Raw genomic sequence first — 57,671 nt, 5'->3', positions numbered from 1 at the left:
TGGGTATCCATCCACCAGCCGCCGTAATCCGAAAAATCCTCGGCATCAATCCAGAGCGTCCCCGGCACCTGCGTTTCGCCGCTGCGCTTCTGAATTTTTTCATAAAAATCCGTAAACCGGTTATCGCGACGCGCCATTTCCAGCCGTCCCTTATAGCTCGACTCAGCAATATCACGCGAACTCAGCGCAACCCCGTCCAACCGGACTTCATCAAGCGTCCCATTAAAAAAGAACTGCTTATTCTGGGCGCCGATAAAACAGTCTGATGCACTGCCCGAAATTATTCCAGAGGCTGGAAACGTGGAATCAAGGCCTCCGTTTACATAGAGACAAACCTTCTTCCCGTCATACGTCGCGGCCACATGCTGCCATTTTCCGTTCGGCCATTCTTTATGTTTCGATTCAAAGGTTTTCTTTTCACCGTTCAGCCAAAGCACCAAAGCGAGCGATTTGCTTGGCGCAAGCTTGAACACATAGGACCCGTTTTTGCGGACAATATTCGGGTGCTGATCATATTTCGGCGCCCACGGTTTAATCCAGGCCTGTACCGAAAAGCTCTTATCAGGAAGCAGACTGGGATCGTGGGCAATCTGCACCCCCGCCTGATAGCCCAGCTGACCGGCCGAATTCACGGCCCCCATCACCCATTTGATTTCACCGATTTTTCCCGAATTTCCATGGCCCGAAGAATCGGCCACCGTATTGCCGACCCCATCATCAAACCTCCAATTGGCCAGCGGTTTTTCCGCTGCGGCCGATAGCATTGCAGACCACCCCAAGGAAGCACATAAGGTTAAAACTGTTTTTTTCATCGCTCTCTCCACTGTTTCTCCTGACAGGACCCGATGCCCCGCCCAACCACATACTGATTGACCATATAACGATACGCTTGCATTTTTTCCCCGAATAAAGATATCCACCTTTTGAGGGATAGCCCTATTCATTCAGATGCAGTATTCCTTTTTCATACGCCAACACTACCGCCTGCGTGCGATCCGCCGCCCCCAGTTTGGAGCGCAGATTCAGCAGATGCGATTTGGTCGTTTCCAGAGCAATACCGAGCGTATCCGCGATTTCCTGATTTGATTTTCCCGCGGCCAGCAATTTGAGCACCTCCACCTCACGGGCACTCAGGCCGGAAACTTTCTGCCGCTCCTTTAAACGGTTAGCGATGATCTCCGGGAAATACCGTTCGCCATCCGCAACGGCTTTCACAGCGGCCAGCAACTCGTTCACATTGCCGGCGGTTTTAGTCAGATAGCCCTTCACCCCCACCTGGACGGCATTCCAGATATCCTCTTCCGAATCAAAAGCCGACAGCAGAATGACCCGGGTATCCGGATAGCGCGCCAAAATCTTTTCCGTCACCGTCAGGCCGTTATCCCCCGGCATTTTATAATCCATCGTGACGATGTCCGGGCGCTGCTCTTCCACCAGTGCCAGCGCTTCTTCCCCATTGGCCGCTTCGCCCACCACCGTCACATCGGGCATGGCCGCCAGACTGCCGCTCAACCCGAACCGCATCATCTGATTATCATCCACAATCAATATCCGGATCTTTCTGCTCATTTGTTCATCTCCAACGTTGTCGAAACAGTTGTTCCTTCGCCGGGATGACTGTGTACGACCAGTATACCGCCCGTATTCCTCATCCGCTCACGCATCCCCCGGAGCCCGAACCGTCCGCTTTGTTCCGCCGTTTCCACCTCAAACCCGCAACCGTCGTCGTGAATTTCCACCGTAAGCCCATCAGAATAATCCAGCATCACTTCAATACCGTCTGCATTCGCATGCCGTATGGCATTGGAAACCGCTTCCTTGATCACCAGCAGAACATTGCGCTCCGCCTCCCGGGAAAAACGCCGCGGCTCTCCGGCAACGTGCAGTTCAGCAGCGGCGTTCCATTGTTCATTCAAATTCTTAATCATCACATCAGCCGCATCAACCAAATCCATGGATTCCAACAATCCCCCGCGCAAATCCAGGATGGAGGTCCGCGATTCTGCAGAACAGTAACTCAGCATATGCTCAACCGCTTCCAGATCTTCATGAATTTTCTCCGCACCTTCACGCCACGCGGTATGAAGCGGTTCAAACGGAGTCCTCTCCGCGTCAACCAGCTCGAATCGTTTCTGATTTTCCTGCATATTCGTTTGCAGCATAAACCGTATTCCGCCCAACCGGAAAATGGCCCCGGAAAGACCCTGTTCCAAATTATCGTGCAGTTCCCGCGCAATGCGCTGGCGTTCATTCAGCACCGCTTCCTGTTCCATTTTTTCTCCAATGATCCCGGTCTGCCGCTCCACCGTTTTACGCAGCAGCAATACCCAGATCAGAAAAATCAGCGCAATCAGAAGAATAATTCCCGCCACCCACAGCAGCCGCTGTACGGTCCACCACGGTGCCGCAGTGAGCAGCTGCACATCCGCAGCACTGCGCAGTTCAAGCCGAATCCCCTGAATATCCAGATTCCACGCCCGCCGCGTTTCGCGGTTCACATGACACAACCCGCTCAAACGCAAAACCGCCCCCGCCTTGATCGATTCCGGAAGCCCTTCACCCGTCTGCAGATCCGCTTCAAAAAAACGGTTTCCGGATCGACAAAGCAGTTTGATCAGCTTTTTCGGATTTCCCTGACCGTTGCTCAATTGAAACGAACTTCCGCTTTCAACCAGTTTCGCGTCCATTTGAACTAAATCAAAATTATAACGGTCCGTAACATTCGACAGAGAATCCAATCGGATGGGTTCAGGCAGATCGTCATGACCGATAACGCGTACCGAATGGGCCCGCATGGCCGGCGATACCGGATGCGGACTGACCAAGCCCACCACTTCAACCCGGTCTCCGACCACAACGCCCCCCGGATCCTGAATCTGAACATACAGCGCCGCCCGTTCTCCCCTCAGAAAAAGCTCACGATTTCCAACATGCGTGACCGTTCCATAGGTTTTCACAATGCTGTGGAGTCTCATGCCCTGCCGCATCAGCTCATGAATCGGCACCGCTTCTTTCACTTCACTCAGCGCCTCTTTCAGCGAAATCCCGGACACCTTGAAATCCGACGCCGACGAAACATGGAAAATCCGCCCCACAATCTGGCGGTTGCTGTTATTCACCGTTCCGGCAACCGCATTGAATTCCACCCATTGGAACATCAGTGCATCCATGCGCTTGCGATTTTCCGGCGTATCAGGAATCTGCAAATACATCGTCTGCTCATCGCGGATCATTTCCGCCATAATCACAAACGACTCTTCAATCACCTCATAGGAAACCAGCCGGCCGGCCATATTGAACCAGTCACAATCCACTTCAGGCGAATTAAGATGAGTCGGCCACAGCGCACGCCCTTTCGAAAGCGGGCGGTGCTCCAGAAACTGAACGCTTTCCGCAATGATTTCGGCGGCAAACCCTCCTGCACCGGTAACGCCTCGAACCCGCACCGTATCGCCCGGTTTCAAATTCGTTTTTCCAGAGGGCCTCACTCGGCGGCAAACATAGATGCCCTGCTCTCCGTCATTCAGAAAAAAACTGCTGCGCACCGGATCCACCCAGACCACCTGAGCCTCCACGTCGACAACTTTCGCCTCTGCAGCCGCCTCCGGAGCAAGCGCCCGAATATCGGGAATACGCGTTAAAGGACCTCCGAAAACCTGCAGTACCGCCAGAAGCAGAACCGTCCAAACTGTCATGTTGTATTTTTTCACAATAGAAGACCCTTAGAGCATGCACCCAAAAATAACAACGATTATAGCCTCATCTTCCCCGTTTTCAGTTTCATAATCCTCCACCGAAAGGGGGATAAAGTGATCGTCCGGTTTGCATCGTCCCATAGCGTTATATTCCTGTAATTCACCGAATAAACTAAAGAATAGCCGTGTGGCGTAAATGTACACAAATACAGCAGATTGACTCATAGCACCGGAAAGGCCGCTCTCTGATAATAGGACCATGAAAAAATCAACCTCATTTCTTTTTACCCTGCTTATCGCAGCCGGTGCTTTGGCACAGGCCCGCCCGAATATTGTTATTTTTTATACCGATGATCTCGATTTCGATGAGGTGCCGCGCAGCCTCTATGATCTGGATTTCTTTCCCAGCCATACCGGCATGAAACAGCAGGGGTTTTACGAAGATAATTTCCCGAAATTTGATCAGCCCCAAATCGACTATTTTGAAAATCCCGAAATGTTAATGCCCCATCTTGAACAGCTGGCCCGGGACGGCGTGGTGCTGGACCGGTTTTACATCACCTCTCCGGTCTGTACGCCAAGCCGCTACTCGATGCTGACCGGACGCTATGCCAGCCGGTCCACCGGCTTCCAGAGAAAGTATAAACCCGGAAAACCGGCATCGGTCGACTGGAGTGCCACATTGCCATCGACAGAAAATACGCTGCCGAAAGTATTGCAAAAAAACGGCTACTTCACCGGCATGGTCGGCAAATGGCACAACGGGCATGGCGCGGGCAGGTATAATGCGGAACTCCGGAACGCCAAACTCTCTGATCCCGGCGTGAATGAAAAAGTGAAAGAAGCCCAGCGTATTGAATGCCGTACCATGGAAAAAGAACAGGGGTTTGATTTTGCCGCCAGTATCCAGATCGGCAACGTCGGCGCACTTAAAGCTCCCAAAGAACTCCGACTCGAAAACCTCCCCTGGGTGATGCAGGGCGCATTGGACTTTCTTGATAAAGCCAAAGAAAACGAAAAACCGTTCTATCTCTACATCGCCCTCCCTCTGCCGCACCGGCAGTATTACGACTCTCAGGCCCGCAACCCCAACGCGCCATTCTGGTTCGAACGTGATCCTCACGGTTCGCCCGGCGGCTGGCTCGACGAAGTGCCCGGTTGTATGCCCTCCTATGCCGATGTTGTCCGGCGGGTTGAAGAGGCCGGCCTGCCACTGGTGAATGCCTATGGAACCCACATTGATGACGCGCTCGGTACCGTATTAAAAAAACTCGATGAACTCGGCATGTCGGAAGAGACACTTTTTGTATTCACTTCCGACCACCAGAGCCGCGGCAAAAACACCATCGGCGAAACCGCCCGAGTACCCACCGTGATCCGCTGGCCCCAAAAAATAAAAGCAGGAACGCGCGCGGCCGGCATCAGCTCTAACGTCGATCTCGTAAGCACCATTCTTGACCTTTCTGAAAGCAAAAACACCGGTGATGTCGGCCTCGACGGACAAAGCTTTGCTCCAATGCTCAGCGGAGAATCCGCAACCGCCCGGGAATCACTCTATCTCGAAATTATGCATACACGCGGAATCGTCACCGACCGCTTCAAATACATTGCCTGTCGCGCTCCGGCGGAAATTGAAGAAGCGATGAAACAGGATGCCATCCAGGCTTTGGAACAAAAACGACGCCGGCGCGTTTCCTGGGACGGTCGGAAAAACACCCCCGACAATGTCAGCAAAGGCGTCATCATGGATGGTGACCGGGAATATCCGGCTTATTTTGATGCTGATCAGCTTTACGACCTGGAAAAGGATCCGTTTGAACAGAACAACCTCGCCTACGATCCGGCCTATGCCGAAATTTTGGCTGAAATGAAAAAACAGCTTTCGACCTATCTGGCCGAAATGCCCCATCCCTTCGGAGAATTCAATTAATGCATAAGGGGTTGCTTATCTCTCTTTTCACCGCGGTCTCCGCCATCGCTGCAGTCCCCGTTAAGCCCAATATCGTACTCTATTTTGCAGACGACATCAGTGCACGGGAGTTTCCAATCTATGGAACCCCGCAGTGGAGCCCGCCGGAACGCGGCGACACGTCCAATCCTGAATACCGGGCCCGCACCCCGGTAATGGATCAACTGGCCGAAAAAGGCTGCTGGATCACCTCCGCCTGGGCGGCGACCCTGTGCAAACCGAGCCGGGCTATGCTGCTGACCGGACGGTTTGCCCACCGCCAGACCTGGTGGAGCAATCGGGACATCGGCAAGGTGAAAAACGCCGGCGGTTGGAACGAGGCCTATCACATTTATGACAGCACGCCCATTCTGCTGAGCCATGTGGCCGCTCAGGCGGGCTATGCCACCTACTGGGCAGGAAAATTTCATCTTTCAGGTGATTACGGAAAATACGGATTCGATGAAGCCATGATCACTCCCGGCCTGCTCGCCGAGCCGACCAATCCATACAGCGATTTCCAGCTTGATCCGAAAACCATCAACGGGAAACGCGTGCTGATCAATATGGATACCGGGAAGCCCATTGAAAAAAAGACCTATGCACAGGACAGCTGGTACTGGCAGCCCAACGTCCGCCTCTGGAACGATCCGTCGGCCCCGGGCAAACTGGTCTGGTGGCCGAATACACCGGAATCACAGGAAAATTTCGGAATCAGCACATATGGTCCCGATCTGGAAATGGAATTTATTTTTGACTTCATCGACCGGAGAATGAACGAAAAGAAACCGTTCTTCATCTACCATGCCTCGCACCTGGGGCACGACCAGTACGACTTTCTCGGCAACAGTGCCGACTCCAGCTGGCCGGGCACGCCGAAAATTCACTGGAATGGGAAACGTTATCACCGAACCGATCCGAAGATCACTGGTGACAAAGGCCGATACGATGCGCACGGAACGGTTACGGAACCGGGCATGCATAATCACATCAACTATATCGATTTTCAGATCAGCCGGTATCTCGAAAAATTTGAAGAGATGGATATTTTAGACAACACCGTCTTCATCATTACAGCCGATAACGGAACGGGCGGATACGGGAAAAACAGCCCGGATCGCCAGAAAGGATGTCATGTTCCGATGATTATCTATGCCCCCGGCATGACCAAGCACGGACGGCAGGATGTCATGGCCGGCATCGTCGACCTTTGGCCGACCATTGCCGAACTGACCGGTTTCGAAATTCCGGAGAACTATGTCTATGACGGGGTCAGCATGGTCCCCTTTCTTTTCGGTGACAAACAGACTCACCGCGACTGGGTGTACACGTATCAGGAACGGAATCAGATTATTCGCGGACACCACGTGATGCGGGATGGCAATAACCGCTGGTGGGATGTTTCTTCAGAACCTGAAGATTATATCAGCTACCCGGAAATTAAGGATTGGGGCAGCGTCCTAGAGGTCCACCGTGCGGAAAGAGAAAAACTGCTTACCATTCTACCGGAGTATGAATAATGAAAATACAGCACAAACAGAATCTTCCGATCCCTTCACACTCGGTCTACTGGACGCTGGTCATCGCTGCGGTTCTCACTTTTCTTAGCATTTTAACCTGCTTCAGCGAAACACGGCCCAATGTGATCATTCTTTTTGCGGATGACATCAGCCCGCGCGAGCTCCCCGTCTATCAAAGCTCCGTCTGGACCAAACCGAAAGGCGGCGATACGTCTGATCCGAAATACCGCGCCCACACCCCGGTGCTCGATCGGCTGGCCTCAGAAGGATGCTATCTCAACAGTGTCTGGGGCGCCACGGTCTGCATGCCCAGCCGGGCCATGATGATGACCGGCCGCTACGCCACACGCACCAAGTGGTGGGATAACCGCGATTTAGGAAAAATCCGTACACCGAAGGGTGAACGGACCTGGTATCTCTTCGAAAGCTCCCCGATCGGCATGGGACAGATTGCGCTAATGGGCGGTTATGCCAGTGTCTGGGCCGGAAAAACCCAGATGCAGGTACAGGGTGAGGATTTCCAGCGTTTCGGTTTTACCGAAGGCATGATCGGAACCGGTGATGAAATGGATATCCGGAACTTTAAATACGGCTTTCGCACAACAATCGTGAATGTCGATGGGAAACCGGCTGTTAAAAATCTCGACTCCGGAAAACTCGCCCCCGGATATCCACTCGCCCGCCGTAGTTATGGTTTCAACCCGCATCAGGTTGTGGTTAATGAAAAAGGTAAAAAAGCCGGACTTGAATGGTGGCCGAATACGCCCGAAGCCCAGGCATCATTCAGCCTGAACACCTATGGACCGGATATTGAAACCGATTACGGTCTCGATTTCATGGAACGACAGCATAAAGCAGGGAAACCCTTTCTCATCTATCATGCCACCCACCTCGGACATGGTGATTTTGACTGGCTCAATCCCGATTCCGGCAACAAATGGCCGGGCACTCCGGTTATTCAATGGGACGGGAAACGGTATCACCGGACCGAACCGGATATCACCGGAAGCAAAGGGGTTTATGATACCCACGGCACCGTCACCGATCCCGGACTGCATCGGCACATCAACTATTGCGACTACATCATGTGGCGCTACATCGAAAAAACAAAAGCACTCGGCATTTATGAAAACACCGTTTTTATTTTTGCCGCCGACAACGGCTCACACAAATTTGGAAAAACCAGGGTCGATCAGCAGCGCGGGGTGCATGTACCATTAATTATCCATGCCTCGAATTTAACAAAAAAAGGAGAACTCAACGCGCTTGCTTCACTGGTTGATATGGTCCCCACGCTGGCGGATATCATGGGCGTAAAAATCCCGGAAAACTATGAACTGGACGGGAAAAGCCTCTGGCCCTACCTGACAGCCGACGCTCCGGAACCGCACGACTGGATCTACTCCTATAAAAAAGACAAACAGCTGGCCCGCGGCCGTAAGGTGCTGCGCGACGGTTACGGCACATGGTGGGATGTCTCCGTCCTGCCCGAAGATCACTGCAGCTTTCCGGAAATTAAGGACTGGGGCAGCGTTTCCGAACAGCATCGCGAAGAACGGGAAATGCTCCTGAAAGTTCTTGAAAAAAATAATATCTACGAAACAGAATACAACGCACCGAGGTAGTATGAAACGAATCGCTCTTGTTCTATTCACATCAATCATATCCGCTTACGCATCAAAGCCTAATATCATCATGATTCTTGCCGATGATATGGGGTACGGCGATGCCAGATGCTATGGCTACGACAATCTGGTTCCGACCCCCAATATTGACCGCATCGCAAAGGAAGGCGTTCGCTTCACACAGGGGTACGTCAGCGCCTCGGCCTGTGGTCCAAGCCGCTTCGGCCTGCTCACCGGCATGTATCAGCAGAAATTCGGAATCCAGTGGAATCAGGATACCTGGGATGACCTGAAAAACGGAGTCGAAGAAACATTGGAAAACAACCGTATCCCCGAAGGACAGCTGCTGATTAATCAGGCCCTGAGCCGTGCCGGCTATGTGACCGGTATGTCGGGAAAATACAACCTCCCCGGTTATCCCGAGACCACATTTGATGAATATAAATGGATTATGCATTTCGGCGGACAGTATTTCCCCGATGAAAACGGGCATTATGCCGGAGTCGATGAATCCGTCGCCCGCGGCGGACACAAACGTATTCTCTGGGGCCCGGAACGCGAAGGCGATATCTACCTGACCGACCGGCTTGGCGATCATGCCGTCGGTTTTATCGAACGGCATAAAGACAAACCGTTTTTCTACTATCTGGCTTTCAACGCCCCGCATTCACCGATGCAGGCTAAAACCAGCCTGAAACCGCAAGTGGCGCACCTGAAAACCGAAGCCACCAAAATGTACGGAGCCATGCTGCTTTCCATGGATGAAAATATCGGAAAAGTTTTAGATAAACTCGATGAACTCGGGCTCACTGAAAACACCCTTGTCGCATTCGCATCCGACAACGGTGCAACATTTGCCTATAATGTAGACTGGCCGGAAAACTGGCCGAAGGAGCTGCTCGGCAGCGTTGGTCCCCTTCGCGGCAATAAAGGTTCGAACTATGAAGGCGGAAACCGCATTCCCTACCTCATCCGCTGGCCCGGTAAACTGCCGGCGGGGCAGGTTTATGATCACGCCGTCAGCACCCTTGATCTCTATCCCACTTTCTGCGCCGCCGGTAACGCCGATATTCCGTCTTCCGCCCACCTCGACGGCACCAATCTGCTGCCTTTTCTGAAGGGAGAGAAAACAGGGCGTCCGCACGAAACCCTCTACTGGTATCACGATAACAGCGGCTGTGTGGTTCAGGGCGACTATAAACTGCTCGTCTGGCAGGATAAACACTGGCTCTACAATCTGACCGAAGATCTCGGCGAACAGCATGATCTCGCCAAAGCCAAACCCGAAATAGTGGAGCGCCTCATGCGAAAATACCGCAGTTTTGTTGATCCGCTCCCGCCGCCGCTCAATCCGGCCAAGCGGTAAATTTTCATTCTCAGGAAATCTGTTCTGCCCTTTATCGCATCCAAAGCTTGGAAATTTCCAGGGATTGGAAAAAGATAAGGGCATGAACAGACTGGAAGACATTATTCTCAAAAACTGCGGGCCGCTGTCGCCCATTCCTACCGAAACCAAACCGCAACTGGAAAAGCTCGACGGTGTAAAAGCGGTTCTCTTCGATGTCTATGGCACATTAATCATTTCAGGTTCCGGCGACGTCGGTACAGCAACCGCTACCGATACCGCGGAAGCACTGACTCAGGCGCTGGTGGTTTCCGGCTTCGAAGGAGAAGCGGAACAGGCGGGTGTGATCGGTAAAGAAATGATGAAAGCCGAGATTCAGGAATGGCACAAAGCCGGACATGAAGCCGGAGCCGATTTCCCGGAAGTGGAAATCACCAAAATCTGGACCAAAATAATCGCAAACCTTTCTAAAACTGAAACGCTGCGCAAACACGCATTTTCCGCCGACCAGATCCGCCGTCTCGGAATCGAATACGAATGCCGGGTGAATCCGGTTTTTCCAATGCCTGGATGTAAAGAATTACTAAATGGGTTAAAGGAACGCGGACTGCCGATGGGCATTGTCTCAAATGCGCAGTATTACACCCCCATAATTTTTTCCGCGTTCTTCGAGCGCGCTCTTGAAGAAATCGGCTTTGATCCGGAATGCTGCATCTGGTCCTATAAAGAGCTGAAAGCCAAACCTTCCGCCGACCTGTTTCCAAAGGCTGGAAAATTTCTGGAAAAGAACCACGGCATAAAACTTTCGGAAACCGTCTATGTCGGCAACGATATGCTCAACGACATCTACACCGCTCAACAGGCCGGATGCAAAACCGTCCTTTTCGCCGGAGACAAACGTTCATTACGACTGCGTGAAACAGACGACCGCTGCAAAAACCTGAAACCGGACGCCGTCATCACCTCGTTGAATCAACTGCTCGAAATGATCTGACGGAGGGGCACACGCTCTGCGCCCCATTCGTATATCCGGAAACCGTTATTTGCCGGCGGCGACTTTCAACCGCTCCAGCGCCTCATCGGGAACGCGCAGCTGGCCGAATCCGGTGCCGAGCTTGAGGTCCGGTGTATTTTTTCCGTGATAATCAGTTCCGCCGGTGCTGATGAGCCCCAGCTCATCGGCCCAGCGTTTGAATTTCCTGATATTTTCGGGATGATGCTCGGCATAGTAAACTTCGAGTCCGCCCAATCCGACTTCCGCCAGCCCCATAATCAGACCGCGTAACTGATCGTCGGGCAGATAAATCGTGGCCGGATGTGCCAGCACCGGAATTCCGCCGGCTTTGCGAATCAGCTCAACACATTCGCGGCCGGTATAACGGTAGCGTTCGGCGTAAGCGGGACGCCCTTTGGCCAGCAAAAGTTCAAAGGCTGATTTACGGTTTTTCACCAGACCTTTTGCAATCAGGGCTTCAGCAAAATGTGGACGGCCCACCACATCGGCACCGGCCTGCTTTTCCACATCGGTCCACATCAGACGATATCCCAGTTTATTCAGCCGTTTCAGAATTTCCTGATTCCGCTCTTCGCGGCCTTCGCGCACGGTATTGATTTTTTCGAGCAGCTCCCGATTCGTGTGGTCGAAAAAATAACCCAGAATATGCATGGTTCCTTTTGCGCATTCGGCGCTGAGTTCAATCCCCGGAACCGCCTCCACCGCTGTTTTTTCTGCAGCAGAGAACAGCGGTTCGAGGCCGCCGACGGTATCGTGATCCGTCAGTGCCATGGCGGCAAGGCCTCTTTTTTCGGCCATTTGAATCAGTTCCGCCGGGGTGTTCGTGCCGTCGGAATAAACGGAATGTGTGTGCAGGTCGATCATGCTGAATCCCTAAAGTCAATTGCTTCAAATATACGTTCCCCTGCCCCGACCGCCAAACCCGTATTTGGTAAAATAAAAAAAGAAGCACGTATTCCGTAGTAAAGTGCCTATTTACTACTCATTTAGTCCGGTTTGGGTTGCACCCCTAATCAAGGGCCCGTAAAGTGCCCCGAATTTTAAAGAACCCCTAACGTGATGGAGGATAAAATGACCCCAGCTGCTACGAAAATTGAACTTCCAGGTATTGAAAAATTTAAATCCGGTAAAGTCCGCGAAGTCTATGATCTCGGCGATCAGTATCTCTTCGTTGCTTCCGACCGCATTTCTGCATTCGACGTTGTGATGCCCGACGGCATTCCGGATAAAGGCCGTGTTCTGAACATGATTTCAAAATTCTGGTTCGACCGCACCGGCGATGTGGTGAAAAACCACATGATCTCCACCGATGTTGAAGATTTTCCGCCGGAACTCCAGGACCACAAAGAACTGCTGAAAGGCCGTTCCATGCTCGTGAAAAAAGCCGAGTTGCTCCCGGTGGAGTGCATTGTCCGCGGCTACCTCATCGGCTCCGGCTGGAAGGAATACCAGAAATCCGGCACCATCGGCGGAATGCCGCTGCGCGATGGATACGAAATGGCCGGCAAACTTGATGAACCGATTTTCACGCCGTCCACGAAGGCCGACGAAGGCCATGATGAAAATATCTCGTTTGAACAGATGAAGGAAATTGTCGGTGAAGAGCTGGGGAATAAACTGAAAGATGTCAGCCTCGAGCTCTATCAGACCGCGGCCGACTATGCCCTCACCAAGGGCATCATTATTGCCGACACCAAATTTGAGTTCGGAATGGTGGATGGCGAACTGATCCTGATCGACGAAGTCCTGACGCCCGACAGCTCCCGTTTCTGGCCGGCGGATTCCTATAAACCGGGTTCCTCGCCGTTTTCGTTCGACAAACAGTTTGTCCGCGACTACCTCGAAACGCTCGACTGGGACAAAACTCCGCCCGGACCGACCATTCCGGAAGACGTGCTCCTGCAGAGCCGCGCCAAATATCTGGAAGCCTACAAGCTTCTCACCGGCGAAGAGCTCAACGTTTAATTGCTCGGGTTTCTCGCATCAAAGGCCGCCAGCATCTGGCGGCCTTTTTTGGTGGCCGTGGTTCCCGACCTCATTCATCACAAATCCGATCCCGCACCGCACGGTTTCGTCAACCGAACCCCGCAGACTTGTTCAGCCGCCAACAAGCGGCTACAGTGACCCGATGAACGCTTTCTTAGAATCTTTCCTCGATTATATTTCGCTGGAACGCGGGCTTAGCATCAATACGCGCAAAGCCTATGCCGATGATATCAGCCAGTTTCTTGATTTTCTTACCCGGAAAGGTCTTTCATCCTTAAATCAGGTCAGCCGCAAGCAGGTGCTGGATCATCTGATGGCCATGAAAGCAAAAGGGATGTCGACCAACTCCATTTCGCGACACCTGGTTTCCATTAAAGTATTCTTCCGATATCTCCAGCAGGAGGGCCTGCTCGACAAAAACGTGACGGATACCATGGATTCTCCCAAACTCTGGAAAATCCTGCCCGACACCCTTTCTGAAAAAGAGGTCGATCTGTTGCTTAGTGCCCCGGATATGCGGAAACCGCTCGGCGTGCGCGACCGAGCCATCCTTGAAATGTTTTATGCCTCCGGTCTTCGCGTTTCAGAACTGGCCAACCTGCAGCTCCCATCGCTCCACCTCGATGACGGCTACATCCGGGTTATCGGGAAAGGCCGGAAAGAGCGGGTCATTCCCGTGGCTGAAAATTCGGCCAATATGCTGCACGTCTATCTGGAGGAAGTGCGCCCAATGCTGTGCGATAATCCGCATCTTCAGCATGTTTTTGTTTCGCGCCGCGAGACCGCTCTCTGCCGGCAACGCCTCTGGCAGATCATCAAGAAATATACCAAAGACGCCGGAATCATGAAAAATGTCACTCCGCACACCCTGCGTCATTCGTTTGCCAGCCATCTGCTGCAGAACGGTGCCCCTCTGCGCGTGATCCAGGAAATGCTGGGTCACGCCGACATCGCCACCACTCAGATCTATACCCATGTCGACCCCAACCGCCTGAAATCCATTCACGAGCAGTTTCACCCCCGGGCCTGACCCGCGTATCGTCTACATTTGCGGCTTTAAAAAATCGTTTCATTCTCTATTCTTTTCGGGTTGTTGCATATTAATTCCACGAATGGTCCGTTAATCAGAAACTTGCTATGGCACATTTTAAATATATCGGTCGCTCGAAAAGCGGCGAGCGCGTTGAGGGGGTGGTCGAATCGAACGACCGTTCCGGTGCGGTCCGCGTGATTGAATCTCTGGGGCACATTCCTGTTTCCATCACCGAAACGACCAAAACACACCGGCAGGAGAGCGGCGAAGACCGAAAAGGCTTGAATTTCCAGCTGGGCTTCAAACGCAAACCGCGGATGAAACTGCAGGATCTGCTGCTCTTTTCACGCGAGCTCTCGGATCTGGTGGCCTCCGGGATGACCATTGGACGGGCACTGCACACCCTCGCGGCCCGCAAAGATGAAAGTGCCGTCGGCCGGATTGTAAACACTCTGCGCGATGAAATTGTGCAGGGCACCTCGCTCTCCGATGCCCTGGAAATGTACCCGGAAACCTTCTCCTCCCTTTATGTCAATCTGGTCCGTGCCGGTGAGGCATCGGGTAATCTGCCCGGAGCGCTGGAAAATATCTGTGTTCACTACGAACGCGTACACGAAGCCCGGGGCAAAGTGATCTCCGCGCTGATTTATCCGGCCATCGTCATGACCATCGGCGGTCTCGCCGTGATCGGGCTGATGATTTACATTGTACCGAGTTTTGCAAATACTTTTGAGGAAATGGGGGCCGAACTCCCCCGCCCGACCCAGGTCCTCATGACCATGAGCAATTTCACCCTGAGATACGGACTTGCAGTGCTGGGCGTTATGGTCCTGCTGATTATTTTCCTGAAACGCTGGCTGAAAACCATGCAGGGAAAAACGCTGTGGCACCGGCTGCAGCTGCGGATCCCGATCATGGGAGCCATTATCCGCGCAAATGCCTACGCTCATTTTTCCAGGACCTTCGGTACATTGCTGCATAACGGCGTGGCCGTATTGCCCGCAATGGGCATTGTCCAGAAAACGATAGACAATGTCATTATTGCCGACGAGGTGGGCCGCGCACGCGATAAAGTTACCGATGGAGCCACCATTTCCAAACCGCTGGCTCAGGGAAAGATATTTCCACGTCTGCTGACCGATATGCTGGCAGTCGGGGAGGAAACCGGGGATATGCCCAACGCCCTTTCTCACATCACACGCCGGTATGACTCTGAACTGGATCAGCTGGTTAAAACGTGTACAACGGTACTGGAACCCCTGTTGATTGTAGCGGTTGCGGCGGTCGTCGGTGGTATGGCCATTTGCCTGATGCTGCCGGTATTAACGCTCACGGATACGCTGAGTGGATTTTGATTAAAGGAGAGCAGAAATGAAAATGGATGAGAGCAAAAAAAAACATCTGAATAAAAAATCGGGATTCACCCTGATTGAAGTGATCTTGGTGGTAGTGATTCTGGGCATTATTGCCGGCGTCACGATGAACGGACTGAATATCGGCGGAAAAAAACAGCAGGCCGACCTGAATGCTGCGAAGTCTACCATTGCAACGCTCTCAATGGCCGTTCAGCAGTACGAAATCATCAATGGAACCTATCCAAGCAGTCTGGACGGCCTGCTGGATGAATCCAAAGGCGGCCCGTACCTGCAGAAGAAAAAGATTCCGTTAGACCCGTGGGGAAAACCCTTTGTCTACCAGGCCCCGGGTTCACACAACACGCACACCTTCGACATCTCCTGCACCTCGGAAGATGGAAAGGCATCGGCGAACAACTGGGATTGATCCCGTTGCCGAAGCACACCCAGTTGAGCAGACGGGCATTCACCCTTATGGAGGTGATGCTTGTCATTGTGATTGTCGCCATCATTACCGGTGTTTCACTGCCTTATTTTTCGGGAACAATCAAAGGGGCCGGTCTGAAAACCACCGCCCGTACCATCAGCCGCATGAGCCGCTATGCGCGAAGCATGGCGATTATGCGCGAAGAAATGATGACGATTGTGCTGAACCAGGAAACCATGGAAATCTTTCTCGGCGGCGAGCTGGTTCAAACCAACTCAGCCGATGGCGAAATCGATCAGGATATCCTGAAACGGCTGGGCTATAAAGACGGGGAAGGCACCTCCGACGAAACTGCAGGCATTGAAAAAGAAGTCCATAAAATTCTTCCTAAAGGACTCACAGTCCGCGAATTCGACAAGGAATGGACGGAAGAGGACGATGAATATCCTGACCTCTGCCTGATCCGTTTCTTCCCGAATGGACAGTGCGAAAAGTTTGAAATTGAGATCGAAGATAAACGCGGTGTCGCGATCCGCATGGAAAACGATCCCATCTCCGGAAAAATTACTTCAGAATTTCTGCAATAGATTAGCGCATGGTCCGTTTATCGGTTGGATTTGCAGATTAACGCAATACGCAGTACTCGTTTCGCATTATGGATATTTCGGACATTGATTGTATAAAAGCCTATCTTGGCGGCGATGCAGATGCACTCGCGCCGATGGTGGAAAAATATAAACGTCCGCTCTATTCATTTATTCTGAAAATGACTGAAGGCCGCGAAGACGCCGACGAGATTTTTCAGGAAACCTGGTTCCGGGCCCTCAAAAACGTACATAAGTTCAAACATAAGAACTTTCTCAACTGGCTCTTTCGTATTGCGCACAATCTGGTTATCGACCGTGCGCGCCGGAACAGAAAAAATGTCTCGATGCAGAGCGGAGCTGGCGGGGACGATGGCAATTCCACGCTGGAAGACCATCTGGCCGCTCCGGGCATCACCCCGGCAGAAGAAACCGGCGGAACGATGCTGGGCAGCCGAATTGAGCAGGCCGTAAGCACCCTTTCTCCGGAACAGAAAGAAGTCTTTATGCTCCGAATGTACGGTAACGTTTCGTTTAAGGAAATCGCCCGGCTGCAAAAGTGCTCGATCAATACTTGTTTAGCCCGGATGCAATATGCATTGGGCAAATTACGTTCTATATTAAAGGACGAATATGAAGAACTTCAGGAGGCCATGTCATGAAGTGTCACGATGCTGAAAAATATATGCTGTTACAGGACTCCGGCGAACTGCCGGAAAAACGCGCAAACGAGCTCGCCGCGCATCTGCACGATTGCGAACCATGCCGCGAATTCCAGTTTGCTCTCATCGAATCAAAACCCCATTTCCACAGCCTGGAAGCGGAACCCTCGGCCACTGTGATGCAGAATGTGCTGCGGGAAGCGCGAAAAAATGTGCCCGAAAAGAAAAGATTTCGGCTTCCAATACCTGGAACCCGACAGCTTATTCCGCTTGCCGCCTCCGTTGTCATTTTGCTGGGCCTCTTTTCCGGATTGTATTCCCCCGATAAAGTGGGCATGGAACTGGTTATGACCGAAACCCAGCTGATGGATACCGAAACTCGTGTCACCAGTATGATGTATGAAGGCTTTTCCGAGGACGATCTCGCCTTCAACTTCCTCATGACCTACGAGGATTCCTACGCATCGCTGTAATCCGCCCTTTCAGTTCCTCAAGCGTATTAACCGGTTTTTCGCAGGCAAAATTCCGGCAGATATAAACTGTCGGTTTCCCATCGATCATCTGCTGTTCTTTGGTAAACGGAGCGATCACGGCAAGTTGATCCGCATGGTCTGCGTCCTTGTGCAGCATCACTCTGCCCGGCTGATAAACCGAATGCAGGTATTCAATCATCGGTCGGGCCTCTTCCTTACCCCCCACAACTACGACCTCAACCGTTTCTCCGACCGCAAACTGCAGTGCGGTCAGAGCCTGGGCAAAGCTGGAAGGTGACCTTTCAATCACGCCGCAGAACGCCGCTCCGGTTTTCAATGCCTTTTGCTCCAGTTTCGGATTACCGGTCAGCCTCGCCAGTTTCAGCAGATTATACAACTGCACAGAATTTCCGGAAGGAATTGCACCGTCATACAGCTCCTTCGGCCGAACTATCAGTGCTTCGGCATCGTCAGCCGTCATAAAATATCCGCCCCCCGCATCATCAGCAAAGTGTTCATCAAGAATCGTCTGATAATTCAGAGCCTTTTCCAGATACTGGAAATCCAGTGTGCTGTCATAGAGCTCCAGCAAACCGAAAATCATAAAGGCATAATCTTCCAGCTGCCCCGGTACCGCCGTATGCCCCTCCCGCCAGCGATGCTGAAGTCTGCCGTCTTCACTCTGCATTTCCGCAGCAATAAAAGTCGCCGCGCGCTCAGCAGCCCGAATATAGTGCTCCGTCCCGAATGCGCGGCCGGCTTTGGCCAACGCAGCAATCATCAGTCCGTTCCAGTCCGCCAGCACTTTGGTATCTTTTAAGGGATGAATCCGTTTCTCACGAACCGCAAACAACTTTTTCCGGGATTCGGAAATCCGCACAGCATCTTCATCGGACAACCACTCAGATAAATACGGAATATTCTCGGGACGCTGCTGACCGGAAGCTTCATCACGAAAATTACCGCTATCCTTCACATTCCAATGCTTGGAAACAAAATGATAATCGTCACCGAGGACTGATTTCATCTCCTCCGCGGTCCAAATATAAAACCGCCCCTCTTCACCTTCAGAGTCCGCATCCTCCGCCGAATAAAATGCGCCCCCCGAATGGCGGGATGGCTCATCGGGCACCGTCATGTCGCGCATCACATATTCAAGAATCTCTTCGGTCACCTGCTTATAAAACGGTTTCCCGGTCAACTCATAGGCCTCGGTATAAGCCATCGCCAGTAGCGCCTGATCATAGAGCATTTTTTCAAAATGCGGCAAAAGCCATCTCCGGTCCGTTGAATAGCGGTGAAAGCCGAAGCCGACCTGATCAAACACTCCGCCTTTCCGCATGGCCGAAAGCGTGTGCTCGGCCGCAGCCACACCCTCCGCTTTTCCCTGACGCAATAGAAAAAACAGCCGGTGCGGCGAAGGAAACTTGGGCTGAAGTCCGAAACCGCCGAACGGCTTATCATACTGATTCATCAGTTCATGATAACCGGCCTCCAGTAACCCGGGCTCCAGTTCCGATCCGTCGCCCTCCCCTTGCTGCTGTGTAAGCACATCGGTGATCTGCCCGGCGGACTCGAGCACCTTCTTACGCTGATTGTTCCAGACATTGGAAATTCGCTGCACCAACTGTTTCATCCCCATCCGTCCATGACGCTGAGCCGGTGGCACATACGTTGCTGCATGAAAAGGGGCTTTATCAGGCGTCATCATAATCGTCAGCGGCCAGCCCCCCTGCCCGGTCATCATCTGGCAGACCCTCATATATATGTGATCAATATCGGGCCGTTCCTCGCGGTCGACTTTGATGCAAATAAACGCCTCGTTCATCAGTTGGGCAATTTCAGCATTTTCGAACGATTCATGCTCCATCACATGGCACCAGTGACACGTCGCATATCCGATGGAAAGAAAAATGGGTTTATCCGCGGCCTTCGCAACCTCAAACGCCTCATCGCCCCACGGATACCAGTCCACCGGATTTTGCGCATGCTGCAGCAGATACGGGCTTTTTTCATGAATCAGGCGGTTGGTGAAGGAGTGATTTTCAGATTCGGTCATGGTTTTCGCGTCCTGTTGGCCGGCTTCGCTAATAAATAGCGATCTGCACCGTTTTCTACACCAACAATATCGTACTCTTTTAGTTTTATTCCCAGATGATTCGTATGCTGAAATTCCCGTCACGCTCAAAGATGTTTTAATACTGAATCCTTTTACCAAAAAATCCCTGCACCCCGGCGGCGCCACGGCCCCCGCTCTGCAGGCCCTGCAGTCGAGGTCCTCGACCTCGCGACCCTGCACCGCCGGCCCGATCCTGCTCATCACGTACCGACGCAGAGCCCTCACTCGTCAAAAAACCGCCAAAAACCCCTTGCCCAAGCCTGAGCGCATCCGTATATTGCGCGGCTTAATTAACCGGAAGTACCGGTTAGAAGCGAAGGCTGCCCGCGCCTCGGGCATGTCAAAGCGGATTGTTTAACTAAATAGAGTAAACTATAAGGAGAGGCAAAATGGCTGATTCATTCACTAAGACTGTGTCTGTACAGGATCTGCTCGATGCAGGTCTGCACTTTGGTCACCAGACCAAACGCTGGAACCCGAAAATGAAGCGCTATATCCACAGCGCGAAAAACGGGATCTACATCATCGACCTGAATAAAACGATGTCCCAGCTGGAGCTGGCGAAAACCTTCCTGAACGATGTCATTCTGCGCGGCGAAAAAATTCTGTTCGTCGGCACCAAAAAACAGGCTCGTGAAATTTTCCAGGGCTGTGCCGAAGATACAAACCAGCCCTACGTAGTACATCGCTGGCTCGGCGGCATGCTGACCAACAATAAAACCATCCGTTCTTCGGTAAGCCGTATGCGTGAACTGCAGAAGATGGAAAAAGACGGTTCCATGGACAAACTGCCGAAAAAGGAAGTTTCCGTACTTCGCCGCGAGCTCAACAAACTGGAACGCAACCTGACCGGTATTGCCCAGATGGACAAAAAGCCGGGTGCCCTTTTTGTGGTTGACCTCAAGCGTGAACGTCTGGCCCTGGCGGAAGCCAAGCGTCTGAACATTCCGATTGTAGCCCTGGTTGATACCAATGCGGATCCGGACCTCGTGGATTACCCGATCCCGGGCAACGACGACTCACTTCGCTCCATCGGCCTGATCTGCGAAGTACTCGGCGAGACCATGAAAGCCGCCGATGCCGAATACACCGCCAAAGCCAAAGCTGAGCGCGAAAAACGCGAAGCCGCTGAAGCCGAAGAACGCGCAAAAGCTAAAGCTGCACGCGAAGAGCGCCAGAAAAAAGAAGCCGAAGATAAGAAGAAGCGCGAAGAAGTGCTGAAGAAAATCAAAGAGCAGAAGAAAAAAGCCGACGAAGCCAAAAAGGCCGAAGCGGAAGCCGCTGCTCCGGCTGAAGAAGTAAAAGAAGCTAAAGCCGAAGAGCCGAAAGCTGAAGCACCGAAAGCCGAAGAAGCTCCGAAAGCCGAAGAAGCACCGAAAGCCGAAGAAGCTCCGGAAGCTGCCGCTGAAGAATCTGAAGAGAAAAAAGAAGACTAACTTTCAGGAGACTTAAGAAATGGCTATTACCACTTCAATGATTAAAGAACTTCGCGATGCCACCAGCATGGGCATCAACGACTGCAAAAAAGCCCTCGAACAAACCGACGGTGATTTTGATGCAGCCGTTAAAATCCTTCGTGAAAAAGGCGCGGCCGTTGCCGCCAAACGCGCCTCCAAAGAAGCTAAAGAAGGCATGGTCGCCTCGCTCGTCGCCGACGATGCCAAATCGGCCGGTATGCTCGAAATCAACTGCGAAACCGACTTCGTTACCCGTAACGAAGACTTCCAGGCGTTTGTTGAAGAAATGCGCCTCGACGCACTGAATCACGAATCCGACAAAATGGCCGAAGACGTGAAAGATAAAGTTGAAGAAAAAATCGCCTCGATCGGCGAAAAAATTCAGCTTCGCCGCAACGTCAAATGGGACGTGGAAGGCATCGGCGCCATCGCCACCTACATCCACATGGGCGGCAAGGTCGGCGTTCTGCTCGAACTCGGTTTCGAAAAAGAAGAAACCGCAGCGTCTCCGGTTTATAAGGAACTGGCCAAGGACCTGACCCTGCACGTTGCAGCGGCTGCTCCGGCCTACCTGAACCGCGACGAAGTTCCGGCCGAAATGCTGGAAGAAGAAATGGACATCGCCCGCAAACAGCTCGCAGGAAAGCCGGAAAATATCATGGAAGGCATCCTCAAGGGCAAGGCGAACAAATTCTACAGCCTGATCTGCTTCCTGGAGCAGGGCTTTGTTAAAGAAGACAAAGTCTCCATCACCAAGCTGCTGGAAGAAAAAGGCAAAGAACTGGGCGACACCATCACGGTGAAACGCTACATCCGCTACCAGCTCGGCGCATAATTCAATCCTCGCGATTGAATGCAGAAAAGCCCGTCATCACGACGGGCTTTTTTTATGCACTCACATTCTTCTTCACCGTCCGCCAGTCGAGGCCGGTGCGGCGGGCCACCTCCCCGTAGTTTCCATAGACGGCATAGAGCTCCCGGCAATATGTTTCAACCACCTCCCGGGCCGTCAGGCTGCCGGAAACCATCGCCTGCTCCAGTCCCTCATCGGCAGGGGAATCTGCGGAAGCATCGCCCGAATACGACCCCGTAATCATCACCCTGCGGATCGCCTGCTCCAGCTCACGGACATTGCCGGGCCAAGCATAATTGCGCCCCACGTCCTCCTTGAGTTTTCCAAGGATTGGAAATTTCAGGTCCGCCCCGCAGATCCGCTCCATCAGATGTCCGGCGAGCATTTCCAGCTCTTTCGGTGTCTGCCGGATCCGCTCGCGCAGCGGCGGAACCGTGATGATGTCGGAGCAGAGCCGATAATAAAAATCATCCCGGAACTCGCCCGCCTTCCGCAGTTCGTCGATGGATTTGTTGGTGGCGGCAATCACCCGCCCGTTAAAGCGCAGCTTTTCGTGACTGCCCACCGGCGAGAAGGTGCGCTCCTGCAGCACCTGCAGCAGCTTGATCTGAATCGGAATGCTCACATCTCCGATTTCATCCAGAAAAATGGCCCCGTAGGCACTGCACCGCGAAAAAATACCCTCATGCTTTTCGATCGCCCCGGTAAACGCGCCCTTCCGATGCCCGAACAGCTCCGACTCAATCAGCGCGGCCGGATATTGCGACAGGTTGATCGCAACAAACGCGCGGGTAAAACTCTCCTCAAACTTCTGCGCCTGGGGATTAAACGGAATATAGCCCGACCGACCGATCGCCGCCGCGGCCGCGCCCTTGCCCGTCCCGGTCTCGCCCAGCAGCAGCGTGGAAAAATCTTCCATGCGGTTCCATAAACACGATTCATACCACGCAATTTCGTGCGTAAAAATATTATCCCAGAGCCGGGCCCGCAGCTGCTTCATCGCCGGGGATTCCCCGACCAGGCCGGTTGAAATAAAATAATAGGCGCGCCGGATCTGATAAAACATCGCCACATACCGCCGCGCATCCTCGCGCCCGAAGCCGAACCCCGTCAGGTCTTCCAGACATTGGAAGGCAAAAGGTGCGCGCAGCGATTCATCACCCGCTGCGATCTGCTCCTCGATCAGCCGGTCGAACTGATCCATGTAACGATGGAAAATGTGGAACAGAATACTGACGCCCACCGCCCGGACCTCTTCGCCTCCGTCCCGGTCAATCACAAGCTCCCCGGATTCCCTGAGCTGCCCGATCTCCTCCTCCAGCCGCGTCAGCAGCGGCTGAAGCATGGAATGCCAGTCGGCTGTCTCGTCCGCCCCGACAATCTGCCGGTCAATATCCACCCGTTTTTCGCCGAACGGATTACTGAACGCCGCCTGCGATACCATTTTAAAAAAGTTTTTATCCATACGTAGTATGTATATCCATCATGCATTTAATGTCCACATACAAAAATATATAAAACAAGCCGATATTCGTTATTCGCATGTATACATACACTTACACCAATCCGAATTCCGCTGGCACACCCTGTGCATTAAGGGGAGTTGTTGAACAACCAACCTTCAGGAGCGGAAATGAAAAATACATTCAAATGGTTAAATATCAGTCAGGCCACCGGGGCCTTTAACGACAATGCCTTTAAGATGACGGCGGTCATCGTGCTGGTTTCCCTGCTGGGCGATCAGAGCCTGCCGACCGTCATCGCCATCTGCTCAGCACTCTTCGTTATCCCTTTTATCCTCTTCTCCAATGCCGCCGGCTCTTTGGCCGACCGGTTCAGCAAGAAAAACATCATCATCGTCAGCAAATGGATGGAAGTCGAGCTGCTGGCCATCTCGGTTCCCACCCTGATTTCCGGTCTGGTCTGGCCGGTCTATGCGCTGCTCTTTCTGCTCTGCACCCAGAGTGCCCTCTTCGGTCCTGCCAAACGCGGCATTGTGCCGGAACTGGTGAACGACGAAGAGCTCTCCCGCGCCAACGGCTTCCTCACCGCCGCCACCTATGTTGCCATCATTCTGGGCACTGCGCTGCCCGCGCTGATGGTCGGTTATCTCGGGCTGAGCCCCCTGCTGGTGCTGGCAGTCTGCGCCGCGCTGGCCCTGACCGGTGCCTTTGCTTCCTATAAAATGGCCGACGTTCCGGCCTTTGGAAAAACGCGCCACACCTCGCCGTGGATTATTCCCGATGTTGTGCATGCGGTTAAATCGATCAAAACCGACAACTGGGCCAAGCAGGCCATGCTCGGCCTCGTGCTCTTCGGCGGCATCACCGCCCTGTTTCAGCAGACCCTCGTGCTCTATGGCCGCGAAGCCCTCGGCCTCACCGTGGAGCGCGCACCGATGCTTTTCCCGCTGGCCGCCGTCGGCATCGGACTCGGCGCGCTGCTGACCGGAAAACTGTCGAAGCACACGATTGAAATCGGCCTGATTCCGGTCGGTGCCCTGGGTGTGATGCTCAGCGCCATCGGCCTTTCGCTGGCAACCGGCCCTATCGTAATCGGCGGATGGATTGTTTTCCTGGGCATGGGCTGCGGCATGTATCTGGTTCCACTCAACGCCTTCCTGCAGCAGCGCGTTCCGGCCGATAAACGCGGCGCGGTTTTCGGAGCCACCGATTTTCTGAGTTTCTCCACCATGGTGGCGGCCTCCGGCCTCTTTTATCTGCTCACCAACGTTTTCCACATGAACGCCCGCGGCTGCGTGCTTGTGACCGGACTGATCGCCGCAGTGCCGGCTGTAATCGCCTGCCTGCGCCTGCCGGGCTTCTTCACGCGCTTCTGGCTGATCCGCCTGGTGAACCGCCTCTATAAAATCCGTTTCCAGGGATTGGAAAATCTGCCGCGCGAAGGCGGCGCCCTGCTGATCTGCAACCACACCGCCTATGCCGATGCCCTGCTGCTGCAGGCCGCCACCGGCCGCCCGATCCGCTTTGTCATGTCGCGCGATGTGTTCAAAACCTGGAAATGGGCCTACCCCTTCTTCAAACTCACCGACTGCATTCCGATTCATACCTCCGACGGACCGCGCGCCCTCGCCCGGTCGCTAAAAGAAGCGCGCGAAGCCATGGAAGCCGGCGCCATCGTCGGCGTCTTTCCGGAAGGCGCCCTGACCACCAACGGCAACCTGATGAAATTCAACAAGGGGTTCGAAAAGATTGCCCGCAACAGCGGATGCCCGATTATTCCGGCGCATATCGGAAATATCTGGGGCAGCATCTTCAGCTTTAAAAACGGCAAGCCGGGCCTCCGTAAACCGGAGCAGTTCCCCCGCCCGGTCTCAGTGCGTTTCGGCCAGGCCCTGCCGACCGACACTCCGGCCGATGAAGCCCGCTGCGTGATCGCCGAACTCGGCGCCAACTATGCCACCGAACAAAGCCTGAAACCCGGCAATACGCTGGCTCATAAATTCATCGCCCAGGCCCGCCGCAACTGGTTCCGGCCGATCATCTCCGACACGCTCGGACAGAAAGCAACCTATGGCAAACTGCTGACCGGATCGGTTGCGTTGGCCAACCGCATGAAACCGCAGATAAAAAATCACCAGAACATCGGCATCTTCCTGCCGACCTCCGTGGGCAATGTGCTGGCAAATCTGGCGCTGACCCTCTCCGGAAAAACCGCCGTTAACCTGAACTGGACCGCATCTGCAGACGCCCAGGTCTCGGCCGTGAAACAGGCAAAAATAAAATATGTCATCACGTCGCGCCGCTTCCTGCAGAAAACCGGGGCCCCGGACCTTCCGGTACGCCGGATCTACCTCGAAGACCTGCTGAAAAACCTGGGCCGCGTTGAAAAGTTCCGCGCCCTCCGCGCCGCGCTGTTCGCCTCACCGCAGCACCTGGCCGGCGGACGCGAACCGCAGCCGGGCGACCTCGCCACCATCATTTTTTCCTCCGGCACCACCGGTATGCCGAAGGGCGTCATGCTCAGCCACGCCAACATTCTCTCGAACGTGGAATCCACGCAGGCGGTTCAGGCCTTCACCAAAAAAGATTCCATGTGCGCCATCCTTCCGCTGTTTCATGCCTTCGGCTATCTGGGCCTGATGTGGTGGCCGCTGCTCAAGGGCATCCGCACGGCCTATCACCCCAACCCGCTGCAGACCGCCCGCGTAATCCGACTGATTAAAGAAGAACAGCTGACAGCCCTGCTGGCCACGCCGACCTTCCTGCAGGCCTACACCCGGAAAGCGGCCGCCGAAGATTTCCAATCATTGGAACATGTAATCACCGGCGGCGAAAAACTGCGCACCGATGTGGCCGACGCGTTTAAAGCAAAATTTGATCTCCAGCCGCTGGAGGGCTACGGATGCACCGAGCTTTCGCCTGTAGCCCTGCTCAGCCTGAAAAACGGATACCGCGCCGGCGCCGCCGGCCAGCCGCTGCCGGGCGTCGCCGTGCGTATCGTAAACCCGGAAACCCGCGAAACGCTGGCCGACGGCGAAGCAGGTCTCATGCTGATCAAGGGCCCCAATGTCATGCAGGGCTATCTGAACCAGCCGGAAAAAACCGCCGAAGTCCTGCAGGACGGATGGTACAACACCGGCGATATCGCCACCATGGACCCGCGCGGATACGTCAGCATCAGCGGCCGCCTTTCGCGCTTCAGTAAAATCGGCGGCGAGATGGTTCCGCACGGAGCCGTCGAGGAAGCCCTGCAGCAGGTGGCCGAATCCGAGGAGCCGTGCGTCGCGGTGGTCGGTGTCGAAGACCGGGCCAAAGGCGAACAGCTCGCCGTCTGCATTACCCCGGCCGCCGGCGATCCGGAAAACCTGATTTCCAAACTCCGGAACCTGGGCCTTCCGAACCTGTGGATTCCGCGCGCCGCCAACTTTTTCCACCTGCCGGAACTTCCAACCCTTGGAACCGGTAAACTCGATCTCCAGTCCGTCTATAAAACCGTGAGGGCATCATGAAAATTATTCTGCTGACCGGAATTCTGATTATGACCGCGTTTCTTCTGTATGGAACCCCCGGATTTCACACTTGCGCAAGTGTGAAAAAACAGGAAACCGTCGTGCTGCTTCACGGGCTCGCCCGTTCGTCCAAAGCCATGAACAAGCTGGAGAAAAAACTGACGGCCGAGGGGTATACCGTCATCAATCACGACTATCCTTCAACCTCCGCAACCATCGAAAAACTGACGGCCGATATTTTCCAATCCCTGGAACCGCAGATCTGTCCGGCCGCACGGGTGCATTTTGTGACCCATTCCATGGGCGGGATCATTCTGCGCGAATACCTGGAAGACCACGATCTTCCAAACCTTGGAAGAGTCGTCATGCTGGCACCGCCGAGCCGCGGCAGCGAGGTGACCGATAAACTCGGCGGCGTCTTTCTTTATCAATGGATCAACGGTCCGGCCGGGAATCAGCTGGGTACCAACGGCCACCCGCTCCGGCTGAAGGCTCCGGAGTTTGAACTGGGCATTGTGGCGGGCGACCGCTCGATCAACCCGATTCTCTCCATGCTGATTCCCGGCCCGGACGATGGCAAGGTCGCGCTTGCCCGGGTGAAACCTGCCGCCTACACCGATTACCTCCAGCTCCACACCACGCACGCCACGATGATGTGGAACCGGACGGTGATTGAGCAGACCGTCCTCTTTCTGGAATCCGGCCGCTTCACCGCAGGCCAATCATCCTGCTCCATTGAGCACCCTCCAACCAAACAGCCCCCCGGAGGCCCGGCATGATCAATATCACGGCAGCATGGATCGGCTTTGCGCTCGGAGCGGTTTCCGGCGCTATTCCCGGCCTGTTTTTTCACCGGCCGGACTGGCTGGGCGGCTATACCTCGTGGCCGAGGCGCCTGATCAGGCTGGCTCACATTTCGTTCTTCGGCATCGGCTTCCTGAATCTCGGGCTCGGGCTTACCGCCCGTGCACTGGACCTGAACCCCGGCGCTTCATCCGTTCTGATGATGGCCGGTGCGGTCATGATGCCGACGGTCTGCTACCTCAGCGCCTTCAAACCGGCGTTCCGGCACCTGTTTTTCATTCCCGCCGGCGCCGTCCTGATTGCCATCATTCTGTTCATCATTCACGTAGACGGAGCATCCTCCTCCGTCATGCACTCCCAGCAGGAATCCCCAATTTCCACCACGAAGCTTGAAGCTTCGTCTACGTTCCAGAAAGGAGCCACACCATGAAAATTGCATTCATCGCCATGAGCGGCATTCGGGCCTGCGACCCCGAACTGCTTGAACTCGGACTCACCCTCCCGGGCTTTGTCGAACGCAGCAAACAGATTGCTTCGCTGCCCAGCCTCGGCCTGCTGACCCTCGCGGGCATGACCCCATCACATCATGACGTCTGCTATATGGAAGTGCCGGATATCACCGCCGAGCCGAACGAACTGAAAAAATTCGACCTGGTCGCGATTTCCAGCTTCAGCGCACAGATCAACGAAGCCTACGAACTGTCCGCACGTTACCGGGCCATGGGCGTGCCGACCGTCATCGGCGGACCGCACGTGACCGCCCGGCCGCATGAGGCCCGTAAATTCTGCACCTCGGTGGTCATCGGCGAGGGGGAACCGGTATGGCATGAGATTCTGGCCGATGCGGAACAGGGAAAACTCAAGGTGTTTTACGATGCGCGCGGCCTCGACTTTGATCTGGCCGATGCCCCGATGCCCGCCTTTGAGCTGCTGGACATCGAAAAGTATAACCGCCTCACGGTGCAGACCAGCCGGGGCTGCCCGCATAACTGCTCGTTCTGCGCCGGTTCCAACCTGATCTGCAACCGGTATAAGCAGAAGCCGGCCGCGAAGGTGCTGGCGGAGATTGACAGAATCTGCGCCATCTGGCCCCACCCGTTCATCGAGTTTGCGGATGACAACAGCTTTGTGAATAAAGCCTATTGGAAGGCGCTGCTGCCCGAACTGAAAAAGCGGCGCATCAAATGGTTTACTGAAACCGACCTGTCCGTCGCCGAAGATCCCGAGTTGCTGCGCCTGATGCGGGAATCCGGATGCGCCCAGGTGCTGATCGGGCTTGAAAGTCCGACGCCCGGCCCGCTGGACCATCTGGAAATCAACGCCAACTGGAAGCGCGGCCGATTCGCAGCATATAAAAAAGCAATTCTGTCCATTCAGTCGCACGGCATCACGGTGAACGGCTGTTTTATTGTCGGGCTCGACGGCCAGACCTCCGCGGTGTTTGATGACATCTTCACGTTTGTGAAAGAGACTGAACTCTATGAAGTCCAGATCACGATCCTCACGGCCTTCCCCAGCACGCCGCTGTATGAACAGCTCAAACAGGAGCACCGGCTGATCGAACCGACCAACTGGCGGAAGTGCACCCTGTTCGATCTGAACTTCCGGCCGCGGAATATGACCGCCGAAGAATTAACGAGCGGATTCCGGCAGCTTGGTGTAAAACTCTATTCGGAGGCATTCACCGGATGGCGGCGGGACACCTTTAAAACCAACCTCAGGAAATCCGCCCGCCTTGAGCGGATCAGTGCCTAGGCCAAGGAGCGGATTATGCGAAAAGTCTCATCAAAAAATATCCAATGGCTGGAAAAGGAACTGCCCATCCTGAAAAAGGCCGATGTAATTTCGGCCGAAACCGCGGGGCGGATCAAATCCTACTACCGGACCCAGACCGTGAGCGGCCTGCACTGGGCGGTCATTGCGTTTGCCGCACTCGGCTCCCTGCTCATCGGGAGCGGCATCATTCTGCTCTTTGCGCACAACTGGGACGATCTGAGCCGCCCCGCCCGCGCCGTACTGTCGTTCTGCCCGCTGATTGCCGGGGCGCTGCTGAGCACGGCCGCCCTGCTGAAAAGCGACGGCCCCGCCCTGCGGGAAGCGGCCGGCATTTTCCACTCGCTCATGGTGGGCGCATCCATTGCCCTCATCGGCCAGACCTATCATCTGCCCGGCGACGCCCCCGACTTCATGCTCACCTGGGCCCTGCTGGCCCTTCCGCTGCAGTTTCTGCTCAGCTCCACCGGGGCCTATCTGATTTACCTGGGGCTCATCGGCGGCTGGTCCGTCGCCGCCCAGGCCGATCTCGGCCAGGCGGCAGCCTATTGGCTGCTGCTGCTTCCGGCCCTTGGAAAACTCTGGGGCATGATCAAGGTCAAACGCCACGCGCCCGACACCCTCATCTCATTCTACGGACTGCTGATTGCGGTACTGATTTCCACCGGCGTGGTTTTTGAAAAGACGGTGCCGGGCCTCTGGATCGTCGCCTACTCGGCGCTGCTCAGCGGCATCGCGCTGGCCGGGCTGAAACTGTACGGCAGCGAAGAGGGCTGGAGCAATCCTCCCAAAACCGTCGGCATCATCGGAATCGCCCTGCTCAGCTATCTGTTCACCTGGACCTATTTCTGGGACGACATCGGATGGAGCTATGTCCGGCACAGCTGGAACTACAAACCGTGGGGCCAAACCTTCGACATATCCATCACGCTGGTCTTTATCCTCATCTGGCTGGCCGCAACTTTCAGCACCATCCGAACCCGCACCACCGAAACCCTCGTGCCCGCCGCATTTCCAGTCCTTGGTATACTCTGCTTCCTGTTCGGTGTTTCCGGCGGAACCTCTGCTGCGACCGCCAGCGGGCTGATCTTTAACGGCTTCATGCTGTTTTTCGGCATCCTCTACATCGTGCTCGGCTGCCGCAACGTCCGGCTGCGTCAGCTCAACGGCGGCATGGCCGTGGTATCGCTCCTGCTGATCACGCGCTTCTTCGACCACCGCTTTTCGTTCGTCGCGCGCGGCATCATCTTCATCCTGCTCGGCTTCAGTTTTCTCGCGGCCAACGGGGTGATACTGAAACGCAAAAAACAACAGGAGGCGGTATCATGAAGAAAATCTATCTCCTCGTCCTGCTGCTCACCGTGTTCATTCAGCTGGCTGTGCCGGTCCGCATGATACTCAACCGCGAAAAAGTGCTGCGCGACGGCGAGCGATTCAGCTTTAAAACCCGGCCGATCGATCCGGCCGATCCGTTCCAGGGGCGCTTTGTCCGGTTGCAGATCCAGGATGACTACTGCACGGTCCCGCAAGAAAAAGCGGCGGACTTCCGCGGAAAGCAGCGGATTTATGCCGCCATTGAGGTGGATGAGGACGGCTATGCCCGGTTCACCGAAGGCTTGCAGGAAATCCCTGAATCCTCCGCCTACCTGAAAACCCGGACGCGCGGCGGATACACCGCGGTCCGCGACTCAGAAACCTGCAAGGTTGGGCTGCAGCTTCCCTTCAACCGGTTTTATATGGAGGAGGACAAAGCCCCGCGGGCGGAAAGAATCGCTGCGGACGCTTCGCGCCGGGGCGACTGCTGGGTGGATGTGCGGATTCTCAACGGCCGGGCCGTGATCGAAGACGTCTATGTGGAGGGCGAATCTATTCGCTCGCTTTCGCGCGCTCCTCGGCAATGACCTGATTGCAGATTTCGACGCACTCATCGCAGATCGCCACATTCTGCTCGGTGGCCGCAACAATCACATCGACCTCGTCTTCAGATCTTCCGCAGAATGAACAGTTCATAACGATCTCCAGCTACAAAAAAAGCCGCATGCGCGGCTTGAAAAATGGTGGCTGAGGAGGGACTTGAACCCCCGGCACGTGGATTATGATTCCACTGCTCTGACCAACTGAGCTACTCAGCCATCGGTGATAAGAGGTGAGGAAGATAGTTAAACACTCCGGCCTTGGCAAGGCCATTTCTCAAACTTTTTTTCGCGGGTTTTCCAGGCACTGAAAATGCCCGGAAAAAGATAAAAAAATCGAAGGTTCCGCAAAGCCTGCGAATGAGCCGCATCCGCTTCCGCGGCGCAGAACGCAGGATTTTCCGCGCCGGGACCTTAGCGGCTGAAGGTGGCATCATAATTCGGCATATTATTGGTTTCCCAATTCCAATATCCCGCTTCGGTATCATGCCACAGCGGATCCACAGTATCATTAGTCCAGATCAATCCATCCGCAATCATATCATCAAGTATGGTCTCGTTTCCGGAGACGATATCGTTGGATTCGCTATAGTCCGTCACAATGTCATACAGCTTCCAGCCCCCATTATTCAGCCGGTTGGCTTTATAGCGGCCTTTACGAATCGAAACATGGTTTGCTCCGCTGTTGTGCCGCAGCCAGATTACGGCGTCATCGTTATGCGCATCCCGGCTGGCCAGAATCTGAGTCCAGACATCCTTTCCCGAAAGAACCTTCCCGCCCGGCACCGAAGCATCAGCGAGACGCGCCAGCGTGGGATAAAGATCGTATGGATAGATCGGATGCTCATACATTCCGGGCTCTGTAATTTCCGCCGGATAATGGATAAACATCGGCGAGCGTACCCCCCCTTCATAGGTATCGCCTTTGCCCCCTTTGAGCGGTCCGTTATCGGCCTCGTTTTCGTTATCTGCAGCATCGCGTTCTTTTCCGCCGTTATCGCTGAGAAAAACGATCAGGGTATTATCGAGCTCTCCCTGCAGCGTAAGCGTTTCAATGATATTGCTGACGCCACGATCGACCGCATGCATCATGGCGATTCCGTTCTGCTCGCGGGTATAGTTATCTTCATCCCCATCCCCGCCGAACAATTCAATCAGATCCTCCGCCTTGCCCTGCATCGGTGCATGCGGTGCGTTATAACAGAGGTAGAGGAAAAACGGCCGGTCGGCCGGTCGGTTTTTAATGAATGCCACGGCGTCATCCGAAAAAATATCCGTGATGTAATGCCGTCCCGGCCCTGGATCCACAGCCGGATCAACCTCCTCACCGTTACGGGTCAGCCAGAACTGGTAATCATTGACGACGGCCGGATTGGTTTTGGACATCCATCCATCGGAATAATAGTTATGCCCGCCGCCGAGCATGCCGTACCAGTAGTCGAAACCCCGGTTGTTCGGATGATATTCTTCGGCCACTCCGCAATGCCATTTTCCGATGGCACCGGTGTGATACCCCGCCCACTGCAGCACCTTGGCAATAGTGGTTTCATTGGTATGCATCCCCACTTCATTTGCTTTTTCATATTGCGGATAAGCATCAAGAAAAGCCTGCGACGGCCGATCAGCTGTTTCGTAGGGATGATTTTTTGAGCCCCCGAAATGATGCGGATAGCGTCCGGTCAGCAGTCCCATACGACTCGGGCCACAAAACGGATGCGGCACATAAGCCTGTGAGCAGATAATGCCGTTTCCTGCCAGTGAATCAATATTCGGGGTGGAAGGACTCAACGGTCGCGCCTCCCCGAAAATATCTGCCATAAACCCGACATCACAATAGCCGAGATCATCCATAAGAATCATTAGAATATTCGGTTGCGGTCGACGGAAAAGCCGATTTCGGAAATAGAGATTATCCATACCGGTAATATCAAGCTGTCGGTTGACCTCGTTATACCCCGCCAAGGTCGACGCGGCAAAATTGGTCGATGCCCATTCGGTGTTCCAGACATTGGAAGTCAGGCTGTCGGTCCATTCCCAGACATAGGAAATTCCCGGATTCGTATGCGCTGTTTCCACGGAATAGAACGTAACAGCATTGATCCCGTCGAATTCAAGATAGGCTTCCATCGGTCGGCTTTCCGCATTTACGGGATTTCCGCCGAAAGCAAATTCGGCAACATCGGATGCTCCGTCCATATCAAAGTCGGCATCTTTATTTCCACTGAGTGCGTAGTTTTCATAAAATTCCTGCCACCCGGTCTTCACAACCGGGACGGACTCAACCTCAATCTCCAGTGCGGCCGTATCTGTTCCGCCCACGGCACTCACCTGAACAGTAAAACGGTTGGTCCCCAGATCCGGAGACTGCGGCGTTCCCCAAATCACCCCGTTCGTTTCCACAGTCAGCCACGCGGGGCCGGACAGTTTGCTGAACGTCAGCGGATCCCCTTCCGGATCAACGGCATCCAATGCAATACTGTTGGTATAGCCCGTATCCACGGTCGCCACGGGCTTCTGAATCGGATCCAGCGTAAATGCCGGCGGATGCCCTACGAGCGGAACGGAATCGGTGAAGGAATTGAATGTATCCACTTCGCGGCTGCCGGTTGCCACCTGAAGCTGTTCATCCGTGTTGCCCGAGGTGAGACCGGGATACACCGGCCCCGCATTATAAAAATCCGACGCAGTGACAATACCGGTCAGCGTTTCATCAACCACCGTAAAAGCAGTAGCGAGGTTTTCCAGCCTGAGCGAAAGGCTCCAGGACGAAGCATCGGCTCCTTTGGTTAAAACCGATGTCATTTTCAGCCAGTCCGACTGACCGATTCCGGACGACAGACCGAGGACACTGCCGGAAAATTCTGCTGAATATTCAAATTGCGATGCATTTGAATCATCGCGAGAAAGCGTCTGGATGCTGAATATATCCGGGGCCGTTTTCACGCGCCGCAACCGCACCTGAACCTCATTTGCGTCAACCGACCATTCATCCGAATAGAGATGGGCATACAAAATGTAGCTTGTTGCTGAAGAGCCCGTGTTCGTGCTGTTGAAACGGAACACCGATTCCGATGTAATACGTTCGCCCTCGGCAAGCAGTGCATAGGAATTGAATACGGCATCGCGGTACGTTGTATCCGGATCAAAAACAAGCACCCCTTCCCCACCGTCATAACCGGAAGCATGGGTATTCACCGTATTCGCCCCCATAGCCACCCAGTTCGAACTGTTGTTTACATCTCCATCCACATAGCCCTGATCAATCGTGAAGTCGACCATCACGCTGTGTGGATTCCACGGCACCGGTGGACGTTCAACGGTGATGTTCAATGTCGCCGAATCAGCACCTCCGGCCGCAATGACCTGAACCGTAAATTCATTCAACCCCTCATCGGATTCGGCCGGCGTGCCGTAAATGGTGCCATCCGGATCCACCGACAGCCACGCCGGACCGCTTCCTTTGGAAAAGGTCATGGGATCACCTTCCGGATCGCTGGCTTCCAAGGCAATACTGTTGGTATATCCCAAGCCCCGGGTTGCATTCGGCTTGATGATCGGATCGTTGGAAAATGCCGGCGGGCTGCCCACTGCCGGAGCTCCGTCCACAACGATTTCAAGGATGGCACTGTCCGTTCCTCCCACTGCGCTTACTTCAACAGTAAAGGTATTGGTTCCGGTATCAAATACCCCCGGCGTTCCGGTAATCTGACCATTGGTCTCAACGTTCAGCCAGGCCGGACCCCCGGTTTTATAAAACGTCATTGGATCGCCGTCGGGATCCGATGCATCCCCTGCAATACTGTTGGTATAGGCCACGCCTTCCATGGCATTTGATTTAATCACAGAATCTGCAATAAACGCCGGCGGACCGCCGATACTGCTGACGGCCGTGACCTGAAAATAGCCCATATACGGTCCGATGTTCGTTCCCGAACCGCTGGGCAGCACGATATAGCACCCGACAGCGGTGACCCCCGACAAATCAACGGATACCTCCGGACCGATTGCAGCGGCCCCGTTGGTGATGGGAGTGAAGGCATACCAGGTTGCAGCCGTCGCATCAGGCAGATCGACTCCGCCCGCACCGTTGACGCGGTCTGATCCCAGCGCGGCATACCAGGCTCCGTCTTTATGAATGAGAAAATAAAGATCGGCACTGCTTTCTCCCGCAGCGTAGCCATACCAGCTGAAACCGGTAACCAGGTCATCCGTTGTTAAAAAGTCATCCCATACAAACATGGTTTCCATATGAGTGACATCGGCGACGAGTCGGATGCGATCGAACCCACTGTTGTTCTGCGTCTGGGCACTGTCGAATGAACTCAGACTGGCCGACACCTGAAACATAGGAGAACGCGATGCGGTGTTAAGCTCATAATATCCCGAATCGATGTAAACATCCGGCTGACTGCCGGAATAATTGGTGGTGATCGAACCGTCGACAAAGTTTGCCGAACTGCTGACCACCGCATTATGCCCTCCGGATTCCCCCCACTGCACAATAACCGATGCTTCCGCGCAGGCTGCGCTCAGAATCAGCATGGATATAATAGTATGTTTCACCGTCGCATCTCCTCTTATTTTTCTTCCGATCACCGGTTATTCTTCTTTTGACCAATAGATCTTCTTTTCAACCCCGCTGATGATGCCGTCCCCATTCGTGTCGATTTGCCGGAATGTATCGATCACCGCATCCTGGTCCCACTTCCAGCCTTTGGAGGCCCATTTTATTTTTTCACGGGCAATATACTGCTCCAGTGTTGAATCGCCCTTTTTCAGTTTTATTCCGGAACCCCTGCCGGGTTGATCCGTAATATGGGCAGGAGGGGCCAACGCCGGCGCACCGATGGCGGGAACGAAATCGCGATCAAAATTCGGCATAGTAAACTTCGCCCAGGAATCGCGCTGACCGGCCGCATGAAAAAAGAGCGGTTCGGCATGAGTGGTGCTCCATTTTTTCGCAGTCCTGACCATCTCCTTCACCCGTTCCGGATACTGTTGTGCCAAGTCGTTCTCTTCCCCCGGATCTTCGGTAATTTTATAAAGACGCCATGGCTGGTTGCCGTATTTTGTAATCTTCCATTCATCGCGGCGTGCAGCAATATCGGTATAGGAACTGCGGTGCCGTGCCGCATAAATCATTTCCCCTTTTCTCGGGTTTTCACGGGTTTCCAAGGCCTGGAAAATGTTTTTTCCATCGAGCTTCTTTCCCGGAGGAATCTGCCCTCCGGCCAGTGCTGCAAAGGTGGGGTAAAAATCGAGCGATGAAACGGGGAAATCCACTGTTCCGGCCGGAATTTTTCCGGGCCAATACCACATCATCGGCACCCGGAATCCCCCCTCCCATGTATCGCCTTTACGCCCGCGCAACGGTTTGTTTGATGCGCCTTGCGATGGTTTTCCGCCGTTATCACTCAGAAAGATAATTAATGTATCTTCAAGCTGCCCGTTCTTTTTCAGCGTTTCCACTATCCGCGCAATGCCGCGATCGACGGCATACACCATGGCGGCATAAGTCCGGCGTTTCGGGTTTTCAATATCCGAAAAAACGGCGAGATCCTCCGGCGTGGCCTCCATAGGCGCATGCGGTGCGTTGTAGGCCAGATAGAGAAAAAACGGATTTTGTTTGCCGGCGGCTTCAGTGACAAACCGAACGGCTTCGCCGGTCAGTTCATCGGTAAGATATCCCTTGCCCGTTACCGCTTTTCCGTTGTATTCCAACGGATGGAGATATTCATTAATCCGCTCAATGCCTTTCTTTTTCTGGCGCTGATATGCCGGCTCATATTTTTCGGGAAAGTACATATGACCGCCACCGAGAAATCCATAGAACTCATCAAAACCACGAACATTCGGATGCGCATAATCCGCCGTACCCAGATGCCATTTGCCAATTGCTCCGGTAAAATAGCCCGCCTTTTGAAGCACTTCAGCAATCAGTGTTTCCTCCACAGGAACACCGAGACCGTCATATTCCGTCAGCCCCTCCTGAAACGGCGGATGATTAAACTGTCCGCCATATTCATGCGGATACCGTCCGGTCATCAGTCCCATACGGCTCGGCCCGCAGAACGGATGAGCCACATAGGCCGATGTGCAGATGGTACCGGCTTCAGCCAACCGGTCCAAATGCGGCGTTTTGATGTCTTCGGCTCCATTGAATCCCACATCGGCATAACCCAGGTCATCGCAGAGAATCACTAGAATATTCGGGCACGGTGCAGCCATTGCTGCCGCGGCTGTAATCAGGCCGGCAACGAGTATCTTCAGGTACATGGTATTCTTTCTTAGAATGCAGTGTTGAACTGCTTGATGAGGGCGTTGACCGTTTCCGGATTCTGTTTCGCCACATTGACGGTTTCATGCGGATCGGTTTCGTGATCGTAGAGCTCCACAAAAACAGGGTCTGCATCGGGATGCTGCACATCTTTCCACAGTACAATACGGTAGCGATCAGTTCGCATCGCATAGCCCATCAAATGATTTTCAAACAGGTCCCGGTCCCATTTATCACCCTGCTGTTTAATAATACGCTGTTCGACCTCTTCGATCAGCGGACCAAAAAAGGTTTCACGCATCTGCGGCATCAGCGGATTGGCGGCCCATTCCCTCAGCGCCGGGTTCGGGAACTGACTGAGCGCAATCTGATCCCACGGCCGTGCAGGATCCTTCAGCAGCGGAACAAAACTTTCGCCTTCGAGGTGTTCCGGCAGTTCAAGTCCTGCCAGTTCGCAGAGCGTTGGATACATATCAATCAGTTCCACCAGTGCATCGGTGGTTTTACCCCGGCTGCCGGACGGCATATCCGGCGTCCAGATCATCAGCGGAACACGTGTGGCAATTTCATAATTCGTGGCTTTTCCCCAGATGCCCATGTCGCCGAGATGCCAGCCGTGATCGCCCCAGACGATAATAATGGTATTGTCCCGCACACCGGACTCTTCCAAGGCCTGGAGCACTTTGCCGATCTGAGCATCGATGTAACTGACGCAGCCGAGATAGGCATGTTTCAGATTTCGGGCGAGCTCATCATCGATATCGCCGGATTTCGGAATGTCAGAGCGCACCCGCAGTTCGAAGGAGGCATGCAGCCCCATTGCCGCGCCGTCTTTCGGTGCGGTGGTATATTCAGCCAGCGGGATCTCATCATGCTCATAAAGGTCCCAGTATTTTTTCGGCGCAATGAATTCCAAATGCGGTTTATAAAATCCAACCCCGAGGAAAAAGGGTTTATCGCCTTTGGCCAGCTGTTTAATTTCCTCAATGGCAACTTCAGCGTTGTATCCATCGCGATAGGCATTATCCGGCACATCGGCAAATTCATAGGCCGGGCCGTGAACGAGCCCTGTTTTACCGACGCCCGCCCAATATTTTTTCTCCAGATAGTCTTTGGTTTCCTTATAGATTTTCTGATTTTCCGGCTCGGCATAGGGATTACCGACCACCGGCCGGTTTATTTTCAGTTTTACCGGACGGCGAGTCCAGGAATTCTCCCAGTCTGCAAATTTTTCGCTGTGAAAAATCTTGCCGACCTGCGTGGCTTCATAGCCGTTGTTCATGAAGTGCTGCGAAAGCGTTACGATGTCGGGATTCAGCTCGCGGAAATGCGCATAATTTTCCACCACTCCGATGCTGTCCGGTCGTGCCCCGCACATCAGACTGGCCCGCGACGGTCCGCAGATCGGCTCCTGACAATACGCCCGATTGAACAGCAATCCCTGAGAGGCCAGTTTATCCAGATTCGGGCTGACCGCTATTTCGGAGCCATAGCAACCCAGCTCAGGCCGCAGATCATCAACGGCAATAAAAAGAACATTGGGTTTTCCGGCGGCTCCGGCCCCACAGGCCAGCGACAGCAGAAAAGCTGCGAACACACTGCATCTACTCATAATCATCCTCACGGGTTAAAGATTCGATTGAACAGGTCTACAGAATCAGGCGGGAACTTGTCTCGGCCGATACTGCATTTGACCCCTCATTAATTCCACTTTGCCGGAACAGGCATACGGCGATTCCTGCGGCCGCGACTCTGTTCGCGACGGAATTCCACCGGAGACCGACCGATATTCTTTTTAAACTGCCGTAAGAACCGGGGGTAGTTGCTGAAACCAACCTGATAACAGATTTCAAGCGCAGTATCCGATGTATCGCGCAACAGTTCACAGGCTTTACGGATCCGCAACCCATTAAGATAATTCATAAACGTGGTACCGGTTTCATTTTTAAACAGCCGGCAAAAATAGGGTTCCGCCGTTCCGCACATACGTGCCATGGACTCCAGCGTCAGATCGTCGTTATAATGATCGTGAATATAATTAAGTACCGTACGCAACCCCTGCATGCACTTTGACACGGAAACGTTCACTTTCTGTTTCACCGTATGCCGACTCTCCGATGCACGTTCATGCTGTTCCGACATCAACGCCATCAGTTCCAGAAAATGAAACCGGCAGAGAGCATGACTTTTCTCGGATGAGGTGTGGGCGTGAACCTTCAGCAATTCAAGAACATCCTGCATTGCATGCTGCAACTCAGCATCGAGTTTCATTTTCACCGCCGCAGAATCCCTGTCCAGCAACGACATTAGCGATTTGAAGAAATAGGCATTTGGCGATTTCGACCCCCGGAGTCGTTCCAAAGACTGGATATTCAGGTCCACCACCTGCGGAAGAAAACTGCAGAAATAGGAACAGCTGTTCGCCACGTCCCGGTCTTCCAGCATGTGCAGCACATAGGGCTTGATAATGAGGATCTCGCCCCTTTTCAGGACTTCCGTCCGGCTTTTGAAGCAACAGGACAACGATCCCTTCTTCACATAGAGCAGCTCAAAATATTCATGACGATGCAGCTCGTTGATCCGGAGCGCGCGATTTTCCACACGGTCCACATGTACGGGAAAAGACATCGCATCGAAGATTGCACCCGATTTTACCAGACTCATTTTTACTCTCCTTTTATGCCGATGCTGCCGTGCAGCCGCAACGCCTAGTTTGAGCAGTAAAAATAGTAAAACCCCGGAACAGGTGCCACTAGTCAGGTGAATAGGTAACGGTTTCCGTGTAAAATCCGTCGAGTTTATCCCGTTGTAACCGGCGGTTTCAGAAAACCCGGACCACTCAAAATACAAATGGCTTAAGCAGTCTCCCGGCATCAGACCGAAAAATATACCCCCCTCCCTTTCGGTACAATAAGCACATACTAAATTACAAGATCGGCTATGTTACCATCTTTTGCCGTATGTAACCTTATTTTTGTCATTCTACAGGAGAAACTATGAACGAACTGATTCTACCCATTCTGATAATTATTCTGGCCAGTGTTTTTCAGGGCACCTTCGGCCTTGGAATGAAATATGTTAAACCGATGGCCTGGGAGGCTTGGTGGCTCGTGCATGCTACAGTCGCCATGGTACTGTTCCCGCTCATCTGGGCCCTCCTGGTGGTTCCCGATCTGGGCCACGTTCTGGCTCAGGCACCGGCAAAAGAAATCACAGCCGGGGCAGCACTGGGATTCGGCTGGGGAATCGGCGGCATTATGTTCGGAGTCTCGGTCGGCTATATCGGAATGTCACTGACCTACGGTATCGTCATGGGGCTGTGCTCCATCGCCGGAGCTCTGGTCCCCTTTTTCCTCCGCTTCAACTCCATCAACGCAGCCGGCATTCCATTCATTCTCGCCGGACTTGCTCTGCTCGCTATTGCAGTCTTCATCATTACGGTCGCCGGTCTGAAACGCGATAAAGCACTGGCCGAAGCCGGCGGCGAAATACAGGGCATTAAAAAAGGAAAAGAATTCAAGGTCGGTCTGCTCATCGCTTCCGCCAGCGGAATTCTATCCGCCATGCTGGCCATCGGATTTGATAATACCATGGAAATCGGCAAGCTGGCTGAAAATGCCGGAGCACTTCAGCGCAATACAGCCCTCGCCCGCTGGGTGGTGGTGCTGGCCGGAGCCTACCTCATGAACGCCGGCTACGCTCTGTTTCTTCTTTTCAAAAACAAATCGTTCCGTTCCTTCAAGTCTCCCGGCATGTTTAAAGCGCTTAAATGGTCCATAATCGCCGGCCTGCTTTGGTTTGCCGCATTGGGCACATATGGTCAGGGTGTTGCGCTTATGGGCGAAATCGGAACCATGATCTGCTGGCCTGTGATGCTTGGTCTTTCTTTGATTGTAAGCAATATTGCGGCAATGATCACCGGCGAGTGGAAAGGCATGAAAGGCCCGTTTAACATCATGATCGGCGGTGTTATCGTCATCATCGCAGCCACCGTACTCATGTCCTATGCCTCGATGCTTTAACAACGAAAGAAAACCATGATTGAATGTATCAGAACCTATCGGCTGCAACACAAACTGAATGAATCCTTCGGATTCTCACAGTGGCACTACGACACACGGAATCAGCTCCTCGTTGAGATCATCGATCAGTCGGGCGCAGTCGGCTGGGGGGAATGCTACGGTCCGGCAACCATCACACAAAATGCCATCGACACCTTCTACGCCCCGTTGCTGCTGGGATGGGACCCACTGAAAAACGAAGCCGCCTGGCAGCACTGCTGGCGCGCCTCGCTTGATTTCGCGATGAAGGGCCCCATGATGGGAGCGATTTCCGGCATCGATATGGCGCTGATGGACCTGAAAGGAAAGCGGCTCTGCACCTCGGTTTCCGAACTGATGGGCGGGCGGCAGCGTGATTCCGTGGAGTGTTATGCAACCGGCATGTATTTCCGCAGACAACCGGAGGAGCAGCTGCTTGAAACGATCCTGCAGGAAGCCGGCGATTATGTTCGCAATGGATATAAAGCCATGAAAATCAAAGTCGGAAAAAATATGGCCTTCGACAAAAAAATGGCCATCGCTTTTCGCGAAACTTTTCCCGACACCCGTCTGATGGCCGACTCCAACCACGCCTATGACCTGCCGGAAGCCATCGAAATCGGACATGTACTTGCAGAGCATGACTATAAATGGTTCGAGGAACCGCTTTCCCCGATTCATCCGGAACTCTTCCGTCAACTTTCAGACAAAGTGAATATCCCGATCGCCACCGGCGAATGCGAACAGACCCGCTACGGTTTTCAGAATCTGCTCAAACACGGCGGAGTTCAGATTGCCCAGCCCGATCTCGCCTACTGCGGCGGTCCCACCGAGGCATTGAAAATCCGGGCAATCGCCGCATCGATGGGGATCAACACCATTGCCCACTGCTGGGGCACCCAGCTCAATCTGGCCAGTGCCGTGCACTTCCTGGCCACCACCTATATCGAACCGGGGCGCGCTGAAGTGACCGAACCCCTGCTTGAACGAGATTTAACCCCCAACCCGATGCGTGACGAAATGTATGCCGTGGAAGTGGAAATTGTGAACGGAACCGCAAAGGTTCCGACCGCACCCGGCCTCGGCGTTGAGCCCGATCGCACCGTGCTGGATCGTTACTGTGTACAGAAAACGGAGAAAAACTATGTCGGAAACAATTTATCCCATGCTGATCAACGGCGAAAAGATCACCACCAGGAAATCGTTTGATGTCCTGAACCCTTCCACCGGACAGCTCCTCGGAAAGGCCCCGGAAATTGACACGGACAATGTGCAGTATGTGCTGAAATCGGCGAAAGCCGGATTTGACGTCTGGTCAGCCAAAACTCCGGCAGAACGTAAAACCATTATCCTGAAGTATGCCGACATTCTGGCCGAAAACAGCGAGCGCATCATCAAACTGCTCATGGCTGAAACCGGCAAACCGCGCGATAATGCAGAATATGATTTCGGCATGCTCGACAACTGCCTCCGCTTTTTTGTCGAAGAATTCGAACGGCTCGATCAGCCTGTTCTGCACGATCCCGACGACCGGTTTCTGCACTACATCCAGCGTCAGCCGCTCGGTGTAGCCGTCGGAATGCTGGCCTGGAATTTTCCTCTGCTGAATGTCGCCTACAAAATCGGTCCCGTTCTGGCCTCCGGCTGTTCTGTCATTCTGAAACCGTCCAGCTACACCCCGCTCGCTTCCCTGGAAGTGGCTTATCTGGCCAAAGAAGCCGGCATTCCGGATGGCGTCATCAACATGATCACCAGTACCGATCATCATGTAACTCAGGGACTGCTGTCCAGCGGCATTCCCGCCATGGTCACCATGATCGGCTCCACCCGGGGCGGGCTGGAAGTCATGAATTCCTCCACCACCAGCATCAAGCACTTTTCGGTGGAACTCGGTGGAAATGCCCCGGTAGTCGTGTATCCGGATGCCGACATCGTTGATGCCGCAAATAAGACAGTAGACCTCAAATTTGCCAACTGCGGACAGGTCTGCGTATCCCCCAACCGCTGTTTTGTGCACGAATCAGTCTACGATGAATTTGTGGCCGCCGCACGGGAGCGCGCCGCATCCCTCGAAATGGGGCCGCTGGTTTCCGATAAAGCCCGACAGTATGTCCTCGGCCTGGTCGAATCCGCTGTGGCCGACGGAGCCGAAGTGGTTTGCGGTGGTAAAGCAATTGAGGGCGACGGCTTCTTTATGGAACCGACCATCCTTTCCAACGTCGTTTCCAAAATGAAAGTGGCTTACGAAGAGATTTTCGGGCCGGTTCTGCCGATTATCAAATATACCGACAACGACGACGAAATCGCGCTGGCGAATGACACCGTTTACGGTCTCGCCGCTTACGTTTTCACATCCAGCCTTTCCAACGGGCTGCGCGCCGCACGCGATATTCAAGCCGGCAGCGTTTGCGTAAACGAACCGCACTATTCCGTACAGCTTCCGCACGGCGGCCTGAAACAGAGCGGACTCGGAAAAGACTGCTCACGCTACAGCCTTGAGGAATATCTCACGATTAAGCGCGTATCCGTGCTGATCGATAAGTAACCGGAGAAACAACGCATGATTTTTCCCGATAAAATGATCCAACGTTTGGAAAAAACCGGCATCGTGGCCGGTTTTTCCATCGAAAAAACGGAACATGCCGTCCCGCTGGCCAACGCCCTGCTGGAAGGCGGCATTGAAGCCATTGAACTGACCTTCCGTACCCCGTCGGCGCTCGATGCTCTGAAAGCCATTGCCGATCAGGTTCCGCAGATGCTGATTGGTGTCGGCACCATCCTGACACCGGAACAGGTACAGCAGGTCAAAGAAGCCGGAGCCCATTTCGCGGTTTCTCCGGGAATGAACCCCCGCGTCATTCGGGCGGCCACCGAGGCCGGAGTTCCCTTCGCTCCCGGCATTTCCACCCCGTCCGATCTGGAAGCCGCCATTGAACTCGGTTGCCGGTTTGTAAAGTTTTTCCCGGCCGAAGCGGCCGGCGGAATCCCCTACCTGCGCAGCATGGGCGCACCCTACAAACACCTCGGCATTCAATATTTCCCGCTCGGCGGTCTGAACTCCGCAAACATGGTCGACTATCTCAAAGAGCCGAATGTTCCAACCATTGGAGGTTCATGGATTGTGAAACAGGATCTTGTCAATGCCGGCGATTGGAAAGGCATCACCGCCCGGGCCGCCGAAGTAATTGAAACCGTTCAAAAAGGATTGAAAAACTGATGAGCAAAATCGTTGTAACCTTTGGAGAAATTATGGGCCGAATGGCGGCACCACAGAATCTCAGGCTGCGCCAAACCCGCGAGCTGGAGGTCACCTATGCCGGGGCCGAGGCCAGCGTGGCGGCATCGATCTGCAACTTCGGCGGAAAAGCCCGCTATGTCACCGCCCTGCCCAAACACGCCCTTGCCGAAGCCACTATGGATTCCGTACGCGCCGTCGGCATCGATACCGATTTTGTGCTGCGTACTGACGAAGGCCGGCTCGGCCTCTACTTTCTTGAAACCGGCGCCAACCAGCGGCCGAGCAATGTAATTTATGATCGCGCCGACTCCGCCGTCTCCATCACCCCAGCAGATCAGTATGACTGGACCGGAATTTTCGAAAATGCCGGATGGCTGCACCTCAGCGGCATTACACCAGCTCTCTCGAAAACTGCGGCCGAAGCCACCTTCGTGGCTGCACAGAAAGCCAAAGACGCCGGGGCGATGGTATCCATCGATCTTAACTTCCGCGGAAAACTCTGGAAATGGGATGCCTCCAAATCCGCCCGTGAACTCGCGCAGGAAACCATGCGTAAGATCCTGCCGTTCATCGATGTGGTCATTGCCAATGAAGAAGACTGTCACGATGTACTCGGCATTCGCGCCGGCGATACGGATGTGCACGCCGGAGCGCTTGACACCGCACGCTATCCCGATGTTGCAAAACAGGTAATTGCCCGGTTTCCCAATATTTCCAAGGTGGCGATCACACTGCGTGAAAGCTATTCCGCCAATCATAACAACTGGGGCGCCATGCTCTATGATGCCGCCTCGGAAACCGCACATTTCGCCCCGTTGGATGCCGATGGAAATTATCAGCCGTATCCAATCAAAAACATCGTCGACCGCGTCGGCGGTGGCGATTCATTTGCCGGCGGGCTGATTTTTTCTCTCACGACCCCCGAACTCAGCAATCCGGCCGATGCCATTCGATATGCCGTGGCCGCGTCCTGCCTGAAGCATTCCATTAAAGGCGACTTTAACTTTTCCACGCGCGCCGAAGTGGAAGCCCTCATGGGCGGATCCGCTTCCGGCCGCGTTGTTCGCTGATCCGGAAATTGCGGGCCGTTTTCCATTCTTGGAAAACGGCCTTTTCTGTATGGCAGAAAACGGCATAGTTTTTACGCTATCCCGCATTACGAAACATCCGCCCTTTTGATATTCTCCCGCTTTTGGAGAATTAATTATGATCAAACTGATTGCGGCTCTGTTTTTATGTACGGCGGCGTTTGCCGCAAAACCATCCGTCTGGATTATCAGTGACGGTGCGGATAAAACGCTGCGGAGCGCACCGGGCAAATACATCACCGATCCGGATGACATTTCGGCCATTGCGGCCTACCTGCTGATGGCTAATGAATTCGACACCCGAGCCATCGTCGTGGGCGGCAATCTGAACTCGCAGCCGCATCAGCGTGAACTCAGCATGAAAAAATGGGCTGACGATCTTTTTCTGACGGCCTATCTCGCCGATCTGCCGAATCTGAACAAAATGGTCGGCGGCTATCCGGAAAACATCCGTTTTGTAGAATCCTATGCCTGGAAAAATCCTGAAAAATACGATCCCGCAAAAACCTACCGTTCTCTGGAAAACTATCCGTCGGTCCAAGCCCTTTTCCAGGAACTGGAAAAAACGGATGGCACACTGTATATTCTCTGCTGGGGCACACAGTCGGAACCGGCCCTGCTGATCAATCACTGCCTGGCTTCCGGCCGTGAAGACCTGTTGAAAAAAGCGGTCTTTATCTCGCACTGGACCAACTCCTATTTCCACGTCGGCACCATGGAAAAACCATGGCGTACTCATAATGCCTGGGCTGACGAAGAGGCCACTGCTTATGTAAAAAAACAGGCCGAAGCCGGAGCGGTTGTTTTTTACGAGTGTGCCGCCATCGGTCAGGCCGGCATCGTGGAAGGCAGCCCGCGCGGTGCTGAGTTTTATGAGGCGTTTACAGCCTCGCACCTCGGGCGCGTGTACCGACGGGGAAAATTCCCTAAAGGGCTGAAAACGGTTGATGACTCCGACTCCGCAACCTTCTGGGTTCTGCTGGGAACACACGGTGTGACGCTCGACGATATCGCCTCTGACGGCACCAATACCCCCGAAACCGAACAGCGTAATGAAAAAGCCTTTTTCAAGGCTTCTGCGGCCATGCGAAACGAGCTGCTGCACCGATCCAATGCCGCGGCGGGAATTAAATAGACGCAGTCCGAATTTGACATCCAGCGGCAAATTCCGCCAAATCCTTCGCATGAAAAAACGCATCCTTTTCATTCTCATGTTTGTTGTGATTGTTGGAATCATCTATTTCCGCCCCACCACGGAATGGACACAGTGCAGCCAATGCGGGGTTCAGCAGATTGAACGCGGCATTGCCCGAAAAGTGATTCCTGCATGGTCGGTCTATGAATTCGATGAATACGGAACGTATGCCGAATGGAAAAAACTTCACCCCGGAAAAACCTGCGAACACGATTTCCGGAAAGTGAAACACAAAACACCGGCCACTACGCTCGATGAATTACATCAGGCGGAAGACTGAATGATTTTTCGGTACTCCTGATTTAACGCTCAACTTTCCGGAAATCCCGGGGCGAGCTCCCTTTGTGTTTCAGGAACTGCCGATTAAAATTCGACAGATTTCGAAAACCCACCGAAAAAGCAATTTCCGTGATCGGCAGATCTGTTTCGAGCAGCATCCGGCAGGCCTCACTCAGACGAAGCTGAATGACATATTCGATGAATGGAATGCCCATATATTTTTTGAAAAAACGACTGAATGCCTCCGGTGACAAATGGGCGGCGGCAGCGATTTCATCAAGCGTAACCGCCTCAGTAAACTTCCGGTGAATATAATCAATGGCCCGGTTCAGCCGTTCACTGTCATGATGCACCTCGGCACGTAAATATTGACGGGAGGCCAGCATCCGGTTTCGGCACCTCGAAATTTCATCCTGAATCTCAATAAAACAGGCAATCCGTCGGACCGGCCGGGCCTGCAGCACATCGTCAAACAGGGCCTCAATTCGCCGGGAATCAAAACCGGAAAATTTAAGTCCCCGCTTCGATTTGGCCAAAACCCGGCGAAGGTCCTCCATCTCGGGCAGATCAAAAAAATGCTCCCCCAGACAGCTGGGCCGAAATTGAACATATAACGAGCACACCCGCTGCGGCTGCTTCTCCTGCAGGGTATCGCTGAAAAAGGCATGCGGCAGATTTTCTCCAAACAGAAAAAGCTCACCGGCTTCGAAACGCCCGGAATAATCGCCTGCCACCAGGCGGCCCCGCCCGGCTTTAATATAAATCAGCTCCGCCTCTTCATGAACATGATAGGAGTGCACAAAGTCCCGGTCCTCAAACCGATGGGCATAAAAAGAGGTTCCCACATCTTTTCGGATATGTTCATAGGCCAGTTTCATCGTCGTTTTCTTCCGTTAAAAGTGAGAAACCGGTTCTAAAGCAGTTTTCAAACAATATCAATATAGTATCATTATTGATCATTCCGGGCGTAGCGGCATCGGTTTTATTCCGTACCATGGATGGCTCAATTGAACCCCGAAAAGGTATGAGCTATGAAACAGGAAAACACACCGTCTTATCTCGATCTGCCCAAAACCGGCATTGCCCACGATGGGATCATCAAATTGATTCCTGCCTTTCCTGAACCACGGCGAACGCGCATTGTCGTGTTGGGATGCGGAGTCCGCGCCCACTTTCCGTGGGATGAAGCGTGCCGCCGCTATAACGAAGCTGTGGCTATGGTCGAAACATCCGTAGATTCCGGACTTTTTGAAATTATCCGGGCCGAAACCCCGTTTGAAGATGCAGACCTGATGACAGAATTCCTCAACCGTCGAATGCAGGATGGAATCGATGGACTGATACTATTCCATGCCTCCTACACCACGGGCGAACTGGGGGCGATTCTGGGCCGCTGGCTGAGCATGAACCATGTTCCCCTGCTCAGCTGGTCGTTTCCGGATGAGCGCGGTGAACGGCTTTCCGCCAACAGCATGTGCTGTCAGAATTTCCTGCTCGGAATTTTCAATACGCTGGGGGTGAAATATGCCTGGTTCCAACAAGCGCTTGAAGAGGAGATTCATCCGATGGTTCCGCGGTTTGCCCGCAGTGTCCGTGCGGTTTCGCGGTTCAAAACCGGCAAACTGCTGTCGCTCGGAGCCGCCCGCGTCCCCGGCTTCTACGACTGCGAACTGGATGAACTCAGTGTAATGAAACGTTACGGGATTCGCGTAGACCGGGTCGGCATTGATGTCATTTTCGACCGTGCCCGCAAGTTCAGCGATGACGATTTAAAAGCCGTGCGCGATGCGCTCCTGGAATCTCCGCGATGCGCATCCAACACGGTTTCCGAGGAACAGGTTTTCCAGACACTGCGTCTGGCACTCGGCACGCTGGACCTTGCGGCAGAAAACAACTACATCGGCTGTGCCGTGAAGAGCTGGCCGGAAATGTTCGATGTCTATGGCTGTGCCTCAGACGGTGCGGTTTCGCTGCTGAATGATTTCGGCCTGTGTACTACAGAAGAAAGCGATATGAACGGCCTGATGTCCTCCATGGCCCTTTTCCTGATCTCGGAAGGAAAAGCCATTCCGACGATGATGGATATTTCGATTGCCGATACCGTGAAGAACCGGCTGGGCATCTGGCACTGCGGATCCAGTGCCACCCGTCTGCTGCGCAAAGGCACCTGCTTCGAATCGCGCACCCACTCCATTCTCGAAAATGCCGACCCGGAAACCGCCGTGGGCATGATGCTGGAATTTTTGCTCGAACTGGGCGAAGTCACCATGCTGCGCTACCAGAGCCCGGCGTCGGCCGCCATGTATGGCTGGGAAGGAAGCCTTCAGGAATGCGAAGCCGCCTTCCGCGGCTCCTATGCGGAACTCGAACCGAAAGCTCCTCTCACGGCAGATACGATTATGGGCACCATTTTCGACAACGGGCTCGATCATCACTGGTCCCTGGGCTACGGCCACTGGCTGGAGGATATCCGCATGATGAATCACTGGCTGGATGTTGAAGAAATCAAACATACAAATCCCGGCGGAATGTCTGGATTCAGCGCCTGCTGAAGAATGGAGGTTTCCCATGTCTGGAAAAAAATATGATGCTGTGGTGGTCGGCCTTAATGTCATCGACATTTTGTTCGAACGGCCGGATAAAATCACCGAAGGCGAAAAGCACGAAGTTTCCCGTCTGGTGATCCAGGGCGGTGCTCCCGCCGGCAATGCCGCCTGCGGCCTGGCTTCCATGGGCTGGAAAACCGGCTTCGTCGGAAAACTGGGGAACAACACATTGAGCAGCATTTCCCGCACCGAGTTGCAAATGTACAACGTTTCCGAAAGTCTGCTGATCAAATCGGAAAAGGCACAGCCCGCCATCGCAGTGGTAGCGATTGATCAGCAGGGTGAACGCACGGTGTACTACAGCCTTGCCGGTTATGAAAAGTTAACGCCAGGCGACATCCCCACGGAAGCCATCAAAGAGGCTGGACTGCTTTTGGTGGATGGGTATGAGACAGAAGGAGCGCTCGAAGCCCTCAGAATTGCCCATAAATACGGTATTCCGTCGGTACTTGACATTGAAACCGGCGACGCGGAACTGATGCGAAAAGCGATGAAACTCGGCACCGATACCATTCTGCCCCTATCCGGCGCACTCGAACTGACCGGATGCGAGACCATGGATGCCGCTTTATACGAACTCTCCGGCTGGACCGACGGCCGTGTCATCATTACTGACGGCATTAAGGGAAGCTGGACCCTGAACGAGCAGGAACTTATCCATCAGCCGGCCTTCAGCGTGCAGGCGGTGGATACCACCGGCTGCGGTGATGCCTATCATGCCGGCTATGCATCTGCCCTGCTGGACGGACTGCCGCTGAATCTGCGAATGGAATTTGCCGCTTTTTTTGCATCCCGTGTCGCGCTGCAGTTCGGCGGACGGACACAGCTTCCGAATCCCGCATCACTCAAAGCCGAAGATCTCTCCGGTTTATCCTCAGAACTCAAACAGTATATCCGAAACAAGGAGTAAACCATGCCTTTAGTAACCCTCACTGAACTGCTGGAACTGAATAAAAATGAAAACTGGGCCATCGGTGCCGTCGACGTCATGAACCAGGATATGGTACGCGGTGTGATCGCCGGAGCCGAAAAAGCCAACGCACCGGTGATCCTGATGCTGGCCGAAGTGCACGAAGCGCTGGTCAGCATTGAAGAACTCGGGGCCATCATGGTCGATTGTGCCCGCCGCGCCACGGTGCCGGTCTGCGTACATTTTGACCACGGCGAAACCTACAGCTCGATCATCCGTGCAATGAAAGCCGGATTTACTTCCGTGATGTATGACGGATCCCACCTTCCGTTGGAGGAAAACATCCGAACCACAAAAGAAATTGTCCAGGTTGCCCAGGCGCTCGGAGTTTCCGTGGAAGCTGAACTGGGGCAGCTCACCCGTCCCGAAGGTTGCGACGATGAAGACCTTGAGGAAAATCCGGATCTCTATACCGACCCCGAAGAAGCGATCCGTTTTTATCATGAAACCGGAATTGACGCCCTGGCTGTGGCTTTCGGCACGGCGCATGGGGTCTATGCCAAACAGCCGGTGCTCGATTTCGACCGTCTGCAGGAAATCCGGAATAAAACCGGAGCACCGCTGGTGATGCACGGCGGCTCCGGACTGGAACCGGCGGATTTCCATGCGGCCATCGACCGCGGCGTCAAAAAAATAAACTATTACAGCAACATGGTCTATTCCGTTGCGCAGACCATCCAGTGCAAACTTAACGAGGCCGAGGGCAAAACCTACTACCACGATATTTCGGTATGGGCAATCGAAGCCATTCGCGACGATATTGCCGAAACCCTGACCCGCTTCCGCAGCAACGGAAAAGCCTGAAAGATTCGCTCCATCAACCAAAAACGGAGCCGTGATTTCACACGGCTCCGTCCGGCTTGATGCAAACGTTTTTGTTTTTACTCCGCCTTAAACGTCAGACTTCCACTCAGATTTCCTGATGAAGCCGTCAGCGTAATATCCCCTTCACCGTCTTCGATTTGCAGCAAGGCGGTGGCAATGCCGGCTTCCGCCATAAGAGCATCCGTATTAAGCACCGTGGCATCGCCGTCCATTTCAACCATCACCACATCCGCATAAGTCGGATCCACCGTTCCATGTTCATCCACCGCCTGAATGTAGGCAAATACCGTATCATTCACACCGGCCTGCGGAGCGATTCCGCTTTCATCGATGACAATCTCAAGCTTAACCGGTTTTCCCGGAGTACGAACCAGATGCTCTGCCGCCGGTTTTCCATTGATATATCCGACCGCTTTCAGTGTGCCCGGCTTGAATGTACTGAGCGCAAAAGTAAACGGCGGATGGCCCAGATTTTCAGTATTTTTTCCGGTATCCGGTTTCTGTTTTCCAAGTGAAGCCCCGTTCAGGAAAAGTTCCACCTCATCGCAGTTGCTGAAGACTTTGACATTCAGCGGCGAATCCTTGGTCCACCAACTTGCAACGTGTGCCATGGCTCCCTGTGCCGGATCACGCTGGCTCTGGTAGAAATAATAAGCAAACTTCGGAATGCGGAAAATATCCACCACGCCGGAATACTCGATATCTTCGGCGTAACCGCGGTTATAATCGTTAAACACCCAGTAGCCGTCTCCGAAGGCATGCGTATTCAGATTATCGTTATATGCTTCCTGCAGGTTATGCGCCTGCTGAAGCAAACGCGCTTCGCCGAACCCGCGCGCCTGCCGGCTGCTCATCTCAAGACGGCGGTCTTTATCCAGCCGATCCTGATTCAGCCCGGCGTTATTGGAATAATATTCCCAGTCCCCGTACTCCGAAACGAAATAAGGCTTATCCAGGTTTTTGTGATAATCATGCATAATACGGTGCTGACGTGCCTGCAGGAAAATATCCCAGGCATGATCAATCCAGCCCGCAGTAAAGGTATTGTCTCCCGGATATTCCGCATGGGCCAGCCGATGCAGCTCTTCAATAAAGGAGTCCGGCATATCCTTCGTTTCATTCAGCGAAACCTCCCAGGCCAGCACACTCGGACGATTCCGGTCCCGACGAACCAGTTCTCGTGAAGAGCGATAGCAGTATTCACGGAAGCGGTCATCATCCAGATAATACTGCCAGCCCATGATGGCATCCAGCGTCAGCAGACCCAGCTCATCACACGCATCCATGAACGCCGGCGAATGCGGATAATGCGAAAGACGAACCACATTGAAACCGGCTTCTTTGATTTTCTTCGCATCCCGATACTGTGCCGCATCGGAAAGTGCATAACCTATGAACGGATAATCCTGATGACGGTTGGTGCCGCGCAAATACATTTTCTTCCCGTTCAGATAGAATTCATGCCCGTTGCGAAACTCCAGTTTGCGGATACCGAAACGCGTTGTTTCCGAATCAACCGCTTTTCCGTCCACCAGCACCGTCGTTTTCATGGTATGCAAATTCGGCTCATCCACCGACCACAGCGGTGCATCCGACAGCTGGAAACTTTCGGTCAGCTCCACGTCTTTGCCGGTTTTAAGCACCACCGGCTCCGAGACTTTTTCCGCCACCGTTTTTCCCTTGAAAAGAACTTTCTGCGCAACCTGAATCGTCTGCGGACCGGCTTTTTCATTCACCACATGTGTTTTCACCTGAACCGTCGACTTCGCCGCGGAAACCTCGGGATATGTAATAAAGATACCCCCGCCGGCCTCTTTATCGGCCAATACCGGATGCGAAATGTAGACCTTCTCCTTCATCGTCACCAGCACATTGCGGTAGAGCCCGCTGTACATGCAGAAATCAAGACGTTTCATCGGTTTCGGCCCGGTGTACGGATTGTCCCGGCTATCGAGCCGAATCGCCACCGTATTCTTTTGCCCGGGTTTCACATAGTCCGTGGCATCCACGACGACCGGCAGATAACCGCCTTCGCGTTCTTTGGCCAGCTCGCCGTTGATCCAGATCTTCGACTGGCTCATCGCCCCTTCCAGCGTCAGCCAGATTTTTTTATCGGCCAGACTTTCGTCCACCTCGAAATCCTTGCGGTACCACACCACACCCTGCCACTGATCCGTAATGACCAGTGGCTCCAGATAGCCGGAATGCGGAAGGTCCACTGTGGTCCAGGCCGAATCATCAAATTCCAATGCCTGGAAACCGTCAGCCGGATCGTCCGGATTTTCCAAACGTTGGAATTTCCAGTCCCGGTTCACGGTCATGGTGTGTTCATCCACTTCCTTGCATCCGGCCATCAGACCGGCTGCAGCCAACAGGGTTATCCATAAGAAGTTTTTTTTCATTTTTGTCCTCAGTTCTTTATCGGCTGTCCCGCCATGGGATAATGCGGGGTGGTTGTGCTTTCGGTCTCGAGAATCTTCTTCATGCGCATCAGAATTTCAGGATATTCACCGGCCACATTTCTGGTTTCATAAAGATCCTTTTCGAGATCATACAGCTCCACTTTTCCAGAAACCCCATAACGCACCGCCTTCCACTTACCCATCCGGGTCGCCTGACGGAATGCTTTATCATGAGGGCTTTCAATAATTTCAAAATAGATATGATCATGTTTCGGCTGTTCCTTGCCGAGCACTTCCGGAAGGAACGAAATACCATCGGTCTGCTCCGGCGGCTGAATGCCCGCAATTTCGGCGAAGGTCGGCATCACATCATAAAACGTGGCCTGATGATCCGTCACTTTGCCCTTCAAGCCCTTCGCCGGCCACACCGCAATCCCAGGAACACGCACACCCCCTTCATACATATCACGCTTATATCCCTTCAGCCCCCCCGAACTCTGGAAGAAAAACCGGTCATGATGATTTTCCACCGTCGGTCCGTTATCCGAAGCAAACAGAATAAAGGTATTTTCCAGTTCGCCCATGGCCTCAAGTTTATCCAGCAGCCGTTTAATCTGCTGATCCAGCATCGAAATACGCGAGGCATGCCGCCGTTCAATCTCAGGCCAGCGATACCCATCACGCATCTCATCCTTATAATTGTCATATTCACTCAGGAAAAACTCATGCGCATGCGGACTGCGATAAGACATGAAAAGAAACAGCGGCTTTTCTTTGTCATACTCAGAATCCAGATAATCGAGCGCAATCTCCGTGCGGAATTCATCCAGGCAACTCCACTTTGTGTAATCATGGAAAATCTCTTCCGTATTGCCGTTTTTCAAATGATAACGCTCATCATAGACGCCGCCACCCGGCTTAGGCCCCCACTGCTCCTGCACCGCAAAATCAAAACCGCGGTTACAGGCCCAGGTCGAAACATCCTCCGGAATGCCCAAATGCCATTTTCCGACAAACGCCGTCTGATACCCCGCGCCCTTCAGCATTTCTGCCAGCGTGACTTCCGATTTTTTCAGCGCAATGCGGTCCCACTTTCCACCAACGGTCACAAAGGCTTTGTTGCCCCGGATTGTAGCCTTCCCGGCATGAATCCCGGTCATCAAAACCCCGCGCGATGGCGAACACACAGAGCACCCCGCATAGAAATCAGTAAAACGCACCCCCTGCTCGGCCAACGCATCAATCGTCGGCGTTTTAATGATTTCCTGTCCGTAGCATCCCAATTCCCCATAGCCCATGTCATCAGCCAGCAGAACTACAATATTCGGTTTTTTCTCCGCCAGCACAGTTATCCCTGCCAGCAAAGAAAGAATCACTATCCGTTTTTTCATATCAATAACTTCAGGTTAAGATTAATTAAAATTCCACTTATCCAGATGCGACGGCTTCCGGCTCTTCTGAATCAGCATGTTCAGTTCATCCACCACTTCCGGATACTCTTTGGCAAGATTCCGTGTTTCGCCAGGATCCTTTTCCAGGTCATACAGCTCCAGCGCGGCATCCGAATGTTTATTTATATCATAAATAACACCCTTCCACTTTCCTTTACGGATCGCTTTCCGCCCCCCCTTCATCGTAAATTCCCAATAGAGCCAATCATGTTCCTGCTGACCCGGTTTCCCCAGCAAGGTTGGCAGATAGGATTGACCATCCACCTTTTCATCCAGCGGCACACCGGTCAAATCCGCCACAGTCGGCAGAAAATCCCAGAAAGTCGACAGATGATCATTCACAACGCCCTCCTGAATCCTTCCGGGCCAAGCAGCAATAAACGGCACATGAATTCCACCTTCATACAGATCCCGCTTGAACCCCTTGAAAATCCCGTTGGAATCAAAATATTCCGGATCAGCACCCCCCTCTTCATGCGCACCGTTATCCGACGTAAAAATCACCAGTGTATTATCCGCCAACCCCAGTTTCTTCAGCTCCGCCATCACATCCCCGACATAATCATCGAGCACATTCACCATCGCCGCAAAAGCCGCATGACCCTCCGGCTGGCCCCTATAATAATCCTCTTCATAATTCAGCTCTGGCAGATATTTTCCCCGGTGTTTCTCCATATACTCTTCCGGAGCAATCATATCAGCATGCGGCTGTACAGCAGCATAATACATAAAAAACGGCTCATCTTTATGGGCCCGCATAAACTTCAGCGCTTCATCATGAATAAGATCCGGAGCATAATCCTTGCTAAACGAACCCACATTGCCCCACAGGAATTCCCGCTCATTATCGCTCCATAGCCAGGCCGGATAATAACAGTGCGCCATACGCTGACAGTTATAGCCGTAAAACCGGTCAAAACCCATGCTCTTCGGATCACTCGTCGACCCGGCCATACCCAGCCCCCATTTTCCGAACACCCCCGTTTTATAGCCCGCCTTCTTAAAATGATGCGCCACCGTATACGTATCCGCCGGCATCGGCTGCTGCCCCTCCGGAACAAGCTCCGCATTTCCGCGAACAGCCGCGTGACCCATATGATACCCCGTCAGCAACGAACAGCGCGACGGCGCGCAAACCGTCGACCCAGAATAATGATTGGTAAACCGCATACCCCTTTTCGCCAGCGCATCAATATTCGGCGTTTCAAACTTCGTCTGGCCATAACAACTCAGATCCCCATAGCCCAAATCATCCGCCAGAATAAAAATCACATTCGGTTTAGCAGCCAGAACCTGCAAAACTGCAAACCAAACCAGCCCGACTATAAAACATCTCTTCATCACTCAATCGCTCCTGTGCACTGATTACAAACCAGAAAACCGTCTCCGGCTTTCAACACCAAAATGAATTATAGATGTAATCGGTTGAACCTCAGAAGCGATAGTCAGAAATTTGTTTAAAACATACGTTAATTCGCCAGCACTTTTTCCACTCCAACAGCCGCGAAAACACGGAACAGCTTTCCCAACTCCTGAAAACCGCCTTCAGCATCTCCCCCTCCCCCCGAATCCCCCCTCCCCTCATCCTCGAAACCATCCGCGCATAAAACAAAATCGGATTTTATCTAAAAAGCGCAGTATTGCAAAGAATAGCATGTTTTATAATTTGAAACTTCCACCCCCATCAGGCACAGTCTCAAACGTGCTCATGCACTCCACATTCAAAGCACCCGACCGCAAG

General features: G+C 53.5%; 45 protein-coding genes and 1 tRNA gene (1 of these 46 running past the window's edge). 30 read left to right on the top strand and 16 right to left on the bottom strand.

The features are described 5' to 3' along the window. The 3 genes from P9H32_RS07295 to P9H32_RS07285 all read right to left on the bottom strand — a co-directional run. On the bottom strand, nucleotides 1-812 hold the 5' portion of the coding sequence (locus P9H32_RS07295; protein ID WP_322608236.1) for an FAD-dependent oxidoreductase. It extends 2,209 nt beyond the left edge of the window; the window shows 812 of its 3,021 coding nt (coding positions 1-812); it begins with the start codon at nucleotides 810-812; its stop codon lies off the left edge, out of view. A 124-nt stretch (nucleotides 813-936) separates the two neighbouring features. Continuing rightward, nucleotides 937-1,569, bottom strand: coding sequence for a response regulator transcription factor (locus P9H32_RS07290; protein WP_322608235.1), 633 nt, complete (start codon nucleotides 1,567-1,569; stop codon nucleotides 937-939). After that, a complete protein-coding gene (locus P9H32_RS07285) occupies nucleotides 1,566-3,695 on the bottom strand; it encodes a sensor histidine kinase (RefSeq protein WP_322608234.1) in 2,130 nt (709 codons plus the stop codon). The genes P9H32_RS07290 and P9H32_RS07285 overlap by 4 nt, the downstream gene beginning before the upstream one ends. A 259-nt stretch (nucleotides 3,696-3,954) precedes the next feature. Here P9H32_RS07285 and P9H32_RS07280 point away from each other — a divergent pair, with 259 nt between their 5' ends. The 5 genes from P9H32_RS07280 to P9H32_RS07260 all read left to right on the top strand — a co-directional run bounded on the left by P9H32_RS07280 (nucleotide 3,955) and on the right by P9H32_RS07260 (nucleotide 11,127). After that, on the top strand, nucleotides 3,955-5,625 hold the full coding sequence (locus P9H32_RS07280) for a sulfatase family protein (protein WP_322608233.1): 1,671 nt from the start codon (nucleotides 3,955-3,957) through the stop codon (nucleotides 5,623-5,625). Continuing rightward, a complete protein-coding gene (locus tag P9H32_RS07275; protein WP_322608232.1) occupies nucleotides 5,625-7,163 on the top strand; it encodes a sulfatase-like hydrolase/transferase in 1,539 nt (512 codons plus the stop codon). The genes P9H32_RS07280 and P9H32_RS07275 overlap by 1 nt, the downstream gene beginning before the upstream one ends. Continuing rightward, nucleotides 7,163-8,788 carry a sulfatase-like hydrolase/transferase gene (locus P9H32_RS07270; RefSeq protein ID WP_322608231.1) on the top strand — a complete coding sequence of 542 codons (1,626 nt, stop codon included), beginning with the start codon at nucleotides 7,163-7,165 and terminating at the stop codon, nucleotides 8,786-8,788. The genes P9H32_RS07275 and P9H32_RS07270 overlap by 1 nt, the downstream gene beginning before the upstream one ends. Nucleotides 8,789-8,858: 70 nt before the next feature. Continuing rightward, nucleotides 8,859-10,154 carry a sulfatase-like hydrolase/transferase gene (locus P9H32_RS07265; RefSeq protein ID WP_322608230.1) on the top strand — a complete coding sequence of 432 codons (1,296 nt, stop codon included), beginning with the start codon at nucleotides 8,859-8,861 and terminating at the stop codon, nucleotides 10,152-10,154. Nucleotides 10,155-10,236: 82 nt separating this feature from the next. Then, nucleotides 10,237-11,127, top strand: coding sequence for an HAD family hydrolase (locus P9H32_RS07260; RefSeq protein ID WP_322608229.1), 891 nt, complete (start codon nucleotides 10,237-10,239; stop codon nucleotides 11,125-11,127). Between the two features lie 45 nt (nucleotides 11,128-11,172). Here the strand turns inward: P9H32_RS07260 and P9H32_RS07255 are convergent, their stop codons facing one another. Continuing rightward, on the bottom strand, nucleotides 11,173-12,012 hold the full coding sequence (locus tag P9H32_RS07255; protein WP_322608228.1) for a PHP domain-containing protein: 840 nt from the start codon (nucleotides 12,010-12,012) through the stop codon (nucleotides 11,173-11,175). Nucleotides 12,013-12,219: 207 nt separating this feature from the next. Here P9H32_RS07255 and P9H32_RS07250 point away from each other — a divergent pair, with 207 nt between their 5' ends. The 7 genes from P9H32_RS07250 to P9H32_RS07220 all read left to right on the top strand — a co-directional run bounded on the left by P9H32_RS07250 (nucleotide 12,220) and on the right by P9H32_RS07220 (nucleotide 17,668). Further along, complete coding sequence (locus tag P9H32_RS07250) at nucleotides 12,220-13,113, top strand: phosphoribosylaminoimidazolesuccinocarboxamide synthase (protein ID WP_322608227.1); 894 nt, start codon at nucleotides 12,220-12,222, stop codon at nucleotides 13,111-13,113. 163 nt (nucleotides 13,114-13,276) lie between these two features. Continuing rightward, nucleotides 13,277-14,164 (top strand): site-specific tyrosine recombinase XerD, encoded by an 888-nt coding sequence (xerD, locus tag P9H32_RS07245; RefSeq protein ID WP_322608226.1) that lies wholly within the window; start codon nucleotides 13,277-13,279, stop codon nucleotides 14,162-14,164. Between the two features lie 107 nt (nucleotides 14,165-14,271). Continuing rightward, on the top strand, nucleotides 14,272-15,522 hold the full coding sequence (locus tag P9H32_RS07240; RefSeq protein ID WP_322608225.1) for a type II secretion system F family protein: 1,251 nt from the start codon (nucleotides 14,272-14,274) through the stop codon (nucleotides 15,520-15,522). A gap of 16 nt (nucleotides 15,523-15,538) precedes the next feature. After that, on the top strand, nucleotides 15,539-15,949 hold the full coding sequence (locus P9H32_RS07235) for a type II secretion system protein GspG (RefSeq protein ID WP_322608224.1): 411 nt from the start codon (nucleotides 15,539-15,541) through the stop codon (nucleotides 15,947-15,949). 23 nt (nucleotides 15,950-15,972) lie between these two features. Then, nucleotides 15,973-16,536, top strand: coding sequence for a pilus assembly FimT family protein (locus tag P9H32_RS07230; protein WP_322608223.1), 564 nt, complete (start codon nucleotides 15,973-15,975; stop codon nucleotides 16,534-16,536). Between the two features lie 68 nt (nucleotides 16,537-16,604). Then, the gene (locus tag P9H32_RS07225; protein WP_322608222.1) at nucleotides 16,605-17,195 is read left to right on the top strand and encodes a sigma-70 family RNA polymerase sigma factor; all 591 of its coding nucleotides are present in this window, start codon (nucleotides 16,605-16,607) and stop codon (nucleotides 17,193-17,195) included. After that, nucleotides 17,192-17,668, top strand: a complete 477-nt coding sequence (locus tag P9H32_RS07220; RefSeq protein WP_322608221.1) for a hypothetical protein — start codon at nucleotides 17,192-17,194, stop codon at nucleotides 17,666-17,668. Before P9H32_RS07225 ends, P9H32_RS07220 begins: the two co-directional genes overlap by 4 nt. Here P9H32_RS07220 and P9H32_RS07215 read toward each other — a convergent pair. After that, entirely contained in the window at nucleotides 17,634-19,727 is a 2,094-nt protein-coding gene (locus P9H32_RS07215; RefSeq protein ID WP_322608220.1) for a thioredoxin domain-containing protein, read from the bottom strand. The genes P9H32_RS07220 and P9H32_RS07215 overlap by 35 nt on opposite strands. Before the next feature lie 449 nt (nucleotides 19,728-20,176). Between P9H32_RS07215 and rpsB the strand changes: the two genes are divergently transcribed. Then, the gene (gene rpsB / locus P9H32_RS07210; protein WP_322608219.1) at nucleotides 20,177-21,223 is read left to right on the top strand and encodes a 30S ribosomal protein S2; all 1,047 of its coding nucleotides are present in this window, start codon (nucleotides 20,177-20,179) and stop codon (nucleotides 21,221-21,223) included. A gap of 19 nt (nucleotides 21,224-21,242) precedes the next feature. Continuing rightward, nucleotides 21,243-22,079, top strand: coding sequence for a translation elongation factor Ts (tsf, locus tag P9H32_RS07205; protein ID WP_322608218.1), 837 nt, complete (start codon nucleotides 21,243-21,245; stop codon nucleotides 22,077-22,079). A gap of 52 nt (nucleotides 22,080-22,131) precedes the next feature. Here the strand turns inward: tsf and P9H32_RS07200 are convergent, their stop codons facing one another. Beyond that, on the bottom strand, nucleotides 22,132-23,562 hold the full coding sequence (locus P9H32_RS07200; protein WP_322608217.1) for a sigma-54-dependent transcriptional regulator: 1,431 nt from the start codon (nucleotides 23,560-23,562) through the stop codon (nucleotides 22,132-22,134). Between the two features lie 168 nt (nucleotides 23,563-23,730). Here P9H32_RS07200 and P9H32_RS07195 point away from each other — a divergent pair, with 168 nt between their 5' ends. From P9H32_RS07195 to P9H32_RS07170, 6 genes are read left to right on the top strand one after another with little or no spacing between them, the layout of a single operon-like run. Next, a complete protein-coding gene (locus tag P9H32_RS07195; RefSeq protein ID WP_322608216.1) occupies nucleotides 23,731-27,069 on the top strand; it encodes an MFS transporter in 3,339 nt (1,112 codons plus the stop codon). Further along, nucleotides 27,066-27,848 (top strand): esterase/lipase family protein, encoded by a 783-nt coding sequence (locus P9H32_RS07190; RefSeq protein ID WP_322608215.1) that lies wholly within the window; start codon nucleotides 27,066-27,068, stop codon nucleotides 27,846-27,848. The genes P9H32_RS07195 and P9H32_RS07190 overlap by 4 nt, the downstream gene beginning before the upstream one ends. Then, nucleotides 27,845-28,303: a hypothetical protein gene (locus P9H32_RS07185; protein WP_322608214.1), complete on the top strand. Its 459-nt coding sequence runs from the start codon at nucleotides 27,845-27,847 to the stop codon at nucleotides 28,301-28,303. The genes P9H32_RS07190 and P9H32_RS07185 overlap by 4 nt, the downstream gene beginning before the upstream one ends. Next, complete coding sequence (locus P9H32_RS07180; protein ID WP_322608213.1) at nucleotides 28,300-29,628, top strand: B12-binding domain-containing radical SAM protein; 1,329 nt, start codon at nucleotides 28,300-28,302, stop codon at nucleotides 29,626-29,628. The genes P9H32_RS07185 and P9H32_RS07180 overlap by 4 nt, the downstream gene beginning before the upstream one ends. Before the next feature lie 15 nt (nucleotides 29,629-29,643). Continuing rightward, complete coding sequence (locus P9H32_RS07175) at nucleotides 29,644-30,975, top strand: DUF2157 domain-containing protein (protein ID WP_322608212.1); 1,332 nt, start codon at nucleotides 29,644-29,646, stop codon at nucleotides 30,973-30,975. Continuing rightward, nucleotides 30,972-31,547: a GDYXXLXY domain-containing protein gene (locus P9H32_RS07170; protein WP_322608211.1), complete on the top strand. Its 576-nt coding sequence runs from the start codon at nucleotides 30,972-30,974 to the stop codon at nucleotides 31,545-31,547. The genes P9H32_RS07175 and P9H32_RS07170 overlap by 4 nt, the downstream gene beginning before the upstream one ends. Here P9H32_RS07170 and P9H32_RS07165 read toward each other — a convergent pair. The 6 genes from P9H32_RS07165 to P9H32_RS07140 all read right to left on the bottom strand — a co-directional run bounded on the left by P9H32_RS07165 (nucleotide 31,513) and on the right by P9H32_RS07140 (nucleotide 40,500). Further along, nucleotides 31,513-31,656: a ClpX C4-type zinc finger protein gene (locus P9H32_RS07165; RefSeq protein ID WP_322608210.1), complete on the bottom strand. Its 144-nt coding sequence runs from the start codon at nucleotides 31,654-31,656 to the stop codon at nucleotides 31,513-31,515. The two genes, P9H32_RS07170 and P9H32_RS07165, sit on opposite strands and share 35 nt — an antisense overlap. A gap of 45 nt (nucleotides 31,657-31,701) precedes the next feature. Then, nucleotides 31,702-31,778 (bottom strand) — tRNA-Met (locus tag P9H32_RS07160). 195 nt (nucleotides 31,779-31,973) lie between these two features. Next, a complete protein-coding gene (locus P9H32_RS07155; protein WP_322608209.1) occupies nucleotides 31,974-36,122 on the bottom strand; it encodes a sulfatase-like hydrolase/transferase in 4,149 nt (1,382 codons plus the stop codon). 36 nt (nucleotides 36,123-36,158) lie between these two features. Next, nucleotides 36,159-37,835, bottom strand: a complete 1,677-nt coding sequence (locus tag P9H32_RS07150; protein WP_322608208.1) for a sulfatase-like hydrolase/transferase — start codon at nucleotides 37,833-37,835, stop codon at nucleotides 36,159-36,161. 11 nt (nucleotides 37,836-37,846) lie between these two features. Continuing rightward, a complete protein-coding gene (locus P9H32_RS07145; RefSeq protein WP_322608207.1) occupies nucleotides 37,847-39,448 on the bottom strand; it encodes a sulfatase in 1,602 nt (533 codons plus the stop codon). An 89-nt stretch (nucleotides 39,449-39,537) separates the two neighbouring features. Then, on the bottom strand, nucleotides 39,538-40,500 hold the full coding sequence (locus P9H32_RS07140; protein WP_322608206.1) for an AraC family transcriptional regulator: 963 nt from the start codon (nucleotides 40,498-40,500) through the stop codon (nucleotides 39,538-39,540). Nucleotides 40,501-40,832: 332 nt separating this feature from the next. On the opposite strand from P9H32_RS07140, the gene P9H32_RS07135 reads away from it, so the two are divergent. The 7 genes from P9H32_RS07135 to P9H32_RS07105 all read left to right on the top strand — a co-directional run bounded on the left by P9H32_RS07135 (nucleotide 40,833) and on the right by P9H32_RS07105 (nucleotide 47,677). Further along, a complete protein-coding gene (locus P9H32_RS07135) occupies nucleotides 40,833-41,858 on the top strand; it encodes an L-rhamnose/proton symporter RhaT (RefSeq protein ID WP_322608205.1) in 1,026 nt (341 codons plus the stop codon). A gap of 15 nt (nucleotides 41,859-41,873) precedes the next feature. Further along, nucleotides 41,874-43,085, top strand: coding sequence for a mandelate racemase/muconate lactonizing enzyme family protein (locus tag P9H32_RS07130; RefSeq protein WP_322608204.1), 1,212 nt, complete (start codon nucleotides 41,874-41,876; stop codon nucleotides 43,083-43,085). Beyond that, the gene (locus P9H32_RS07125; RefSeq protein ID WP_322608203.1) at nucleotides 43,021-44,421 is read left to right on the top strand and encodes an aldehyde dehydrogenase family protein; all 1,401 of its coding nucleotides are present in this window, start codon (nucleotides 43,021-43,023) and stop codon (nucleotides 44,419-44,421) included. Before P9H32_RS07130 ends, P9H32_RS07125 begins: the two co-directional genes overlap by 65 nt. Nucleotides 44,422-44,436: 15 nt before the next feature. Beyond that, nucleotides 44,437-45,093 (top strand): bifunctional 4-hydroxy-2-oxoglutarate aldolase/2-dehydro-3-deoxy-phosphogluconate aldolase, encoded by a 657-nt coding sequence (eda, locus tag P9H32_RS07120; RefSeq protein ID WP_322608202.1) that lies wholly within the window; start codon nucleotides 44,437-44,439, stop codon nucleotides 45,091-45,093. Then, complete coding sequence (locus P9H32_RS07115) at nucleotides 45,093-46,184, top strand: sugar kinase (RefSeq protein WP_322608201.1); 1,092 nt, start codon at nucleotides 45,093-45,095, stop codon at nucleotides 46,182-46,184. The genes eda and P9H32_RS07115 overlap by 1 nt, the downstream gene beginning before the upstream one ends. Nucleotides 46,185-46,320: 136 nt before the next feature. Further along, a complete protein-coding gene (locus P9H32_RS07110) occupies nucleotides 46,321-47,337 on the top strand; it encodes a nucleoside hydrolase-like domain-containing protein (RefSeq protein WP_322608200.1) in 1,017 nt (338 codons plus the stop codon). A gap of 49 nt (nucleotides 47,338-47,386) precedes the next feature. Further along, nucleotides 47,387-47,677 carry a hypothetical protein gene (locus tag P9H32_RS07105; RefSeq protein WP_322608199.1) on the top strand — a complete coding sequence of 97 codons (291 nt, stop codon included), beginning with the start codon at nucleotides 47,387-47,389 and terminating at the stop codon, nucleotides 47,675-47,677. Between the two features lie 22 nt (nucleotides 47,678-47,699). On the opposite strand, the gene P9H32_RS07100 is transcribed toward P9H32_RS07105, so the two are convergent. After that, entirely contained in the window at nucleotides 47,700-48,554 is an 855-nt protein-coding gene (locus P9H32_RS07100; protein WP_322608198.1) for an AraC family transcriptional regulator, read from the bottom strand. A gap of 153 nt (nucleotides 48,555-48,707) precedes the next feature. Here P9H32_RS07100 and P9H32_RS07095 point away from each other — a divergent pair, with 153 nt between their 5' ends. The 3 genes from P9H32_RS07095 to P9H32_RS07085 are packed head-to-tail and all read left to right on the top strand — an operon-like array spanning nucleotide 48,708 to nucleotide 52,056. Next, nucleotides 48,708-50,228: an L-fucose/L-arabinose isomerase family protein gene (locus P9H32_RS07095; protein ID WP_322608197.1), complete on the top strand. Its 1,521-nt coding sequence runs from the start codon at nucleotides 48,708-48,710 to the stop codon at nucleotides 50,226-50,228. 16 nt (nucleotides 50,229-50,244) lie between these two features. Further along, nucleotides 50,245-51,192, top strand: a complete 948-nt coding sequence (locus P9H32_RS07090; protein ID WP_322608196.1) for a carbohydrate kinase family protein — start codon at nucleotides 50,245-50,247, stop codon at nucleotides 51,190-51,192. A gap of 3 nt (nucleotides 51,193-51,195) precedes the next feature. Then, complete coding sequence (locus P9H32_RS07085) at nucleotides 51,196-52,056, top strand: class II fructose-bisphosphate aldolase (protein ID WP_322608195.1); 861 nt, start codon at nucleotides 51,196-51,198, stop codon at nucleotides 52,054-52,056. A 77-nt stretch (nucleotides 52,057-52,133) separates the two neighbouring features. Here P9H32_RS07085 and P9H32_RS07080 read toward each other — a convergent pair whose 3' ends face one another. From P9H32_RS07080 to P9H32_RS07070, 3 genes are read right to left on the bottom strand one after another with little or no spacing between them, the layout of a single operon-like run. Next, nucleotides 52,134-54,479: a glycoside hydrolase family 2 protein gene (locus P9H32_RS07080; protein ID WP_322608194.1), complete on the bottom strand. Its 2,346-nt coding sequence runs from the start codon at nucleotides 54,477-54,479 to the stop codon at nucleotides 52,134-52,136. Nucleotides 54,480-54,487: 8 nt separating this feature from the next. After that, on the bottom strand, nucleotides 54,488-55,870 hold the full coding sequence (locus tag P9H32_RS07075) for a sulfatase-like hydrolase/transferase (protein WP_322608193.1): 1,383 nt from the start codon (nucleotides 55,868-55,870) through the stop codon (nucleotides 54,488-54,490). A 21-nt stretch (nucleotides 55,871-55,891) separates the two neighbouring features. Continuing rightward, nucleotides 55,892-57,271, bottom strand: coding sequence for an arylsulfatase (locus P9H32_RS07070; RefSeq protein WP_322608192.1), 1,380 nt, complete (start codon nucleotides 57,269-57,271; stop codon nucleotides 55,892-55,894). Nucleotides 57,272-57,671 lie beyond the last annotated feature (400 nt).

It is taken from the genome of Pontiella agarivorans (genome assembly GCF_034531395.1).
Lineage (GTDB): Bacteria > Verrucomicrobiota > Kiritimatiellia > Kiritimatiellales > Pontiellaceae > Pontiella > Pontiella agarivorans.
The sequence above is the reverse complement of the archived record's forward strand: the minus strand, read 5'-3'. Positions and strand labels throughout refer to the sequence as shown.

What these genes read in the sequence shown, in the direction of transcription:
- P9H32_RS07200 (WP_322608217.1), bottom strand. Translation starts at nt 23,562, where the DNA reads ATGGATAAAAACTTTTTTAAAATGGTATCGCAGGCGGCGTTCAGTAAT.
- P9H32_RS07270 (WP_322608231.1), top strand. Translation starts at nt 7,163, where the DNA reads ATGAAAATACAGCACAAACAGAATCTTCCGATCCCTTCACACTCGGTC.
- tsf (WP_322608218.1), top strand. Translation starts at nt 21,243, where the DNA reads ATGGCTATTACCACTTCAATGATTAAAGAACTTCGCGATGCCACCAGC.
- P9H32_RS07250 (WP_322608227.1), top strand. Translation starts at nt 12,220, where the DNA reads ATGACCCCAGCTGCTACGAAAATTGAACTTCCAGGTATTGAAAAATTT.
- P9H32_RS07145 (WP_322608207.1), bottom strand. Translation starts at nt 39,448, where the DNA reads ATGAGTAGATGCAGTGTGTTCGCAGCTTTTCTGCTGTCGCTGGCCTGT.
- P9H32_RS07085 (WP_322608195.1), top strand. Translation starts at nt 51,196, where the DNA reads ATGCCTTTAGTAACCCTCACTGAACTGCTGGAACTGAATAAAAATGAA.
- P9H32_RS07090 (WP_322608196.1), top strand. Translation starts at nt 50,245, where the DNA reads ATGTCTGGAAAAAAATATGATGCTGTGGTGGTCGGCCTTAATGTCATC.
- P9H32_RS07125 (WP_322608203.1), top strand. Translation starts at nt 43,021, where the DNA reads ATGTCGGAAACAATTTATCCCATGCTGATCAACGGCGAAAAGATCACC.
- P9H32_RS07115 (WP_322608201.1), top strand. Translation starts at nt 45,093, where the DNA reads ATGAGCAAAATCGTTGTAACCTTTGGAGAAATTATGGGCCGAATGGCG.
- P9H32_RS07165 (WP_322608210.1), bottom strand. Translation starts at nt 31,656, where the DNA reads ATGAACTGTTCATTCTGCGGAAGATCTGAAGACGAGGTCGATGTGATT.
- P9H32_RS07095 (WP_322608197.1), top strand. Translation starts at nt 48,708, where the DNA reads ATGAAACAGGAAAACACACCGTCTTATCTCGATCTGCCCAAAACCGGC.
- eda (WP_322608202.1), top strand. Translation starts at nt 44,437, where the DNA reads ATGATTTTTCCCGATAAAATGATCCAACGTTTGGAAAAAACCGGCATC.
- P9H32_RS07180 (WP_322608213.1), top strand. Translation starts at nt 28,300, where the DNA reads ATGAAAATTGCATTCATCGCCATGAGCGGCATTCGGGCCTGCGACCCC.
- P9H32_RS07220 (WP_322608221.1), top strand. Translation starts at nt 17,192, where the DNA reads ATGAAGTGTCACGATGCTGAAAAATATATGCTGTTACAGGACTCCGGC.
- P9H32_RS07240 (WP_322608225.1), top strand. Translation starts at nt 14,272, where the DNA reads ATGGCACATTTTAAATATATCGGTCGCTCGAAAAGCGGCGAGCGCGTT.
- P9H32_RS07150 (WP_322608208.1), bottom strand. Translation starts at nt 37,835, where the DNA reads ATGTACCTGAAGATACTCGTTGCCGGCCTGATTACAGCCGCGGCAGCA.
- P9H32_RS07260 (WP_322608229.1), top strand. Translation starts at nt 10,237, where the DNA reads ATGAACAGACTGGAAGACATTATTCTCAAAAACTGCGGGCCGCTGTCG.
- P9H32_RS07100 (WP_322608198.1), bottom strand. Translation starts at nt 48,554, where the DNA reads ATGAAACTGGCCTATGAACATATCCGAAAAGATGTGGGAACCTCTTTT.
- P9H32_RS07140 (WP_322608206.1), bottom strand. Translation starts at nt 40,500, where the DNA reads ATGAGTCTGGTAAAATCGGGTGCAATCTTCGATGCGATGTCTTTTCCC.
- P9H32_RS07135 (WP_322608205.1), top strand. Translation starts at nt 40,833, where the DNA reads ATGAACGAACTGATTCTACCCATTCTGATAATTATTCTGGCCAGTGTT.
- P9H32_RS07280 (WP_322608233.1), top strand. Translation starts at nt 3,955, where the DNA reads ATGAAAAAATCAACCTCATTTCTTTTTACCCTGCTTATCGCAGCCGGT.
- P9H32_RS07110 (WP_322608200.1), top strand. Translation starts at nt 46,321, where the DNA reads ATGATCAAACTGATTGCGGCTCTGTTTTTATGTACGGCGGCGTTTGCC.
- P9H32_RS07265 (WP_322608230.1), top strand. Translation starts at nt 8,859, where the DNA reads ATGATTCTTGCCGATGATATGGGGTACGGCGATGCCAGATGCTATGGC.
- P9H32_RS07185 (WP_322608214.1), top strand. Translation starts at nt 27,845, where the DNA reads ATGATCAATATCACGGCAGCATGGATCGGCTTTGCGCTCGGAGCGGTT.
- P9H32_RS07105 (WP_322608199.1), top strand. Translation starts at nt 47,387, where the DNA reads ATGAAAAAACGCATCCTTTTCATTCTCATGTTTGTTGTGATTGTTGGA.
- P9H32_RS07255 (WP_322608228.1), bottom strand. Translation starts at nt 12,012, where the DNA reads ATGATCGACCTGCACACACATTCCGTTTATTCCGACGGCACGAACACC.
- P9H32_RS07075 (WP_322608193.1), bottom strand. Translation starts at nt 55,870, where the DNA reads ATGAAAAAACGGATAGTGATTCTTTCTTTGCTGGCAGGGATAACTGTG.
- P9H32_RS07080 (WP_322608194.1), bottom strand. Translation starts at nt 54,479, where the DNA reads ATGAAAAAAAACTTCTTATGGATAACCCTGTTGGCTGCAGCCGGTCTG.
- P9H32_RS07175 (WP_322608212.1), top strand. Translation starts at nt 29,644, where the DNA reads ATGCGAAAAGTCTCATCAAAAAATATCCAATGGCTGGAAAAGGAACTG.
- P9H32_RS07070 (WP_322608192.1), bottom strand. Translation starts at nt 57,271, where the DNA reads ATGAAGAGATGTTTTATAGTCGGGCTGGTTTGGTTTGCAGTTTTGCAG.
- P9H32_RS07225 (WP_322608222.1), top strand. Translation starts at nt 16,605, where the DNA reads ATGGATATTTCGGACATTGATTGTATAAAAGCCTATCTTGGCGGCGAT.
- P9H32_RS07130 (WP_322608204.1), top strand. Translation starts at nt 41,874, where the DNA reads ATGATTGAATGTATCAGAACCTATCGGCTGCAACACAAACTGAATGAA.
- P9H32_RS07190 (WP_322608215.1), top strand. Translation starts at nt 27,066, where the DNA reads ATGAAAATTATTCTGCTGACCGGAATTCTGATTATGACCGCGTTTCTT.
- xerD (WP_322608226.1), top strand. Translation starts at nt 13,277, where the DNA reads ATGAACGCTTTCTTAGAATCTTTCCTCGATTATATTTCGCTGGAACGC.
- P9H32_RS07290 (WP_322608235.1), bottom strand. Translation starts at nt 1,569, where the DNA reads ATGAGCAGAAAGATCCGGATATTGATTGTGGATGATAATCAGATGATG.
- P9H32_RS07275 (WP_322608232.1), top strand. Translation starts at nt 5,625, where the DNA reads ATGCATAAGGGGTTGCTTATCTCTCTTTTCACCGCGGTCTCCGCCATC.
- P9H32_RS07235 (WP_322608224.1), top strand. Translation starts at nt 15,539, where the DNA reads ATGAAAATGGATGAGAGCAAAAAAAAACATCTGAATAAAAAATCGGGA.
- P9H32_RS07195 (WP_322608216.1), top strand. Translation starts at nt 23,731, where the DNA reads ATGAAAAATACATTCAAATGGTTAAATATCAGTCAGGCCACCGGGGCC.
- P9H32_RS07285 (WP_322608234.1), bottom strand. Translation starts at nt 3,695, where the DNA reads ATGACAGTTTGGACGGTTCTGCTTCTGGCGGTACTGCAGGTTTTCGGA.
- P9H32_RS07170 (WP_322608211.1), top strand. Translation starts at nt 30,972, where the DNA reads ATGAAGAAAATCTATCTCCTCGTCCTGCTGCTCACCGTGTTCATTCAG.
- P9H32_RS07215 (WP_322608220.1), bottom strand. Translation starts at nt 19,727, where the DNA reads ATGACCGAATCTGAAAATCACTCCTTCACCAACCGCCTGATTCATGAA.
- rpsB (WP_322608219.1), top strand. Translation starts at nt 20,177, where the DNA reads ATGGCTGATTCATTCACTAAGACTGTGTCTGTACAGGATCTGCTCGAT.